This window comes from Hyphomicrobium sp. (genome assembly GCF_035548195.1).
GTDB lineage: Bacteria > Pseudomonadota > Alphaproteobacteria > Rhizobiales > Hyphomicrobiaceae > Hyphomicrobium_B.
The window spans coordinates 114,816-170,997 of the sequence record NZ_DASZTY010000037.1 but is presented as its reverse complement, the minus strand read 5'-3'; the positions used below and the strand labels follow the sequence as shown (position 1 = coordinate 170,997).

At 58.6% G+C, this 56,182-nt stretch carries 57 protein-coding genes (2 of these 57 only partly in view); 29 read left to right on the top strand and 28 right to left on the bottom strand.

Translation table 11 applies throughout. From position 1 onward, the window contains the following. Positions 1-239 carry the 3' end of an HlyD family secretion protein gene (locus tag VHB22_RS15895; RefSeq protein ID WP_325457964.1) on the top strand. 868 nt of this gene lie to the left of the window's left edge, so only the last 239 of its 1,107 coding nucleotides appear in the window; its start codon lies off the left edge, out of view; the stop codon is at positions 237-239. A gap of 84 nt (positions 240-323) precedes the next feature. Here the strand turns inward: VHB22_RS15895 and VHB22_RS15890 are convergent, their stop codons facing one another. From VHB22_RS15890 to bcsS, 6 genes are all read right to left on the bottom strand, one after another. After that, the gene (locus VHB22_RS15890) at positions 324-1,448 is read right to left on the bottom strand and encodes a tellurite resistance TerB family protein (RefSeq protein ID WP_325457963.1); all 1,125 of its coding nucleotides are present in this window, start codon (positions 1,446-1,448) and stop codon (positions 324-326) included. Positions 1,449-1,538: 90 nt separating this feature from the next. Next, entirely contained in the window at positions 1,539-4,661 is a 3,123-nt protein-coding gene (locus tag VHB22_RS15885; RefSeq protein WP_325457962.1) for an efflux RND transporter permease subunit, read from the bottom strand. Continuing rightward, complete coding sequence (locus tag VHB22_RS15880) at positions 4,661-5,875, bottom strand: efflux RND transporter periplasmic adaptor subunit (RefSeq protein WP_325457961.1); 1,215 nt, start codon at positions 5,873-5,875, stop codon at positions 4,661-4,663. Before VHB22_RS15880 ends, VHB22_RS15885 begins: the two co-directional genes overlap by 1 nt. After that, the gene (locus tag VHB22_RS15875) at positions 5,872-6,516 is read right to left on the bottom strand and encodes a TetR/AcrR family transcriptional regulator (RefSeq protein WP_325457960.1); all 645 of its coding nucleotides are present in this window, start codon (positions 6,514-6,516) and stop codon (positions 5,872-5,874) included. Before VHB22_RS15875 ends, VHB22_RS15880 begins: the two co-directional genes overlap by 4 nt. A 439-nt stretch (positions 6,517-6,955) precedes the next feature. Further along, positions 6,956-7,261, bottom strand: a complete 306-nt coding sequence (locus tag VHB22_RS15870; RefSeq protein WP_325457959.1) for a hypothetical protein — start codon at positions 7,259-7,261, stop codon at positions 6,956-6,958. Between the two features lie 92 nt (positions 7,262-7,353). Continuing rightward, the gene (gene bcsS, locus VHB22_RS15865; RefSeq protein ID WP_325457958.1) at positions 7,354-8,139 is read right to left on the bottom strand and encodes a cellulose biosynthesis protein BcsS; all 786 of its coding nucleotides are present in this window, start codon (positions 8,137-8,139) and stop codon (positions 7,354-7,356) included. 448 nt (positions 8,140-8,587) lie between these two features. Between bcsS and VHB22_RS15860 the strand changes: the two genes are divergently transcribed. Further along, complete coding sequence (locus VHB22_RS15860) at positions 8,588-9,022, top strand: hypothetical protein (protein WP_325457957.1); 435 nt, start codon at positions 8,588-8,590, stop codon at positions 9,020-9,022. A gap of 99 nt (positions 9,023-9,121) precedes the next feature. Here the strand turns inward: VHB22_RS15860 and VHB22_RS15855 are convergent, their stop codons facing one another. After that, positions 9,122-9,727: an invasion associated locus B family protein gene (locus VHB22_RS15855; RefSeq protein WP_325457956.1), complete on the bottom strand. Its 606-nt coding sequence runs from the start codon at positions 9,725-9,727 to the stop codon at positions 9,122-9,124. A 392-nt stretch (positions 9,728-10,119) separates the two neighbouring features. On the opposite strand from VHB22_RS15855, the gene coxB reads away from it, so the two are divergent. From coxB to VHB22_RS15795, 12 genes are all read left to right on the top strand, one after another. Beyond that, positions 10,120-11,097: a cytochrome c oxidase subunit II gene (gene coxB / locus VHB22_RS15850; RefSeq protein ID WP_325457955.1), complete on the top strand. Its 978-nt coding sequence runs from the start codon at positions 10,120-10,122 to the stop codon at positions 11,095-11,097. A 90-nt stretch (positions 11,098-11,187) separates the two neighbouring features. Further along, on the top strand, positions 11,188-12,813 hold the full coding sequence (gene ctaD, locus VHB22_RS15845) for a cytochrome c oxidase subunit I (protein ID WP_325457954.1): 1,626 nt from the start codon (positions 11,188-11,190) through the stop codon (positions 12,811-12,813). 106 nt (positions 12,814-12,919) lie between these two features. After that, positions 12,920-13,843, top strand: coding sequence for a heme o synthase (locus VHB22_RS15840; RefSeq protein WP_325457953.1), 924 nt, complete (start codon positions 12,920-12,922; stop codon positions 13,841-13,843). A gap of 11 nt (positions 13,844-13,854) precedes the next feature. Further along, the gene (locus tag VHB22_RS15835; RefSeq protein ID WP_325457952.1) at positions 13,855-14,019 is read left to right on the top strand and encodes a protein CoxF; all 165 of its coding nucleotides are present in this window, start codon (positions 13,855-13,857) and stop codon (positions 14,017-14,019) included. Beyond that, a complete protein-coding gene (locus VHB22_RS15830; protein WP_325457951.1) occupies positions 14,019-14,633 on the top strand; it encodes a cytochrome c oxidase assembly protein in 615 nt (204 codons plus the stop codon). The genes VHB22_RS15835 and VHB22_RS15830 overlap by 1 nt, the downstream gene beginning before the upstream one ends. A gap of 127 nt (positions 14,634-14,760) precedes the next feature. Beyond that, entirely contained in the window at positions 14,761-15,696 is a 936-nt protein-coding gene (locus VHB22_RS15825) for a cytochrome c oxidase subunit 3 (protein ID WP_325457950.1), read from the top strand. A 144-nt stretch (positions 15,697-15,840) separates the two neighbouring features. Then, a complete protein-coding gene (locus tag VHB22_RS15820; RefSeq protein WP_325457949.1) occupies positions 15,841-16,233 on the top strand; it encodes a DUF983 domain-containing protein in 393 nt (130 codons plus the stop codon). 2 nt (positions 16,234-16,235) lie between these two features. Further along, positions 16,236-17,018: an SURF1 family protein gene (locus VHB22_RS15815; RefSeq protein ID WP_325457948.1), complete on the top strand. Its 783-nt coding sequence runs from the start codon at positions 16,236-16,238 to the stop codon at positions 17,016-17,018. 103 nt (positions 17,019-17,121) lie between these two features. After that, entirely contained in the window at positions 17,122-18,522 is a 1,401-nt protein-coding gene (gene thrC, locus VHB22_RS15810) for a threonine synthase (protein ID WP_325457947.1), read from the top strand. Next, positions 18,522-19,826 (top strand): pitrilysin family protein, encoded by a 1,305-nt coding sequence (locus VHB22_RS15805; RefSeq protein WP_325457946.1) that lies wholly within the window; start codon positions 18,522-18,524, stop codon positions 19,824-19,826. The genes thrC and VHB22_RS15805 overlap by 1 nt, the downstream gene beginning before the upstream one ends. Positions 19,827-19,833: 7 nt before the next feature. Then, a complete protein-coding gene (locus tag VHB22_RS15800) occupies positions 19,834-20,448 on the top strand; it encodes a GNAT family protein (RefSeq protein ID WP_325457945.1) in 615 nt (204 codons plus the stop codon). A gap of 47 nt (positions 20,449-20,495) precedes the next feature. After that, positions 20,496-24,179, top strand: coding sequence for an EAL domain-containing protein (locus tag VHB22_RS15795; RefSeq protein ID WP_325457944.1), 3,684 nt, complete (start codon positions 20,496-20,498; stop codon positions 24,177-24,179). A gap of 18 nt (positions 24,180-24,197) precedes the next feature. Here the strand turns inward: VHB22_RS15795 and VHB22_RS15790 are convergent, their stop codons facing one another. Next, the gene (locus tag VHB22_RS15790) at positions 24,198-24,815 is read right to left on the bottom strand and encodes a YqgE/AlgH family protein (RefSeq protein WP_325458004.1); all 618 of its coding nucleotides are present in this window, start codon (positions 24,813-24,815) and stop codon (positions 24,198-24,200) included. 169 nt (positions 24,816-24,984) lie between these two features. Here VHB22_RS15790 and VHB22_RS15785 point away from each other — a divergent pair, with 169 nt between their 5' ends. After that, on the top strand, positions 24,985-25,809 hold the full coding sequence (locus tag VHB22_RS15785; RefSeq protein ID WP_325457943.1) for a protein-disulfide reductase DsbD domain-containing protein: 825 nt from the start codon (positions 24,985-24,987) through the stop codon (positions 25,807-25,809). A gap of 50 nt (positions 25,810-25,859) precedes the next feature. Next, entirely contained in the window at positions 25,860-26,357 is a 498-nt protein-coding gene (locus VHB22_RS15780) for a peroxiredoxin (protein ID WP_325457942.1), read from the top strand. A gap of 3 nt (positions 26,358-26,360) precedes the next feature. On the opposite strand, the gene rnhA is transcribed toward VHB22_RS15780, so the two are convergent. The 3 genes from rnhA to ispH are packed head-to-tail and all read right to left on the bottom strand — an operon-like array spanning position 26,361 to position 28,833. After that, positions 26,361-26,834 carry a ribonuclease HI gene (gene rnhA, locus VHB22_RS15775; RefSeq protein ID WP_325457941.1) on the bottom strand — a complete coding sequence of 158 codons (474 nt, stop codon included), beginning with the start codon at positions 26,832-26,834 and terminating at the stop codon, positions 26,361-26,363. Continuing rightward, positions 26,831-27,802 carry a homoserine kinase gene (locus tag VHB22_RS15770; RefSeq protein ID WP_325457940.1) on the bottom strand — a complete coding sequence of 324 codons (972 nt, stop codon included), beginning with the start codon at positions 27,800-27,802 and terminating at the stop codon, positions 26,831-26,833. Before VHB22_RS15770 ends, rnhA begins: the two co-directional genes overlap by 4 nt. 26 nt (positions 27,803-27,828) lie before the next feature. Continuing rightward, positions 27,829-28,833 carry a 4-hydroxy-3-methylbut-2-enyl diphosphate reductase gene (ispH, locus tag VHB22_RS15765; RefSeq protein ID WP_325457939.1) on the bottom strand — a complete coding sequence of 335 codons (1,005 nt, stop codon included), beginning with the start codon at positions 28,831-28,833 and terminating at the stop codon, positions 27,829-27,831. 259 nt (positions 28,834-29,092) lie between these two features. Between ispH and VHB22_RS15760 the strand changes: the two genes are divergently transcribed. Continuing rightward, entirely contained in the window at positions 29,093-29,665 is a 573-nt protein-coding gene (locus VHB22_RS15760) for a hypothetical protein (protein ID WP_325457938.1), read from the top strand. Between the two features lie 76 nt (positions 29,666-29,741). On the opposite strand, the gene VHB22_RS15755 is transcribed toward VHB22_RS15760, so the two are convergent. The 10 genes from VHB22_RS15755 to VHB22_RS15710 form a co-directional block, all read right to left on the bottom strand. After that, positions 29,742-30,233 (bottom strand): F0F1 ATP synthase subunit B, encoded by a 492-nt coding sequence (locus VHB22_RS15755; RefSeq protein WP_325457937.1) that lies wholly within the window; start codon positions 30,231-30,233, stop codon positions 29,742-29,744. 8 nt (positions 30,234-30,241) lie between these two features. Further along, positions 30,242-30,799: a F0F1 ATP synthase subunit B' gene (locus tag VHB22_RS15750; protein ID WP_325457936.1), complete on the bottom strand. Its 558-nt coding sequence runs from the start codon at positions 30,797-30,799 to the stop codon at positions 30,242-30,244. 34 nt (positions 30,800-30,833) lie between these two features. Next, positions 30,834-31,058: a F0F1 ATP synthase subunit C gene (locus VHB22_RS15745; protein ID WP_013216842.1), complete on the bottom strand. Its 225-nt coding sequence runs from the start codon at positions 31,056-31,058 to the stop codon at positions 30,834-30,836. 65 nt (positions 31,059-31,123) lie between these two features. Continuing rightward, positions 31,124-31,840, bottom strand: a complete 717-nt coding sequence (locus VHB22_RS15740; protein WP_414652753.1) for a F0F1 ATP synthase subunit A — start codon at positions 31,838-31,840, stop codon at positions 31,124-31,126. 60 nt (positions 31,841-31,900) lie between these two features. Continuing rightward, complete coding sequence (locus VHB22_RS15735) at positions 31,901-32,299, bottom strand: AtpZ/AtpI family protein (RefSeq protein WP_325457934.1); 399 nt, start codon at positions 32,297-32,299, stop codon at positions 31,901-31,903. A 179-nt stretch (positions 32,300-32,478) separates the two neighbouring features. Next, a complete protein-coding gene (locus VHB22_RS15730; protein WP_325457933.1) occupies positions 32,479-32,793 on the bottom strand; it encodes a hypothetical protein in 315 nt (104 codons plus the stop codon). Positions 32,794-32,884: 91 nt separating this feature from the next. Next, entirely contained in the window at positions 32,885-36,346 is a 3,462-nt protein-coding gene (gene smc / locus VHB22_RS15725) for a chromosome segregation protein SMC (RefSeq protein ID WP_325457932.1), read from the bottom strand. Between the two features lie 62 nt (positions 36,347-36,408). Beyond that, positions 36,409-37,206, bottom strand: a complete 798-nt coding sequence (locus tag VHB22_RS15720; protein ID WP_325457931.1) for a DsbA family protein — start codon at positions 37,204-37,206, stop codon at positions 36,409-36,411. Between the two features lie 13 nt (positions 37,207-37,219). Then, entirely contained in the window at positions 37,220-37,924 is a 705-nt protein-coding gene (locus tag VHB22_RS15715) for a DsbA family protein (RefSeq protein ID WP_325457930.1), read from the bottom strand. A 142-nt stretch (positions 37,925-38,066) separates the two neighbouring features. Beyond that, positions 38,067-38,621, bottom strand: a complete 555-nt coding sequence (locus VHB22_RS15710) for a DUF721 domain-containing protein (RefSeq protein ID WP_325457929.1) — start codon at positions 38,619-38,621, stop codon at positions 38,067-38,069. A gap of 116 nt (positions 38,622-38,737) precedes the next feature. On the opposite strand from VHB22_RS15710, the gene mutY reads away from it, so the two are divergent. Continuing rightward, positions 38,738-39,832 (top strand): A/G-specific adenine glycosylase, encoded by a 1,095-nt coding sequence (mutY, locus tag VHB22_RS15705; protein WP_325457928.1) that lies wholly within the window; start codon positions 38,738-38,740, stop codon positions 39,830-39,832. A 12-nt stretch (positions 39,833-39,844) separates the two neighbouring features. On the opposite strand, the gene VHB22_RS15700 is transcribed toward mutY, so the two are convergent. From VHB22_RS15700 to VHB22_RS15690, 3 genes are all read right to left on the bottom strand, one after another. After that, a complete protein-coding gene (locus tag VHB22_RS15700) occupies positions 39,845-40,963 on the bottom strand; it encodes a site-specific DNA-methyltransferase (protein WP_325457927.1) in 1,119 nt (372 codons plus the stop codon). 117 nt (positions 40,964-41,080) lie between these two features. After that, positions 41,081-41,776 (bottom strand): ribonuclease HII, encoded by a 696-nt coding sequence (locus tag VHB22_RS15695; RefSeq protein ID WP_325457926.1) that lies wholly within the window; start codon positions 41,774-41,776, stop codon positions 41,081-41,083. A 30-nt stretch (positions 41,777-41,806) separates the two neighbouring features. Then, positions 41,807-42,919, bottom strand: a complete 1,113-nt coding sequence (locus tag VHB22_RS15690; RefSeq protein ID WP_325457925.1) for a PA0069 family radical SAM protein — start codon at positions 42,917-42,919, stop codon at positions 41,807-41,809. 138 nt (positions 42,920-43,057) lie between these two features. Between VHB22_RS15690 and VHB22_RS15685 the strand changes: the two genes are divergently transcribed. Next, the gene (locus VHB22_RS15685) at positions 43,058-43,762 is read left to right on the top strand and encodes a TIGR04283 family arsenosugar biosynthesis glycosyltransferase (RefSeq protein ID WP_325457924.1); all 705 of its coding nucleotides are present in this window, start codon (positions 43,058-43,060) and stop codon (positions 43,760-43,762) included. Here VHB22_RS15685 and moaB read toward each other — a convergent pair. The 3 genes from moaB to VHB22_RS15670 form a co-directional block, all read right to left on the bottom strand. Then, on the bottom strand, positions 43,759-44,304 hold the full coding sequence (gene moaB / locus VHB22_RS15680) for a molybdenum cofactor biosynthesis protein B (protein WP_325457923.1): 546 nt from the start codon (positions 44,302-44,304) through the stop codon (positions 43,759-43,761). The two genes, VHB22_RS15685 and moaB, sit on opposite strands and share 4 nt — an antisense overlap. Before the next feature lie 87 nt (positions 44,305-44,391). Beyond that, positions 44,392-44,916 (bottom strand): GyrI-like domain-containing protein, encoded by a 525-nt coding sequence (locus tag VHB22_RS15675; RefSeq protein ID WP_325457922.1) that lies wholly within the window; start codon positions 44,914-44,916, stop codon positions 44,392-44,394. Positions 44,917-45,119: 203 nt separating this feature from the next. Continuing rightward, positions 45,120-45,971 carry a uracil-DNA glycosylase gene (locus VHB22_RS15670; protein ID WP_325457921.1) on the bottom strand — a complete coding sequence of 284 codons (852 nt, stop codon included), beginning with the start codon at positions 45,969-45,971 and terminating at the stop codon, positions 45,120-45,122. Between the two features lie 135 nt (positions 45,972-46,106). Here VHB22_RS15670 and VHB22_RS15665 point away from each other — a divergent pair, with 135 nt between their 5' ends. The 3 genes from VHB22_RS15665 to VHB22_RS15655 all read left to right on the top strand — a co-directional run bounded on the left by VHB22_RS15665 (position 46,107) and on the right by VHB22_RS15655 (position 50,790). Next, positions 46,107-47,795 (top strand): electron transfer flavoprotein-ubiquinone oxidoreductase, encoded by a 1,689-nt coding sequence (locus tag VHB22_RS15665; RefSeq protein WP_414652751.1) that lies wholly within the window; start codon positions 46,107-46,109, stop codon positions 47,793-47,795. Between the two features lie 212 nt (positions 47,796-48,007). Next, positions 48,008-49,825: a tetratricopeptide repeat protein gene (locus VHB22_RS15660; RefSeq protein WP_325457919.1), complete on the top strand. Its 1,818-nt coding sequence runs from the start codon at positions 48,008-48,010 to the stop codon at positions 49,823-49,825. Between the two features lie 86 nt (positions 49,826-49,911). Continuing rightward, positions 49,912-50,790: a 4-(cytidine 5'-diphospho)-2-C-methyl-D-erythritol kinase gene (locus VHB22_RS15655; protein ID WP_325457918.1), complete on the top strand. Its 879-nt coding sequence runs from the start codon at positions 49,912-49,914 to the stop codon at positions 50,788-50,790. Here the strand turns inward: VHB22_RS15655 and VHB22_RS15650 are convergent. Then, the gene (locus VHB22_RS15650) at positions 50,787-51,803 is read right to left on the bottom strand and encodes a polyprenyl synthetase family protein (RefSeq protein ID WP_325457917.1); all 1,017 of its coding nucleotides are present in this window, start codon (positions 51,801-51,803) and stop codon (positions 50,787-50,789) included. The genes VHB22_RS15655 and VHB22_RS15650 overlap by 4 nt on opposite strands. 105 nt (positions 51,804-51,908) lie before the next feature. Between VHB22_RS15650 and VHB22_RS15645 the strand changes: the two genes are divergently transcribed. The 7 genes from VHB22_RS15645 to glyS form a co-directional block, all read left to right on the top strand. Further along, positions 51,909-52,142 carry a DUF2007 domain-containing protein gene (locus VHB22_RS15645; protein WP_325457916.1) on the top strand — a complete coding sequence of 78 codons (234 nt, stop codon included), beginning with the start codon at positions 51,909-51,911 and terminating at the stop codon, positions 52,140-52,142. After that, entirely contained in the window at positions 52,129-52,926 is a 798-nt protein-coding gene (locus tag VHB22_RS15640) for a tRNA1(Val) (adenine(37)-N6)-methyltransferase (protein WP_325457915.1), read from the top strand. Before VHB22_RS15645 ends, VHB22_RS15640 begins: the two co-directional genes overlap by 14 nt. A gap of 144 nt (positions 52,927-53,070) precedes the next feature. Next, positions 53,071-53,844 (top strand): S49 family peptidase, encoded by a 774-nt coding sequence (locus VHB22_RS15635; RefSeq protein ID WP_325457914.1) that lies wholly within the window; start codon positions 53,071-53,073, stop codon positions 53,842-53,844. A gap of 18 nt (positions 53,845-53,862) precedes the next feature. Next, the gene (locus VHB22_RS15630) at positions 53,863-54,069 is read left to right on the top strand and encodes a hypothetical protein (protein WP_325457913.1); all 207 of its coding nucleotides are present in this window, start codon (positions 53,863-53,865) and stop codon (positions 54,067-54,069) included. A gap of 142 nt (positions 54,070-54,211) precedes the next feature. Next, on the top strand, positions 54,212-55,153 hold the full coding sequence (locus VHB22_RS15625) for a glycine--tRNA ligase subunit alpha (RefSeq protein ID WP_325457912.1): 942 nt from the start codon (positions 54,212-54,214) through the stop codon (positions 55,151-55,153). Further along, positions 55,150-55,689 carry a hypothetical protein gene (locus VHB22_RS15620; RefSeq protein WP_325457911.1) on the top strand — a complete coding sequence of 180 codons (540 nt, stop codon included), beginning with the start codon at positions 55,150-55,152 and terminating at the stop codon, positions 55,687-55,689. The genes VHB22_RS15625 and VHB22_RS15620 overlap by 4 nt, the downstream gene beginning before the upstream one ends. 69 nt (positions 55,690-55,758) lie before the next feature. Next, a protein-coding gene (gene glyS, locus VHB22_RS15615) for a glycine--tRNA ligase subunit beta (protein ID WP_325457910.1) crosses the window boundary here: on the top strand, positions 55,759-56,182 show its 5' portion. 1,661 nt of this gene lie beyond the right edge of the window; 424 of the gene's 2,085 nt are visible here — the first part of the coding sequence; it begins with the start codon at positions 55,759-55,761; its stop codon lies beyond the right edge, outside the window.

The window sequence follows — 56,182 nt, the reverse complement described above, 5'->3', positions numbered from 1 at the left end:
CCGATGCCTTCCCGGACAAAACCTTCGAAGGAACGGTTACATCCATCTCGCAATCGCTCGCTGCACCGCGCATCGCGACGCGCGGTCCGCGACGGCCAAATGACGTCGAAGTCGTCGAGGTGATGGTTGCACTCGATGGTCATCCGCCTCTCTTCACGGGCATGCGCGTCGATACTTTCTTCAAGCTCGATAGCAACAGTCAGGCGTCGGCGGCGTCCGCTAGTACGAAGACGAACTAGGCGAGGGTGAAGGTTCTTACTTTAAAAATGGGCGCCTACCGCGAGGTGGGCGCCCATTTTCATGTGCAGAGTGACGTACAGGTATCAAGCTGCGGCTTGCATCGTGGCATCGACATGTGCCGCGAGCTTTGGATCGAGCCCTAGAGCAGTAGAAAGTTCCGAGAGAAATTGCTTTTCTGCGGGCGAATTGTCGGCGACCGCCATCCGTGCCGCCGTGTAAAGCTGCACCGCCTCCTGAGGTGACTTGACGGACGCGGCCAATTCCTGGACCGAGCGCGGATTGTTCAACTCTTTCGCAAGAAACGCCTCGGCTTCGCTGCCGATCCCTGCCTGCGATAGACTTGAGACGAGTTTCTCGTGTTCGTCGGAATCGATCCGCCCGTCGGCCGCGGCGGCGGCGATCATCGCTGCGATGTAATGTTGTGCCGCCTCGTTCGTGACTGCACTCGGTTCGAAGCCAGAGCCTGCAGGTGGCGCGGTGGCTGACGTCGCGCCGGTGATCAAAGGCTTGCCAGCTTGATAGTTCTGCAGCGCCTTGTAGGCGAGTCCGCCGATCATCGCGAGTGCGCCGAGCCGAACCGCCGTAGACGCGAGCGATCTGCCGGTTCGCGTGCCGAGAACCAGGCCGCCCAGCCCACCCGCTGCTGTACCCGCGGCGAACGGATTGTTTTGCAAAATACCTTTGAGCTGTTCGAGGACTTCTGCGGTCTTCGGGTCGGATGCGGCTCGCCGCATGGCTTCGGAAGCTCCCGTCGCTTCGCCGACTTTCGATGCACCTTCGCCGACTCCCTGTGTCGCTTGCGTAAAGATCTTGCCAAGGACATCGGTGATGCTGCCGCCATCGGTGACTGCGCCGCCGGCCTGGTTGAGCTTGTCTTTAATTTGAGCAAGCACATCACCGAGATCCGGACCGCTGCCTGCGGCCGGCGAGTCAGGACCAGGAAGCGGTCCACCAGACGATGACGTACTGCCCGTGGCCGAAGGCTGTCCGAACTGACGGGCCAGGTCACCGAGGATATCTCCAATACTTTTCCCGGCTCCGTTCGGACTCGCGCTTTGCGTACTCCCTGCGGATGTACTTTGTTGTTGCGATAGGCTTTTGCCGATCTCGTTTATGAGATCGCCAAGGCCGCCGCCGCCGGAGGTAGATTGGGACGGCTGAGCGGCACCGCGAACGATATTTTCGAGGATGGATTTGGCGTCGAACATGGCGGGGGGTCCTTCCGTTGCGATCGCTACGGGGGAAAGTAGTCATCGGCGAAGCTTCGTACAATTGCCCGATGGAATATGCTTTCCGATTTATTCCGCCGCCAGCGGCAATGGACGCCGATCTGGAGGAAGAATTTCGGGATGCGCGGCCTCCGGCTCATCTCTTGGACCAGCAAAGCGACCGAAAATGCGCTGCATCAACCATCCGAAGTCGTCCATCACAGTAAAGAAAGACGGCACGAAGATCAGGGATAGCATAGTTGATACCAATAGACCGCCGATGACCGCGATGGCCATCGGAGCGCGGAATTCTCCGCCGTCCCCTAGCGCGAAGGCGCTGGGAAGCATACCCGCCGCCATCGCGAGCGTCGTCATGATGATGGGCCGTGCGCGCTTTCTTCCGGCGTCGATGATGGCTTCCCGCCGCTCAACGCCATGCGCAATCTCCTCAATGGCGAAATCGACGAGCATGATTGCGTTCTTGGTCACGATGCCCATCAACATCAACAACCCGATGTAAACGGGCATGCTGATCGAATTATCCGTGACCAGCAGGCTCAGCGCCACGCCGCCGAACGAGAGCGGTAGAGATAAGAGAATTGTAATCGGCTGGAACACGCTGCCGAACAGCAAAATCAACAGCCCGAGCACGATCAGAATGCCGGTACCCATCGCCGTAATGAAGCCGTTGGCAACCTCGTCCTGAACTTCCGCGTCGCCGGACGGCTGCAACGTGACCGACGCCGGAAGATTTTGATCGTTGATGACCTTTAGAAACCGCTCACGAGCGACACTCAACGGCACGCCACGATCCAAATCGACGCCGACGACGGCACGACGCAAACGGTCGAAGCGCTCGATTGCTGCGGGTCCGCGCCCGAATTCTACAGAGGCGACCGCGGTCAGAGGGATGGCTTTGCCTTGATCGTTGGTGACGCGCAGTTGTTCTATCCGCTTAAGATCGGTGCGCGTATCTTCGTCAAGTTGCACGCGGATCGGGACCTGTCTGTCGCCGACGGTATATTTGGCAAGATTGAAGTCCGCATCGCCGATGGTTGCGACACGAATGGTTTCTGAAATTTTTTCGGGTGCCACTCCGAGGCGGGCCGCTGCATCGAGACGTGGAACAATCTGAATCTCCGGCCTGTCGGTCGATCCGGTCGCCGCAACGTTGCGGAAGCCAGGGACCGTTCGCAAGGCGCCCTCAACCTTGCCGATGGCGCGGTTGAGATCGTCGCCATTGCGTGACAACATCGAGAACGACAATTCGCGTTCGCCGCGTTCGTTGATGTACCAGGCGCGGCTGTCGGGCACATCTGCAAGCTTCGACGCGATAATCGTCTTTAGTTGCTTTTCCGTGAGCTTCCTTTCGGTCTTCGGCACGAGCTTCACAAAGAGCGAAGCGCGTCGAACATCGAGTTGGCCGGTCGGACTGGTCCCTCCCAGAACGAACACTTGCGAAACTTCGGGAATGGTCCGCAGCAATTTCACCATTTCGTCTGTCTTCGCGCGCGTCTCAACAAGCTGCGTGCCGGGCGGCAACTCCACCGCAACGACGACGCGCGACGTGTCTTCGTCCGGCAGAAAGCCGGTTGGCAGAAGCGTCGTTGCATAAACGGACGCCGAGAACAGCGCGACGCCGGTGACAAGCGTCAAGTAGCGCCAGCGTAGCGTTGTCGCGAGGAAACGGGTGTAGAACCGCATCAGCGCGCCATCGACGTGCGGCTTTTCTTCGATGGGCCGCATCAGATAGGCAGCCATCATGGGCGTTATCAGTCGCGCCACGAGCAGCGAGAACAGCACGGCAACCGCGACTGTCATTCCGAACTGGCGAAAGTATTGGCCGGCAATGCCACCCATAAAGGACACAGGCGCAAAGATCGCAACGATCGTCAGCGTAATTGCAATGACAGCAAGCCCAATTTCATCCGCCGCTTCGAGTGCCGCGCGATAGGGCGACTTGCCCATGTGCATATGACGGACGATGTTCTCGATCTCGACGATGGCGTCGTCGACGAGGATCCCGGTTGCAAGCGTGATGCCGAGCAGGCTCACGAGGTTAAGCGAAAACCCCATCGCGCTGATAGCCCAGAACGTCGGAATTGCCGCGAGCGGTAACGCAACAGCCGAAATAAGAGTGGCGCGTAGATTGCGTAAGAAGAGAAGCACGACGAGAACGGCGAGAACAGCGCCCTCAATCAGAGCTTCCATCGCCGCGACGTAGTTGCCTCGCGTGTAGGACACTGCATCGTCGATTTTCGTCAATTTGACATCTGGATAGTCGGCCTGCAGCTTCTTGAGGGTTTTATTGACCGCATCCGATACCGAAAGCTCGCTTGTGCCTTTCGTGCGGAAGATCGAGAACGAAACAACAGGCTGTCCGTTGAGGCGTCCAAACGAGCGCTGCTCGCTTGCGCCGTCGACGACAGTACCCAGATCTTTGAGGCGTACCTCTCGGCCTCCGGCGAGAATAATCTTGGCGTCCGCGAGCGCAGCGACACGCCGGGCTCCCGCAAGGGTGCGGATCGCTTGCTCCTGACCACCGACTTCACCGCGTCCCGAGCCGAGATCGACGTTGGTCGCTGCAACCTGTTTGTTCACATCTGCCGCGCTGATACCGTACGCCAGCAGCTTATCGGGATCGAGGTTGACACGGATTTCCCGATCGACGCCGCCATAGCGCTCGACGCGACCGACTCCCTTGGTCGCTTGCAAGCGGCGCTTGATAACGTCGTCGACGTGCCAGGATAATTGTTCGAGCGTCATTCCGGGCGACGTTGCTGCGAACGTCAGAATGGCCTGACCTTCGACCTCGATGCGTTCGATCACGGGTTCGTCGATGGTACGCGGAAGATCGCCGCGAACTTTTGCTATGACATCTTTAACGTCATTCAAAGCCCGGTCCGTATCGGTCTCCAGCCGGAATTCGATGACCGTTGTCGATGTACCGTCCGTCAGGGTCGAAGTGATGTGCTTTACACCGGTGATATTGGCGACCGAATCCTCGACAACCTTTGTGACTTGCGTTTCAAGCTCCGCCGGAGCTGCACCCGACTGCGTAATGACAATCGAGATCAACGGAATGTCGATGTTCGGAAAGCGCGTCACCGGTAGCTGCTTGAAACTCAAAGTTCCAAGCAGCATCAACACCGCAAAGAGAACGATCGCTGGAACCGGGCGCCGGATCGACCACGCCGAGACGTTGATTCGCATCAGCGCGCCTCGCTCAGCTTGGCAGCAGGCGCAATCGGACGAACGACATCCCCGTCGCGCAGGAATGTCCCGGCACGCGTAACAACCATGTCGCCTTCGTGTAGTCCCTTCTTCACTTCGACGAGATCGCCGCTGATCAATCCGACAGTCACCAGGTGTTTTTTGATCGTGTTGTTTTTTACGACCTGCACAGATGCCACGCCCTGATCGAACGTAACCGCCGACGAAGGAATGCCGAGGCCACGGCTGTGTGCCGTTTCGATCAGACCACGCGCATAAGTTCCGATCCGGAGTTGCGGGTTCGAGCCGAGGAAAATCTTGACCCGGCCAAGTCGTGTGGTCTTGTCCACTTCCGGTGAAACGAGGCGCACGCGACCTTCGAAATTGCCGACCTGCGGAACGGTGACGATCGCTTTTTGTCCGACCTTGACGTTCTTCAACTCCGTCTCGACGATCTCGGCATCAAGCTCGATTTCGCCTCTTTGAATGATGCGAAACATCGGCTCGCCGACAGAGGAGGCAAGCGCACCCATACGCGCGGTTCGCCGGCTGATGACGCCATCTTGCGGTGCGGTCACGTCCGTATTGCTTCGCCGCCATTCGAGCTCGCGGCCTTGCGCTTCGACCTGTGCCTTCTCTGCTTTTGCGGCAATGAGCCCGTCGCGTGCGGCAACGAGTTGCGCGGCCGTCGTTCGCGCGGCGCTTTCGCGTTGGTCGTAGGTCGCGCCGGAAAGATAGCCTGACTTCTTCAGCGGTTCGGCGCGTTGAAGTTGGGCTGCGGCCTCTTTCGCTTGAGCTTCGGCCTGAGCGATCTGGCTTTCGGCTTGTGCGATCGCGGCGTCGGAACGTGCGAGGTTTGCCCGGTTCTGTGCAATCTGAGCGTCAATCTGTTCAGAGACAAGACGCGCGAGCACTTGCCCTTTCTTTACGTGATCGCCCTCGTCCGCGAGAAGTTCAAGCACACGCAGGCCCTCGATCTCCGGAGAGACGAGTATCTCCTCACGTGGGATAAGCGAACCTGACACGACTGCGGTTTCGATGAAATCGTTCGTCTTGGCGGTTGAAACGGTAATGGCCGGAGCCGCCAATGGCTTCGCCGCCTCCAACCGCTCTGTCTGGATGGCCGCGGTGTGTTTCTTCTGAACGTAGATATATCCGACGGCTGCCGAAGCGCCTAAAAATGCGAGCGTAGCTATGAGTTTCCCAAACGTCATCGGCGCACCTCGACCAGAGATGCCTTGGCGTCGTCCATCGCAGAAGCGTCCGTAGGATTAAGCAAGGACCCCACCATTTCGATGACGACGGGAAGGACCGAGCGCATATTCGCATCGGGTTCGATCGCGCGCCGCCAGAACATGCCGTCGCCGAGAACGTTGAACACTTTGGCGAGCGTCGGAATGTCCACGCGCGGCGCGATCCGGCCCTCGTCCTTCAGTCGCTGAAAGAGCGCCTCGAAACTATCGGAGCAATATTTGTCGACGCTCATGAATATTTCCGCGATGCGGGGATTGCGCGTTGCCTCGATGCCCATTTCAATGACGAACCGCTGCTTCTCCGGAGACTCGTCAATGAGGTAATGCTCGCCGATCGCAGCCAGAGCTTCGAGAAAGTCAGGCGCGCTCGCGAGCTTGGCAAACTTCTCCGCGAATTCGGCTCGGTCGCGTTCGCACAGTCCGGCGATCAGCGCTTCCTTGCTATCGAAATAGACGTAGAGCGCACCAGGGCTGATGCCCGCTTCCCGGCAGATGGCCTGCATCGTCGTCGCGTGAAAACCGCCGCGAGCGAAACAAGTGAGCGCGGCATCTAGGATGTTCTCGCGGCGCGCGCGCTGCGTGTCCGGTTTGAGTTTGGGCATTGCTGAAAAATTTCGGCCAAACAGTTTTAAAAAAAGAATGAACGTTCTGTTTGTCCGACAAATACGGTAGCGTCAAGGCGAATAGTTGTTCGTTTTGTAAAACGCCGGAGATGTTGAAAGCGGGCGGTATCGCGTCCGAAAAGTAGATTAAAGAACTGAGATAGAAATAGAATCCGGGCCGCGCGAGTGTTGCAGGAAGCGAACGGTAAGAGAGGAGCAGTAGGTCCCGCTGCCCACCGCTCCTCTCTCCCTCGCCCGGCAAACCGGACGAATCCCGAAATAGAATTGCAAGCGCCCCGAGCCTTCCGCGGAATACGGGCCGGAGATCACGACTGAGAAGTCGTCATGTCGAATGGAGAGGCTCGACTGGTTTGCAACCCGGTTTATCTGGTTGCTTGGCGATGAGTTTCAAGCAGTCAAAAAATGAGGGCGCATACGATTACGGACGACACGGCGTGCCTGTGAAGATGCACACGGTGCCGGCACCGCCGCTAAGGCAACGCTCCTCCGTATTTTGTGCACGAGCCCAGTTCGCGTAATCGGGACCGAGCTGCGAAATGGAGCGTACCTTGCGCCGCCAAAGAGCGCGGGCCTTGATCTTCGCCAGCCAGACGTAGCGCGCTTCTTCGCCGCGCGCCATGATGGGGGTCTCGGCGCATGTGCCGGCACGAACCGGCAAAGATGCAAGACAACAGCTAGTGAATGCGGCTGCGCCAAGTGCCATGCCCGCGATTGCTTTGGCCATATTGCGAGACCCTTTTCTCAATGTCTGAACTGTGGGCCGGTCACCGTCCAGTGAACCGAAAGTGATGATCCTTCCACGATGCCGTCCGCGCCCTAAAATTGAAAGAGCACGTTGACCGTCCCGTAAGGCGACGTGTCCGTTGCGCCCCAGTCGTCCACTCGGGTCGAAACGCCGCCCGCGACGGAGACCTCGCCTCCGGTCCAATCGTAGCGCACAAAAAGCCCTGCCCGGCCATCCCAGTCCCCGTTTCTGGTCTCGACATTTTTGTCGTAGCGAAGTTCGGGGCCGATGGAGAGATGCGGCTCGGCCCGCCAGCCGGTGCGCCATCGTGCGGAAGACTCATGTCGTGCTGTCGCATAACTGAGATCGAGCGAAGACCATGATTGCTCGGTGATATTGAGCCAAAGTTCTAAAGCACCTTTGAACCCGTAATCCGTGCCATCGCTGTGATTAGCGGGATCTTTTGTCAAATGTTCCTGATGCGTCAGCGATGCGCCAGCGAAGGCTTTGGCGGTTAGTTCGCCAAGCCGCAGGTAATATCCGATCAGGATTTCTGCGTAGGAGTGATCGAGCGTATATTGCTGGCTTCCGCGCCCTTTGTCGGTACAGGCATCGTTCTTCGTCGCATCTCCGCAGGGAGCGCGCGGGGGTCGGCCGTCGTAGCTGTATTGCCCATAGCCGCCCCCGACACGCAACCGCCAACCGTCGCTATAAATATCGCTGCTTGCCGGCGCGACGGTCAGGCCAGAATAAAGAAGCCATTGATCGCGAGCAGTATCGACCCCCGCCCATGTCTCCCGCCATCCATAGGGGGATGCATCTGAAGATGGATCGGTGACTTGTGCGAAAGCCCCGTTCGCCAGAAACAACTGTAGCATCGCGGCGGGCGCGATACCGCCAACTGCTGTACGAAGCCACCGTTTTCCAGTCCCCGAACGCGGCCACATCGAAGAAACTCAGGAACGACGAAACGCCCATATTCAACAAAACGACCATAAGTCAGATGACGTACACGGACGGTCAAGCTGAATAAAAGATGTCGGCATGATTTGAGAGCGCGAAGCCGGGCAGATTTCCCGGGTCGAAATATTTTTTTGCGGCGCGGCCAACGTCAGCGTGGATGATCATGGCATTGTCAGCAAGCCACCCTAAATAACGCTATGTCGCCAGCGTGCTTGGCGTTCGCGCGCACGCAGCTGTGAGATGCGCCCGCCGGGCCATCATGGTAACTGGAAGACTAGCGGCGAACGCGCCTAAATCTCGCAAGAGAAAGATGCAGGCCAATCAACGGCTGCACAGCGTATTGGGTCTGGGAGGACGCAACTTATGTCGGATCTCACGGAGAAAACTCCGAGAAATATTTCGCCTTACTATTCATTTTTTCAAACGCTGTTCGAAACGATCGATACGGCATCGCTATTCTGGCAACCGTTGCTTAGGGCCATTGGCAGCAGCCAACTCGAAGTCGCGGGCCTGCAGGCGCGGCAGGCCCAGGCCATGGTCCATTGGACCCACGAGTTGATGCGCTTCGGCTCGCCAATCGATGTCGCCGGAGCGAATGCGCGCCTTTGGCAAACGATGCTCGGAAACTGCGTTGACGCTGCTCCGCGTGTCGCTGCTGCAGCCAGTTGCGCAACACAATCGGTTCCGATCGCATTGCCGTTGCCTGCTTCCCGCCCCAGGGACGCGCTTATTCTTCTAGATCGCGAACGGCGTGTGCGGCCGGCCGACGAGAAGCCGCTTGAGCGCAAAGTCGCTTGATGGCTTGAGAGATCGTCTTTGGAGAAACCGGGTGCGCTTCGGTTCCTCGATCGCGAAACGCCGATAACGTGCCGCCGTTTGGTTCAAGGCTGCACGTTGCTATTTCAACTCGGCCATCGCCTCGGCAAATCCCTTCAATGAAATGGGGATACCGATACCCGCTTCCTCAGTCTGGAAGATGATGAAGATTGCCGTCTTGCCGGACTTGAGTTGATCGACGAGATGGTCGTCGACAACCACTTGCGCATAGCAGGCGAAGCTGTGGCAGCGGAGGAAGGGAGCGTGTCCCACGTCCTTGCCATCGATCTTTAGTCCAAGGCCCGGAGGGAGCAGCACGCCTAACGGCGCAAACACGCGAAGCACCCGCGTGCCATTCGAGAACTTCTGAAAGTAAACCGTCAGACCGATATTGTTCTTGTCCTCGGCAGTCACGCTTTGGACAAGGGCGCAGACGGGATTTTTCGAGCCAGGTGGAGGGTCCTTACAGACAACCTGCCAATCGCCGTGCTGGGATTTGACATTTCCCTCAGGAGCCTCAACCGCGAACGCGGGTTCGGGAAGAAGTGTCGAAAGTAGGGTTTGTGCAGTTGCGAAGGATACGGCAAGGGCGATGAGGAAAAGCGGAGAGCTGGCTCTGGAGCACTGCCCTGGCGTTCCGCGTGAACCCGGAACTCGACCACCGGAACGGGAATTATGAGCTGGCAAGAGACTGTCCTTGCTTTCACGGGCAGCACACCCCGGCACAGGATTATACGGAGCCGGGCTTATTAGGATGCGCTACGTCGTCCAGGAATTCGGCCGAATTCTGTTCGTCGCGATGAACACTTCCTCCCGCACGGCACTATGATTCGCAAATAGTTCTGCACCGTTTCGCGAATAAATGACGCACAAACTTGACTTGAGTATTGCGAAGCGCTTGTGCTCTTAATCATCCTGCCTTAGCACGTGTGACGAGCGGTTGGGCGCTTCACTGAAGGCAAATCCCGGTTGAAGAAACCGGGCAATAATAAACGGGGACGGTGCGCGGAAGCGCTATCGGGATAATGGGAGACTGTCGGATCGGCGAGGTGCCGGCCCGACGAATCGGGAGCGAAGGAATGTCTAAAGAGATGTTTGGCGCGGTCGCCATTCTGGCGATCGTTTGCTTGGCGGTGGCATTTGGCGGTTTAACTCCCGCATTCGCCGGTCTTGGGCAACCGACCGATGGTGAGTTGGGCCTTCAGCTTTCGGCCTCCCCTATCATGGACCAGATCACGAGCCTCTTTAACGTGGTCAATACCATCCTCATCGTCATCGTGCTGTTTGTTCTCGTGCTGTTGTTGTGGGTGATGTTTCGCTTCAACGAGAAGAGCAATCCCGTTCCGTCGCGCACCACGCACAACACCATGCTTGAGGTTGCGTGGACGATCGTTCCGATCCTCATCCTTGTCGGTATTGCCATTCCTTCATTTCATTTGCTTTTCAACCAATACGCTTTTCCCAAGCCCGACGTGACCATCAAGGTGACTGGTAACGCCTGGTTCTGGGATCACGAGTACATGGACGATAAGGTGACGGTCACGTCCAATATGGTCAACGACGAGGACATCTTGCGCGCCAAAATGGGCGACGATGCCTTCGACAAAAAGTATGGCGCGCTAACGGGCACGCAGTTGACTAAGGCGCTCTATGACGACTCGCTTCCGGTTTGGAAGGAAGATCATAAGCTGCGCCGGTTGACCGTCGATCAGGAGATCGCTGTCCCTGTCAACAAAGTCGTCACTGTGCTCGTGACGTCGAATGATGTCATTCACTCTTGGACGATTCCTTCCTTCGGCGTGAAGATGCAGGCCGTGCCCGGCCGTACCTCCGCCGTCTGGTTCAAAGCCACAAAGATCGGAACTTACCGCGGGCAGTGCTCGGTTCTTTGCGGCAAGTTGCACTCGGCGATGCCGATCGTCGTTCGCGTCGTTGATCAACCCGTCTATGATTCCTGGATGGCGGCGCTGAAGGCGAAAGACAGAAAGAAGGCGCAGAAGATTCTCGACGACGACGCGGCTGCGCACGCTAATCAGTCGGTCGCGGCGGCTCAGTAAACAGGACTTCTGGCGGCAGCAGGTGGAACCTGCTTCGCCGGTGTTTGGCTAAACATTCGAAGAAACTTCCGGGACAAGGGCTCTAGGATTATGGGAAGCACGGCATACGCAGAGGGCGACAGTCACGATCACGCACCGGGTTTTTTTAGACGCTGGTTCTGTTCGACAAATCACAAAGACATTGGGACCATGTACTTGCTGTTCGCGATCGTGGCGGGCTGCATCGGCGTGTTTCTGTCTTTGATGATGCGGCTGGAGCTTGAGGAGCCCGGCTTGCAGTACTTCGCCAATCCCGGCGTTTATAACGTATTCGTCACCGGGCATGGCCTCTTCATGGTCTTCTTGATGGTCATGCCGGCGATGATTGGCGGCTTCGGCAACTGGTTTGTCCCGTTGATGATCGGCGCGCCGGATATGGCCTTTCCGCGCATGAATAACATCTCGTTCTGGCTGCTGCCGGCCGCGATGATCCTGCTTCTGATTTCGCTGTTTGTGCCGGGAACGGCCGATGCCGATGGCGTAGGTACGGGCTGGATTCTTGTTGCGCCGCTGTCGAGCAAGATCGGGCATCCGGGCCCGTCCGTCGATTTCGCGATCCTCTTTTTGCACTTGGCGGGTGCGTCCTCGATCCTTGGCGCGATCAACTTCATTACGACCATTTTCAATATGCGCGCTCCGGGCATGACACTGCACAAGATGCCGTTGTTCGCCTGGTCGGTGCTGGTCACCGCCTTCTTGCTGCTTCTGTCGCTGCCGGTTCTAGCCGGTGCGATCACGATGCTGCTCACGGACCGCAACTTCGGCACGACCTTCTATGACCCGGCTGGTGGTGGCGATCCGTTGCTCTATGCGCACTTGTTCTGGTTCTTCGGCCACCCGGAAGTTTACATTCTCATCCTGCCGGGTTTCGGCATGATCAGCCATATCGTCTCGACCTTCTCGAGAAAGCCAATCTTCGGTTATCTCGGGATGGCCTACGCAATGGTCGCGATTGGTCTTGTCGGCTTCGTCGTGTGGGCGCACCATATGTACACCGCCGGTCTGAGCGTCGACACGCAAGCCTACTTCATGTTCGCGACGATGGTTATTGCCGTCCCCACGGGCGTGAAGATCTTCTCCTGGATTGCGACGATGTGGGGTGGTTCGATCCAGTTCCGCGTCCCGATGCTTTGGGCTCTGGGCTTCATCTTCCTGTTTACCGTCGGCGGGGTGACAGGCGTTATGTGTGCGAATGCTGGTATCGACCGTTCGCTGCACAATACCTATTACGTCGTCGCGCACTTCCACTACGTGCTGTCGCTCGGTGCAGTCTTCTCGATCTTCGCGGGCTGGTACTACTGGTTCCCGAAGATGTCGGGCTACATGTACAATGAATTCCTCGGAAAGCTGCACTTCTGGCTGACGTTCGTCGGCGCAAACATTCTGTTCTTCCCGCAGCACTTCCTTGGTTTGGCTGGCATGCCGCGCCACTACGCTGATTATCCTGAGGCGTTTGCTTTCTGGAACCGTGTTTCGTCGATCGGCTCGTACATCACGACCGCCGGTCTCCTGGTGTTCCTCTTTGCGATGTTCTACGCCTACTTCATCCGCAAAGAGAAAGCGGCAAGCAATCCGTGGGGTGTTGGCGCCACGACACTCGAATGGACTTTGCCGTCGCCGCCGGCGTTCCACTCCTATGAAACGCTGCCGCGGATCGCGGCAACTGATCACCACTGATCGGTCACGGCAAGCGGTTCAGCGGCGGGTATGCAAACGCAAGCCCGCCGCTCTCGCTAGAAAAAAGTGACGGCTCGAACGCGATGGACGCAGGCACGCACCAGCAATGAGTATTCAAAGCGAAATCGGCCAGGCTGATTTGGTCCTGGAGCCTAGCGTCGGCGATTTCATTCAATTGATGAAGCCGCGCGTCATGGCTCTTGTCGTTTTTACGGCTCTCGCGGCCATGCTGGCGGCGCCCGCGCCCATTCATCCGGTTCTTGGCAGCATTGCCATTATCGCGATCGCTATCGGGGCCGGCGCCTCGGGCGCGCTGAATATGTGGTACGACGCCGACATCGATGCCCGGATGGCGCGCACTGCCGCGCGTCCGCTGCCCAGAGGTCGGATCACGCCGGACGAGGCATTGAGCTTCGGCGGGGTGTTGGCCGTCGGATCCGTCCTGACGCTTGGCGTCCTGGTGAACTGGACGGCTGGTGCCCTGCTCGCACTGACGATTGCCTTCTATATTTTCGTCTACACGATGTGGTTGAAACGCCGGACACCGCAGAACATCGTGATCGGAGGTGCCGCAGGTGCTTTCCCGCCAATGATCGGCTGGGCCGCCGTGACGGGCGACATCAGCCTGCAAAGCATTCTGCTGTTTCTCATCATCTTCATGTGGACTCCGCCACATTTCTGGGCCCTGGCCCTCTACCGTTGCCGCGACTACGAGCGCGTCGGGGTCCCGATGCTCCCTGTCGTTGCCGGTCCGCAAGAAACGCGGCGCCAGATCCTGATCTATTCCATTCTGCTGGTTCCCCTGGCAGTAGTGCCTTACTTCGTGGGTCTCGGCGGATTGGCTTATCTCGCTCTCTCGGTCGCTCTCGGCATCGTGTTTTTGGCGCTTGCGATCCGCGTTTACTTCACCACGGAAGGGCGTGAGGCCGATACGGCGGCGCGCCGTCTGTTCCTGTTCTCGATACTTTACCTGTACGGCTTGTTCGCAACGCTTTTCGTCGAAGCGCTGGTCAGTCGTGTCCTGGTTTGAGACCTAACCCAATGAGCGACAACGCGAAGGACAAGAAGCAATCCGAAGAGGCCGCCGATAGGATACGGCGCCGCCGCTCTATTGCGATCGCTTTGACCCTCGGTTTTATGGTTTTCGCATTCTACGTCGCCACAATTGTTCGGCTTGGCGGCAACGTAGCGAATGGCGTGTATTGATGACGAAGGCGAGAGACGTGCAGTCCGATAGTGAAAACGCAGCGAAGGCCTCTCGCAACAATCGACGGGTCGTCACCATTTGCTTGGGAGCGCTCGCCGTCATGGGGGCGATCACGGCCTATTCGCCCACGCTTTATCGAATGTTTTGCAGCGTGACCGGATATGGTGGCACGACGCAGCGTGCGACCAGCAACACCGCCAAAGTTCTCAATCGTACCATGACCGTTCGTTTCGACGGCAGCGTCGCGCAAAACCTGCCGTGGAAATTCGAACCCGAAGTCACCAAGATGGATGTCAAGGTCGGTGAGACGGCGCTGGCGTTTTTCCGCGCGACGAATTTGTCCGATAAAACCGTAACCGGGCAAGCCGCATACAATGTCACGCCCGAAGCGCTGGGCATTTATTTCAAGAAGATCGCCTGCTTTTGCTTTAATGAGCAGACCCTCAAGCCGCACCAGACGGTCGAAATGCCGGTGACGTTCTTCGTCGATCCAAAGATGGCGGACGACCCCGACACGAACATCCTGACCGACGTGACGTTGTCTTATGTTTTCTATCCCGTTGCGAGTGCGACGGCTGACAATACTTCTCGCACTGCGAAGTCGGGAGGGTAGGAGTAACAGAAGTTCGGCATAACGAAACAAGACCAAAAGAAACGGGATCGAAAATTGTCCGGGCGCGAGCCCGAACGAGATTTAAGATTTCGATCTGGGAGTACGAACGGGGACGACGGAGACTGAAATGGCAGACTCGCACGTGAAGCATCATGACTATCACCTGGTAAACCCAAGCCCTTGGCCGCTTCTATCGTCTATGGCGGCATTGGCTACGGCCATCGGCGCAATCGCCTGGATGCGCACGCACGTCGATGGTGAAGGTGTGCTCGGGATCAAGGGGCCGTATCTGTTCGCAATCGGTATGGTTGCTCTGATCGCCTGTGCATGGTCATGGTGGCTAGACATCATCCGTGAAGCTAATCAAGGCTATCAGACGCCGGTCGTGCAGCTTCACTTGCGCTACGGCATGATCATGTTCATCGCCTCTGAGGTGATGTTCTTCGTCGCTTGGTTCTGGGCATATTTCGACAACGCCTTGTTCCCGGGCGATGTCCACCAGCTCATGAACAACGCTGGTCAGATGGTCGGAATGACCACGCGCAACGAACTCTATGGTGGTCATTGGCCGCCGGCGCCCGCTGAAACTGCCGCAGTCATCCCGGGCTTTTTCAAACACACCTTCAATCCGTGGGGCCTGCCGCTTGTTAACACGCTCATCCTGTTGACGTCTGGTTGCACGGTTACGTGGGCTCATCACTCGCTTTTGAAGAACGACCGCCGCGGTCTTGTGATTGGCCTCATTTTGACGGTTCTGTTGGGCCTGACGTTCACCGCCTGCCAGGCGATCGAGTATAGCCACGCCGGCTTCAGCTATGCCGGTCACAGCTATGGCTCGACATTCTTCATGGCGACGGGCTTCCACGGCGCGCACGTGATCATTGGTACGATCTTCCTGCTCGTCTGCCTTATCCGTGCTCTCAGAGGCGCCTTCACGCCGCAGCAGCACTTCGGCTTTGAAGCAGCGGCTTGGTATTGGCACTTCGTCGACGTCGTCTGGCTGTTTCTCTTTGCCTGCATCTACGTTTGGGGCGCAGGCCCGCTCGCGCCCGGTGCCGAGTAGCCCTGTGGCTAATTGTGGATGAAGTAGGTTCAGAGTATGCGGGAGGCGGCCCTTGGTCGCCTCTCCTGTTTTCGGAAGGTCCCAAAGGATAATCTTCCCTTCGCGACTGCCGCCGCTCGACGACTACTTTGCAATATTGGAAAAATGAGAATCGAGGCCCAGGTGCCCAACTCAAGCTCGTCCGTCTCGCCCCTGGTTGTCGGTTTGAAGTGCTGCTGCCCGCGCTGTGGAAAGGGAAAGCTTTTTTCCCGTCTGCTCAATATGCGCGAGCGATGCGATCAATGCGGCCTGGACTATCGGTTCGTCGATACCGGTGATGGACCCGCCGTCTTCGGAATTTTCATTCTCGGCGTCCTGTGCGTCGGCGGCGCGCTCATTGCCGAGTTTAAATTCGGCGTTCCGTGGTGGGTGCATGTCCTGCTGTGGGGCGTTCTCACGCCGATCTTCGCCGTTTTTCTCCTGCGTTTTCTGAAGGCGACGTTGATCGCTTTACAGTTCAAGAACAAGGCCGAGGAAGGCCGCCTCGCCAAGGAGTAAAGATGTTCGCACGTTGGCGCGCCGCAGGTCTGATTGTACCCACGCTTTTGACATTGGCGTTGCTGCCGGTCCTAATCGGCCTTGGAAACTGGCAATGGCATCGTAAGGCCTGGAAAGAAGGGTTGATAGCGAAGATCTCGGCCCGAACCACCGCCGCGCCTGTGTCCTATCCGGAAGCCTTGGCGAAATACGTTAAAGATGGAGACGTCGAATACCTCCATGTCCGTGTGACCGGTACCTTCGACTACGGCAGAGAGCTCTATCTGTACGCGCCAACGACCGCTGCTCAAGGTTGGCACGTCTACACATTGTTAAAGCCGGAAGGCGGCTTGCCTCCGGTGTTCGTCAATCGGGGCTGGGTTCCGGACGAACTCAGAGATCCGTCGAAACGTGCGGAAGGGCAGGTTTCGGGGCCGGTAACGGTAACGGGTTTGGTACGCCTGCCCGAACACAGAGGCTGGTTCACGCCTGATAACGACTACGCCGGCAACCGCTGGTACTGGCGCGATCTCGACGCCATGCAATGGGGGGCTCAGGGGCCGCCGACGCCTCTCAAGTTCTCCTCGGAAAAACACCAAGCTTATGCACCGTTCTCCATCGACGCCGACGCATCGCCGCCTAATCCAGGCGGCTGGCCGAAGGGGGGTACGACGGAAATCCACCTGCCCAATTCCCACCTGCAGTACGTCATCACATGGTACAGCTTGGCAGTAGCCCTCATCGGCGTCTTCGCGGTATTTGCCCGGGAGCGGCTTAAAAATCAAAAAGAGCAAAGAAAACAGTAAGGTAAGCCAAAATTCCCGCCGTTGCGCCAATGGCTTGTTCCTGTCCATTGGCACCACTAGGTTTGGCATCGCTCGTTAATTCGTCGGCTGAAAGATCGTGACTTTGAAATATATTTCTACGCGGGGTGGAGCGGATACGCTCGGGTTCGAGGATGTTCTTCTCGCGGGGCTTGCGCGCGACGGCGGACTTTACGTGCCGGAGGTTTGGCCGACATTGCCAGCCAATACGATCGCGTCGTTCAGAACGAAGTCCTTCGTCGAGATCGCGGTCGACGTCATCCATCCGTTCACCGGCGACGAAATCTCCCGCGCCGAACTTCATCGCATGGCGGCCGAAGCCTATGCGACCTTCGATACGCCGGACGTGACGCCGCTTGTCGAACTAAAGCCCGGGCTGATGGTCCTGGAGCTTTTTCACGGTCCGACGCTCGCGTTCAAGGACGTTGCGATGCAGCTTCTGGCGCGCCTGATGGACCACGTGCTTGAGAAGCGAAACGCGCGGGCAACGATCGTCGGCGCAACATCAGGTGATACGGGCGGCGCCGCAATCGAAGCATTCCGCTCATCGAAGCGCGTGGACGTTGTCGTCCTGTTTCCGGAAGGACGCGTTTCGGATGTGCAGCGGCGCATGATGACAACGCCGAAAGAAGCGAATGTGCACGCGGTTGCGGTTCGCGGCACGTTTGACGATTGCCAAACACTCGTCAAGGCGATGTTCAACGATCACGCTTTCCGCGATCGCGTCGAACTTTCTGGCGTCAACTCGATCAATTGGGCCCGCATCGTCGCACAGGTCACCTATTATTTCTGGGCGGCGTCGCGGCTCGACGCAAATGGAAAGCCGCTGTCATTCGCCGTTCCGACCGGAAATTTCGGTGACATCTTCGCAGGCTACGTCGCAAAGCGCCTTGGGCTTCCGATCGAAAAGCTGATTATCGCGTCGAACGAGAATGATATCCTTCCGCGTGCCGTGGAAACGGGCGTCTATGCGATGAAAGGCGTCGTCGCAACCACGTCGCCATCGATGGACATTCAGATCTCCTCCAACTTCGAGCGCTACCTATTCGAAGCGTCTGACCGCGATAGCGATTTCGTCCGCAGCGCGATGGCCTCGCTCATTGCGACCGAACGCTTCGAACTCGGTCGTGTGTGGCCGCAGCTTCAATCTGATTTTGCCGCCGTTTCTGCCTCCGAAAGAGACGTGTCGACCGCCATAAACGGCGTGAAGTCAAAGTATCGCTATGTGCTCGATCCGCACACCGCGTGCGCTTTCGTTGCCGCGGAACGTGTTGCAGCCGAAGGAAATACCGTCGTGCTCTCGACCGCACACCCTGCGAAATTTCCCGATGCCATAGAGGCAATCACCGGGGCGCGACCTAACCTTCCTTCTCACATGGCGCATCTGATGACCGATGCGGAAAGGTTTGAGACATTGCCCAATAGCTTGTCTGCCGTACAGGATTTTGTCCTGAAGCATTGTCGCGTCGCTACAGGAACCGCCTGATGACAACCACCGAGCTGACGACGCTCGCCAATGGCATCCGCGTTGCGACGCAAAGAATGCCGAACCTTGAAACGGTATCGCTTGGCGTATGGGTTGCGGTCGGATCTCGTCATGAACGCGACGACCAGCATGGGCTCTCCCATTTCCTAGAGCATATGGCCTTCAAAGGCACGAAGAGACGTACGGCTAGGATGATTGCGGAAGAGATCGAAAGCGTGGGCGGTGATCTCAACGCGTCGACGGGTCTGGATACGACCGCTTACTACGCGCGGGTTCTCAAGGGCGACGAGAACGTGGCGTTGGAACTCATCGCCGACATACTGCTCAACTCAAAGTTCGCGAAGGAAGATCTGGATCGCGAACGGGTCGTCATCCAACAGGAGATCGCGGCCACCGACGACAATCCGGACGACATTATCTTTGATCTGATGCAAAGCGCGGCCTTCCCCGGCCAGGCTATCGGCCGGCCTATTCTGGGTACGAAGGCAAGCGTCGGACGATTCCGCGCGGCCGACCTAAGCTCTTACCTTGCCGAGCATTATCTTCCCGAAGCTATGGTCGTTTCCGCTGCCGGAGCTGTCCATCATGGGGACATCGTCCGCCACGTTGAGGCCCTATTCGGCGGGCTCACTCAGAGGCACCGTGAAACCGAGTCGCAGGCGCAATATCGGGGCGGCTTTGCGGCGTCGGCGAAGCCGTTTGAACAGAGCCACGTTCTGATAGGACTGCCGTCGCCGTCGTGCTTGGACCCAGCTTTTTATACTGCGCAGGTTTTCTCCGGACTGTTCGGCGGCGGCATGTCATCCCGTCTGTTTCAGGAGATCCGAGAAGATCGCGGACTTTGCTACTCGATCTACTCGACGGTGTGGGGGGTAAAGGATACGGGAATGCTGGCTGTGCATGCCGCAACTGCGCCTGAAATGGTCGAAGGGCTCGCTGCCGTGGTCGCTCAAGAGCTGACCGCGCTCGCCGACTCCGGTCCGACCGATGCCGAGTTGCTTCGCGCCAAAGCCCAGCTGAAAGCCGGCCTGCTGACGGCGCTTGAAAGTTCGTCCGTCAACGCCGAGCAGATGGCGAGACAACTCCTCGCGCAGGGGCGGTTTGTTGCGACCTCCGAGCTGATCGATGAGGTCGAGAATGTTGATCGCGAACGGATAAGAGAGTTCGCCGGCAGCCTCAAAGACAAACCCGCGACTGTCGCCGTGATCGGCTCGGGCCGAAAGTCAACGGCACAAGCGACGCGCGTTGCGGCATTGTTCACGCCGGCTGGCTCTGATGCTATGACTGAGCAGGGATCGAGGTAAGAACGCCGTGGCTTTTCTTCGTGCAACCCGCTCGGAAGAAGATTTTGACGGCTTTCGTGGCCGCAACGTCGTATTACGCCAACCGTTGACCGGCGATTATGCCGAATGGGCAGAGCTGCGAGCGTTGAGCCGCGCACATCTGACGCCCTGGGAGCCGACCTGGGCGCACGACGATCTTTCGCGGACGATGTATCGGCGCCGGCTTCGCGCCTACGCGAAAGACGTTCGCGACGACGTCTCCTATCCCTATTTCATTTTCGACAGCGCCTCGGGCGCGCTCGTGGGCGGCCTGACTTTGTCAAATGTGCGCAGAGGATCAGCGCAGACTGCGTCGCTGGGCTATTGGATGGGCGCGCCCTACGCCGGGCAAGGCTATATGCGGGATGCCGTCATGGCCCTTCTGCCCGTCGCGTACGGTCCACTCCGATTGCATCGGATCGAGGCGGCGACGATGCTCAACAACGCCGCATCCATCCGTGTCCTTGAAATTTGCGGTTTTGAGCGCGAGGGGCTGGCGCGTTCGTACCTCAAGATCAACGGACGGTGGGAAGATCATTTGCTTTATGCACGGGTTAACGCTGCATCGCTCTCCGCTGCCCCACGCGAAAGCGGAGGGTCTTGAAGCTCATGGGGGGACGGAGAACAACGAACCGTTTAACGATCTGGCTGATGGCCTTGGTCGTCTCGGTCATGTGGACGCTGAGTTTGGCAAGCCGTGCCGAAGCTCTAACGCCGATCCCCGTCCAGGAAGATCAGGACCACATCGAGATCACGACGCTCGGTGAAGCTTACGAGGGGCGCGGCGATAGTCTGCAGGTCGAGACGGCTGCCGGTCAGGACGGCGTCTCCGGTCGCATGACCGTCCGAGCCTCGGTCCCCGGCACCAGCCCAAATTGGATGGTGTTCGCGCTAACCAACAAGACCGACAAATCGCTTGAACGGTTGCTGACGGCAGATCGTTATTCGCTCGTTGGTTCCGGCACGGTATGGCCCGACCTCGATGCCCGCCGCATCGAAAGCGTAACGCCTTCCGTCGGCTTCGTCCCCGAACGTATCAAGAATGACAAGGCGGACGTATTCCGCATCACGCTCGAACCGGGGCAAACGATTACCTATGTTGCGGAACTCGCAGGCGAGCACTTTGCGCGTCTCTATCTTTGGAAGCCGATCGACTACGAAATCAAGAGTCGTGACCGGCAGTTGTTCAACGGCGCGATGCTTGGTCTGACGGGCCTGCTGGCGATCTTTCTGACATCCATTTTTGCCGCAAATCACAAGCTGATCTTTCCGGCCGCCGCACTCGTCGCCTGGACGGTCTTGAATTATCTCTGCGTCGATTTCGGCTTCTTCCATAAGCTGTTCAATCTGCGACCGGAGGACAACGCGGTCTATCGTGCGGCGGGCGAAGCCGCGATGGCATCCAGCTTTGTAATTTTCCTTTCGACGTTCCTGCGTCTGGGCCTATGGCACGGCGTCGTAAGGATGATGATCGGTGTCTGGATGGTGGCGCAGCTGACGCTCATCGCCGTCGCCGTCATCGATCCGCGTCTAGCCGCGACTTTCGCCCGGCTGTCGTTCCTTTTGATCGGCGGCGTGGGCGGCTTGTTCACGCTTTTTCTGGCTTTCAAAGGGCAGGATCGTGCGTTGTCGCTCGTACCGACATGGCTGCTGTTACTCGTTTGGATCTTTGCGACCGGCATGACGCTCAGCGGCCGGATGTCGGGCGATATCGTCGTCTCGAGTCTCATCGCCGGTCTTGTTCTGGTCGTGATTCTGATGGGCTTTACGGTCACGCAGTTCGCCTTCAGATCATCCGACGCAGCTTATGCGGGAGCGCCCACCGAATTGCAGGGTAGATCTCTCGCGCTCGCGGCGTCAGGCTCGACGGTGTGGGAATGGAACATCCGTCGCGATGAGATCAAAGTTAGCCCTGAGGTTGAAATAGCGCTCTCTCTGATGCCCGGAGAATTGTCCAGCAAAGTCGACGATTTCCTGCGGCACGTACACCCGACGGACAAAGAGCGCTTCCGCGTCATGTTGATGTCGGTACAGGAGCGCTCCGGCGTGAGGATCCGCACTGATTTCCGTCTCCGGCATTCGGACAATAGCTGGCGCTGGTTTGAACTCGAAGCCGCGAGTGTTCCGAACTCGGATGGGCGAACGCTCCGTTGCGTGGGATTGCTGCGCGACGTTTCGGACATGAAACGCGCCCATGAGCGTCTTCTTCATGACGCCGTACATTGCAGTCTGACCGGACTTCCCAATCGGGAGCTGTTCCTCGATCGCCTGAAGGGCGTTATTGCTCGCGCTAAAACGGAAAACCACGTTAAGCCGGCCGTCATCTTTATCGACCTCGACAAGTTTAAGAGCATCAACTCGTCGTTTGGTCTTGTCCGGGGCGATAGCCTGCTCCTGACCGTCGCCCGTCGCCTGCAGCGTCATCTGGGACCGCATGACACCGTCGCAAGAGTGGGCGGAGATCAATTTGCGATGCTGTTTATCGGAGAGCGCGAGGCCCGAAATTTATCCGCTGTTGCTGAACGCGTGCGCCGCTCACTCAGAGCCCCGATTCCGCTGGCCAATCAGGAGGTCATCCTCACAGGCTCGATTGGCCTCGCCGTCTGGGATGAAGCCCGTGGCCCCGACGACGATCTATTGAAAGATGCTGAGCTTGCGATGTACCGGGCCAAGCGAACCGGTGCTGATCGCATCGAAATTTTCGAGCCGGGCATGCGTCGCGATCGCGAACAGAACACCGGCGCCGAGCTCGGAAAGGCGATTGAGAAAGGACAACTCAAGGTTCTCTATCAGCCGATCGTTTATCTGCCGACGAAAGAACTTGCAGGGTTCGAAGCCTTTGTCCGTTGGGAACATCCAAAGCTCGGTCTCGTGAATCCGTCTTCCGTGATTGGGTCTGAAGGCGATGCCGGTGCGATGGTCAAGGTCAATAGCTATGTCTTGTTACGCGCTGCCAAGGATGCGGCCCGCTGGCTAAGCGAATTCCATCGTCCCGAAAGACCTCTTTTCGTAACTGTGAACATCTCTTGTCCGCAGATTTTGCGTCCGGAATCGATTCAGGAAATTCGCCAGATCCTCGGCCGCAATACGGTGCCGGCCGGAACGCTCAGACTTGAGATCGCCGAAAACGTCGTAATGGATAATCCCGAGCAGGCAGCCGAGGTCCTGAAGGTCCTCCATGCCTCCGGTGCCGAACTCGCTCTCGACGAATTTGGTACGGGCTATTCTTCGCTCGCCTATCTCAATCGCTTCCCCTTCGACACCATCAAGATTTGCCGTGAACTGGTTCGCAGCAGTGGAACGGCAGCGGGCGCAGCAGTCATGCGCTCGATGGTGGCGCTCGCACACGAGCTTTCGAAGGCTGTGGTCGCGGATGGCGTCGAGCGCGCCGATCAAGCGACATTTCTGCGGTCGATAGGCTGCGAATATGCACAAGGCTACCATTTTGGCGAACCGATCCCAGAACGCGCTGTCGTGCAGCTTCTCAAGATGGTGCGTCGCTCGGAACGAAAGATGCAGCCGCGCGGCTTCTTCCGTCCCAAATTCCGGAGTGCTGGCAAGCGAGCGAAGGCAAAGGCCGCACGCGCCGCATTGGCTGCCGCAAAGCCCCTGGCGGGTGAGAAGGTGATAACGCCGTCAACGGGTGCTCCCGTGCCCGTCAAACCTGCTGCTCTGCCGCAAGGTTCGGTCGTCCGGCACCGTCAGAAGGCTGAAGGTAAGGCCCCGGCGAACGGTTCAGCTACGAATAAGCCTGCGCCACAATTGATGCCTTCGAGACAAGCTGGTCCGGCGCGGACTCCAGCAACAGCGGGCGGACCGCTAAAGTCTCCAGCCGCTGTGCCCGCATTACCGCCGGAGTTGCTACAAAATATCGAACGCACGTCTGGCACCTCGCCGAGACACAATCCCAAGCCCCCGGTCAACGGCCACGCCGCACCGGTTTCACCTGCGGCCGGATCGACATCCGCGCCGGGCATTGGGTCGCCATCCAAACCGCCCGTCACCGCTTCACCGCCTAACATCATGGCGCCCCTCTCCGAGGCCCTCGCGCGCGCCGCGAGCGCAACACCAACCACTGGGCGACCGGCGCCCGCAAGCACAGCCCAACCACAGAGAAACGGGAATTCCGTGTCTCCGGTTGAGGCAGCAGCAACCCCTCGGACGAACGGGGCGATGTCTCCGCCGCCCAATGAAACGACACAGCAGCCCGACTTCTCGACACTCCCACCGTCGATTGCGGCAAGTCTCGCCCGCCTCGCGGGCGGCGAGCCGGTGCCGAAGACGTCGGGCGGTCCCGCACCGAGGCCGGAGCCGAAAATCGCCTCGAAGGGATAGATTATTGTCCCACGCCTCTTAAGCGTGGCCCGCGTCATTGACGAGATGTGAGAGATCGATCCCGATCTTCGCCAGGGCTTTCGAATACTTGTTTTCGAGATCTTCATCAAAGATGAGATCGGGATCGGCCGGACAATGCAGCCAGCCGTTATCCTGCATCTCAGTTTCGAGCTGCCCTGGAGACCATCCGGCATAGCCGAGAGCGAGCAAGGCGCGGCTCGGGCCGCGCCCATGTGCGATCGCTTTCAAAATATCGATCGTCGCAGTCAGACAAACGTCGTGTTCGATGGCGAGAGTTGAATCCTCCGAAAAATAATCGGAGCTGTGCAGCACGAACCCGCGGCCCGTTTCGACCGGACCGCCGACCTGGATTGAGAGCGACAGTATTTCGCTATTAATTTCATCGTCCGGATTACGCGGCGAGATACCAAGCCTTTCGAGCAAATCGGGAGCGGTGATGTGATCGGCACGCTGGTTTATTATGAGGCCCATCGCCCCTTCCGGAGAATGCGCGCACATATATATGACCGAACGCTGAAACCGGCGATCGGACATCGCAGGCATTGCAATGAGCAGTTGCCCTTCAAGCTTGATATCGGAGCCTTCGGCACGACCCCTCTGACGGATTGGCTTCATGGCAGGAAGACTAATCCGATAGAACGGCGCCGTGAAGATGGTCGAAAGGAGCCAGTCCTTGCCAATGTAACAAGACACCCTTTTGAGCCTAATATAGGTAAGTACAGAAAATCATTACCGCCGAATTTCGGCAGGTTTCGAATTTGTAATTTAAAGGGCACCCGCCGTGATGAAATTAAGCATTGCGCTCCTGTTGTTGAGCACAACGACAGCGTGGAGCGATCCAGTAGCCCCGGTCGCTTCGGATTGGGTCAAGGGTTATAACACACAGGCGAGGCTGGTTGCGGGACGCGCGAGCATCGATGGCCGTAAAGAGCTTTACGCGGGCGTTGAAGTTGCAATGCCAGCGGGTTGGAAAACCTATTGGCAGGCTCCGGGCGACGCCGGCGGTGTCCCACCCGAATTCGATTGGCAGGGATCGCAAAACCTCGCCAACGCCGAGGTTTTTTATCCGGCCCCGCATCGCCTTCACGACAAAGCTGGAGACGCGGTAGGCTATAAGGATCACGTGATCTTTCCGGTCAAACTGGCGCCGAAAGATCCGGGCAAAGCCATCGTCCTCCAGGCCAAGGTCGACTATGGCCTATGCAAGGATATTTGCATCCCGGCTGAAGTCGAATTCAAGGTAGTGGTTCCGCCCGATGTAGGCGCATCAGCCGAGCTAACGCAGACATTGGCGCAGGTGCCGCAGGCTCATCCCCGCGCCGGCATCGATCCGAAGCTTGAAACTTGGCGCGTTGACCGGTCATCGGGAAAACCGAAGCTGATTTTGAAGGTCGCGACCGGATCGGCAAAAGGCGCCGATGCGTTCGTCACCGCAAAGGACGGAACGTATATTCCCCTGCCGAAGCGCTCGGCTGATGAAGCGGGCAAAGCCGTGTTCGAAGTTAGTCTGACGGACGGGGTCGATATCAAGGATTTGAAAGGCAAGCCTCTGACAGTCACTATGGTCGACGACAAAGGTCAATCCGAGACGACAATCACACTCCAATAGCCGTTACAGCGCGGCGACAGCTCCAATAGAAATTAGAACGAGGAACCCCAATGTCCATCCAAGTCGGAGACAAACTGCCGGAGATGAAGTTTACGGTGATGGGCGCCAACGGTCCCGAGCCTAAGACAGTTTCCGAGGTGTTTTCCGGAAAAAAAGTTGCACTGTTCGCGGTGCCCGGCGCTTACACGCCAACGTGCACAAATAACCACATGCCCGGCTTTGTCGGACGTGTCGACGAGTTCAAAGCGAAGGGTATCGACGCTATCGCCTGCACGGCCGTCAACGATGTTTTCGTTCTGACGAATTGGGCTAAAGACACGGGCGCGACAGGAAAAATCGAGATGCTCGCTGATGGTTCAGGAGATTTCGCTCGGGCGATCGGCCTACACATCGACCTGTCGAATTTTGGTCTAGGGATACGATCCAAACGCTATGCGATGTTGGTCGACGATGGCGTCGTTAAGGTTCTGAACGTCGAGGACACGCCTCCGGTTGCAGAGAAATCAAGCGCCGCAAACCTTTGTTCTATGATCGACTGCTCACTTTAGCGCTCAACCACGATCGCCCGGGAGCGGTGCCAGCTTATATGGTGCCATGGCAATGCGGGCGAGTTCGTCGGCCCGCTCGTTCTCCGGGTGCCCGGCATGGCCCTTGAGCCAGTGCCACTCGACATTGTGTTTGCTGCGAAGCGCATCCAGCTCCTGCCAGAGCTCTACATTCTTCACTGGTTTCTTGTCGGCCGTTCGCCAGCCGTTTTTCTTCCAACCGTGAATCCAACCAGTAATACCGTTCTTGACATAGGCGCTGTCGGTATAGAGGTCGACATTGCTGCGCTTCTTCAGGGCTTTCAGGACCGAGATTGCAGCCAAAAGTTCCATGCGATTGTTGGTCGTCAGGACTTCGCCGCCGCTGATTTCCTTGCGGTGCTTGCCCGAGATCAGCACCGCGCCCCAGCCCCCGGGACCAGGATTTCCCGAGCAGGCGCCATCACTATACGCAAGAACACTGGGAAGATCGCTGCTCATCGTGCCTGTTCGTAGCCATAATCGCCGACCGACTCGACCGACTGGTGGAAACGTAACCGGCGAACATAGTCGATAGGATCCTTGCGCGCGACGAGCGCATCGTCGGGCGTGTTCAGCCAGTCATAGCTGCGCGTCAACAGGAAACGCGTCGCAGCACCGCGCGCAAGCGTCGGCATTGCCTCTAATTCTTTGCTGCTTAGCTGGCGCACGCTATTGTAGCCCCTGAGCAACGCGCGGCCCTTGGTGGCGTTGAATTGGAAATTCGCTTCAAAACACCATGCGTTGAGACAGACTGCGATATCGTACGCGAGTGCGTCGTTGCACGCGAAATAGAAGTCGATCAGGCCCGAAAGTTTTTTGCCGATGAAAAAGACGTTGTCGGGAAAGAGATCGGCGTGAATAACGCCTTGCGGAAGATCGGTCGGCCAGGACGCTTCGAGAAAGCTAAGCTCTCTTTCGACCAGTTGCCCTAGCTCGCCGGAAATTTCATCCGTTCGCGCCGAGAATTTATCGAACAGCGGCCGCCACCCTCGCAGTCCGAGAGCATTATCGCGGCGAAGCGAGAAGTTCTCTCCGGCGATGTGCATTAGCGCGAGGGCCTTTCCGAGCTCCAGGCAATGTTCGACCTTCGGTCGCTTGGGCCACATGCCTTCGAGGAAAGTCACGAACGCGGCGTGTCGACCGGCAAGCTCATTCAAGACGCGACCGCTCACATCGCGCACAGGCAGAGGGCACGTCACACCGCGCGCGGAAAGATGCTCCATAAGACCGAGAAAAAACGGCAGATCGTTCGGATCGACGCGCTTCTCGTAGATCGTCAGAATGAAGGTGCCCTTAGTCGTATGCACAAGGTAATTGGTATTTTCGACGCCCTCTGCGATTCCCTTGCACGATAAGAGATCACCCAGTCGGTAGCGCTCAATGAAGTGCGCAAGCTCTTCGTCGCCAACTTCAGTATAGACCGCCATGACTGTCCCGCACGCCGAATGGTGGTCTACGAACGCTGCTCGGCCGGGGCGTGTATTACCCGGACCTGACGCGGCACGTTGAAAGTGACACGCTCTTCCAAAGTCGTGACCACCTCTATGATCACGTCGTAACGCTCGCGAATAGCTTCGACAACTTCTTCGACGATGACTTCTGGCGCCGAAGCTCCGGCTGTAATTCCGATAGCTTCCGCGCCCTCAAGATGAGACCACGGGATATTCTCCGCACGCTCGACGAGAAACGAGAACTTACATCCCGCGCGGGAAGCGACTTCCACCAAGCGCAAGGAGTTGGAACTCTTCGGGCCCCCAACGACGATCAGCCCGTCGATTTGAGGAGCAAGCGCTTTAACGGCGTTCTGACGATTGGTCGTGGCGTAGCAGATATCTTCCTTCACCGGGCCGCCGATGCCCGGAAATCGCTCTTTGAGGACAGCGACGATCTCTGCCGTATCATCGAGCGACAACGTCGTTTGTGTCACGTAAGCAAGTTTCGATGAGTCGCGTGGGGCAAAGGCCCGCGCATCCTCAACTGATTCGACGAGATGAATTGCACCCGGTGGAAGCTGCCCCAGCGTTCCCACGACTTCCGGATGCCCTGCATGTCCGACGAGAATGATTTCTCGACCTTGCTCATGATGCCGCGCCGCTTCCATATGGACTTTCGACACCAGTGGGCACGTCGCATCGACGACAAACATATTTCGGTTTTTCGCGGCTTCCGGAATCGCTTTAGCAACACCGTGTGCTGAAAAGATCACGGGTTGAGTAGTATCCGGAATCTCGTCGAGTTCCTTCACAAAAACGGCGCCTTTGGCTTTCAGGGACTCCACAACGTAGCGGTTGTGTACGATTTCATGTCGGACGTAGACGGGCGCGCCGAATTTGGTCAAAGCCTGTTCTACGATCTGGATTGCGCGGTCGACGCCGGCACAAAAGCCGCGGGGCGCAGCGAGCAGGATCTTGAGCGGTGGCTTGGGCACGGTCACTTCGACTTGGTTAAGGCCGGACATGGAAGAACGCAGTTCTTTATACTCATCCACCGCATCTGAAAATGCAGTTGGATGCCGGTTGAGGTGGATGGTACGGTCCTTTTTAGACAATACAAGGGGCCGGGTTTCGCAACCACGGGGGATGTCGTTGCACAATTCGGGTCGTCAGCGCCTAAATCAAGGGGAAGCGAAGCTTGGGCGTGGCTATTGGGTCGCGCCCACGCGTGCATTCGCGCTCGTTTCTATATGTTTTTCCACAGCCGCACTTACAGGCTGCGGGATGTCGTCTCTGACCTCTGGATTAGGCGGCGGCATGTTTGGCAGTGGATCGTCTGGCTCGGAAATCTCGTCGGTATCGGAGGACAAACTCCTCGATGCTGCCAAGGCGGGCGATTCGAATGCGACGGGAAGCACGAACGTCGGCGAGGTAGAAGCCGGTTGTCCGCGCCTGAGAATTGCGCCGCACGACAACTACATCACCTACTACGAACAGGGCCACGTCGGAGACGCGCTCTCAGTCACTCAGCGCGGCGAGATCACGAAAACGGCTCGCGAATGCCAAATCGAGCCGGGGCGTGTCATCGTCAAATACGGCTTCTCCGGACGCGTTCTGCTTGGGCCAAAAGGTCAGGCGGGTTCTCTTTCGCTCCCAGTGATTGTCGTGGTTCACGATTCGAAGCAGCAGCAGGTCGCGACCGACTCCGTGAAGGTCGATGTCAACGTGGGCACGGATAAACCCATAAGTTACTTCTCCGCTGTCCACACGGTGAGCTTTCCAGTCCCTGAAGGTTCGAGGCCCGGTGAATTTGAGCTCATCATAGGATTTGACAGCCGCCCTTCCGGAACCGGCTGATCAAAGGGGTTCCGACGATCACAAAAAAAGCCAGACCGTAACGCCTGGCTTTTTTAATCTCCGTCATGCGAAACTTTTAATTCAGTTTGCCCCGCAAATCTTTAATCGATTGAGAGATCAGCTCGTCGCCAACGGCCCCAACCGTGCGCTTTTTCAAGACTTCCTGAGCCGCGCTGATAGCCGATCCAATGGCCGTGGCGCGAACCTCACTGAGTGCTTGCGACTCCGCCCGTGCGATCTTCTCCTCGGCCATTTTTGAACGCCGCTCAAGGCTTTCCGCCAAGGATTTGCGTGCATCAGCAGCGAGGGCTTCCGCTTCCCGCTTAGCCTGGTCGATAATGGTCCGCGCCTCGGTCTCGGCCTCCCGCGCCTTACGCTGATAGTCTGCAAGAAGCGCTTGCGCATCTTCTCGCAGCTTACGGGCCTCGTCGAGTTCCTTGCGGATCGCGTCAGCCCTATCATCGAGCATTTTTGTGATCGCGCCCGGCACTTTGTAATAGAGCACCAGCGCAACGAACGCCAAAAATGCGACGAGCACCCAGAAGAGCGGATTGTTAGGATCAAACATGGTTATCCTCACTCACCTGGGGCCGGCTGAAGCGCTTTTTTGATTTCATCGGGCGAAACATCCTGCCCGATGAGCTTTGCCACGACGGCGCGCGCCGTTTCCGTTGCGATCTCGCCAATTGCCGAGACGGCCTTGCTCTTGGTTTCCGCAATGCGCGCCTCTGCGTTCTGAAGCTTCACCGCGAGCTGCGCGTCGACGCGTTGACGTTCGGCATCGGTCTCAGCGGCGAGCTTACCCCGCGTTTCTTTCGCAATATTGGAAGCATTGCCGCGAGCATCGGCCAAGGCTTTTTCGTAATCCGCGAGCGCCTTGTCGGTTTCCGCCTTAAGGCGGCCCGCAGCATCGAGATCGCGCTTGACCCGATCACGTCGCTCATCAATGACGTCGCCCACGCGCGGTAACGCAATCCTGCTCATTATGAACAGGAGGAGCGCGAAACAGACCGCGAGCCAGAAAAGCTGTGGCGCGAAGTAATTCGGATCGAGCTGCGGCAACCCTTCGGATTTGGCAGCGCCCTCGGCCGCTTCGGCAGCAACCGCGAGCAACAATGTCGTGCCGGCAAACATCTCCTGGCCTCCGGTTAAAGAGCTACGCTCAATCTCAACCGTAAAGAATGATGAGCGCGATCAGGAGGCCGAAGAGGCCCGTTGCTTCGGCAAGAGCGAAGCCGATCAGAAGGTTCGTGAACTGGCCAGGAGCGGCAGACGGGTTGCGCATGGCGCCCGACAGATAGTTTCCGAAGATATTGCCGATGCCGACGCCCGCGCCGATCAACGCGCTGCACGCGAGGCCCGCGCCGATCATCTTCGCTGCTTGAAGATCCATTTCAAAGTCTCCCTTTGCTGTAGCTTTTGTGTTGGAATTTCCGAAGCGGCCCTAACCGCCTCTGATCAGTGATGCATGTGAATAGCATCATTCAGATAGATGCAGGTCAGCACCGTGAAGATCAGCGCCTGCAGAAAGGCGACCAGAACCTCGAGGCCCGTAAATGCCACCATGAAACCGGCCGGAGCGATCTTGCCCCACCAAGGAAGCATCACGGCAAATCCGGCGAACACTTCGAGCATGGTGTGTCCCGCCATCATGTTCGCGAAGAGACGCACTGAGTGGCTGATAGGCCGGATGAAATAGGAGATAAGTTCGATCGGCACGATGACGATGAGTAGCCAAAACGGAACGCCATCGGGAACGAAAAGCTTGAGATACTTGAAGCCGTGCTTCCAAAAGCCGACGAGGGTGGCGGTGATCCACACCATCGCAGCGAGCGCGAAGGTGATAATGATATGGCTCGTCACAGTAAAGACGCCGGGAATCAAGCCGACGAAATTGAGGACTAGAACGAAAATAAAGATCGAGAAGACCCAGGGGAAAAACTTCATCCCCTCTTCGCCGAGGTTCTCTTTGACCATTCCGGCGACGTATTCATAGCAGACCTCGGCGAGCGACTGCACCCGCGTGGGCACCAAAGAGCGCGAGCGCATCGCGAAGATCATGAAGCCCGAGATCAGCGCCAACGCGATGACCATCATCAGCGCCGAGTTCGTGAACGAAACGTCGTGGCCGAACAGATTAAGCGAGAAGATCTTGTGGATCTCGAACTGCTCCATCGGTCCGTGATGAGCGGTTCCTCCAGCAACTTCAGCAGCCAAGCTCCTACCCCCTGCCTCTCATTCGTCGTCATCTTTGACTGACGGCGCCGCTTTTTGCAGCGGCTCGTTTTTTGTCTGCGCTTCTTGGGCAGCGCGGACGACATTCAACAGACCAGCGGCGAACCCGAGGATGACCAGGACGATCATGAGCCACGGCGCCGTACCGAATTGCCTATCCAGCGCCCAGCCAAGCCCGCCGCCGACGACAACTCCGACGATCAACTCAGAAGCAAACTTGAAAGCCGGCCCGAAATCGGACTGGCTTCGCTGAGCCGCGGGCCGCTCGACCTTAGCTCGTTGCGCCTTGAGCGCATCGAGCTTCTGGCCAAGTGCCGCAGACCGCTTGCGGATAGCATCGCGGTCTTCCGGGCTCATTTCACCGTTTTCCGGATATTGCCCCTTGCCATCGTCTGACATGGTTCAAACCATCCAGGAATGCGGAAAACCGGCCGCTGCGGGAGATCGACGGCGCGGACCATAGATAGGGGGTTTTAGGGTGTCAAGGAAATGGGGGCTATGTGCCCCTTGCCCGGGTATGGCGAAAGGGCGCAGTCGTGCGTCCACTGAACGCCGGGAGCGTATGGCCATAAGCCCCATTAGGGAGAGGGTGGCGTGGTTTCCTGTTTTTGGACGTCGCTCCCCGGATTAGCCGCGCCGTTTACCTTCGGCAAGGGGGTCCCCTCTTGTGGCACTGTCGTCACAGGATGGCTTATGACGCCGGTCTTATCCGTACCGTCCATCCTGGGTGGCGTTTGATACAAGAAAGCGAGGACGAAGCCGGCAAAAATGACGGTGATCAGCGCTGTCGAGATAACGAGCACGCGCAGATTCATTTTCCGCGGGCTAGCCTGCCGCGCTTCGGTCGCACTCAATACTTCCCCTTTTGTGGGTGAATACTGTTGTCTCGTCACAGACGGCCTCCATTTCCTTAGGAATGGAGAACGCATCCCCGCAAACAGGGGTTCCCTGCGATTTAGGGCTGATCGATATGGCACTGGGGCTTTAACTGGCCTCTCGGAAGCTCTGCGCCGTCTGCAGATCGACCGAAACTAGCTGAGAAACGCCTTTTTCGGCCATTGTAACGCCGAACAGCCGGTTCATGCGCGCCATGGTCATAGGATGGTGCGTAATGACAAGAAAGCGTGTCGCCGTTTCGCTAGCCATCTGCTCCATCAGCCGGCAGAAGCGATCGACGTTCGCGTCGTCAAGCGGTGCATCGACCTCATCGAGCACGCAGATCGGCGACGGGTTTGTGAGAAAAACGGCAAAGATCAGCGACAGAGCAGTCAGAGTCTGCTCGCCGCCGGACAACAGGGACAGCGTCGCAGGTTTTTTGCCAGGTGGCTTGGCGATGATTTCGAGCCCCCCCTCCAGGGGATCTTCCGGGCTTTCGATCATTTCCAGACGTGCTTCGCCGCCTCCGAAAAGGTGCGTAAAGAGACGTTCGAAATGACCGTTTACGGTCGTGAACGCTTCATCGAGCCGGGCCTTACCCTCGCGATTGAGCTGCTGAATGGCACTCCGCAGCTTTGTGATGCCCTGCTCCAGGTCGTCGCGCTCTGCCGACATCCCTTCGAGCTGCTTCGAAACTTCAACCAAATCGTCATCGGCTTGCAGGTTGACGCCGCCAAGTCGTTCACGATCGGCCTTGAGACGCATCAGCTGCTTTTCAACCTCAGCAAGCGGCGGGATCGTCGTGAATTCCGATACTGCCGCAATCGCGAGGCAATCCTCCGGCGCGACCTCGAAGGTCTCGCGAATATGCCGAGCCGCCTCCTGGCGGCGCTGCCGGGCGCCTTCCAAACGCGTTTCGATGCGTGCGTTCGCTTCGCGCGCCGCCGATACTTCGGATTGAATCGATCTCAACGTTTCTGTCGCTGTACGGATGGCATTTTCGGCGATTGCCAACGCGTCGGCCGCTTCGCGCCGTTCCTGTTCTGCGGTCGCTAAAGCCGAAAGCAGCGTCTCGCGCTGGGCGGCGATTCGCTGAGGCAGGTCGGCATTGGCTTCGATTTCTCCACGCGCTTCGGCCAACCGGACCTTCAGCGCCTGAACTTGCTGCTCCGCGCTCGCGAGCCGTCCCTGCCAGCGGGCGATATCTGCATTGGCATGACGTATCCGCTCGGCGCGAATCTGCCGGTCCCGTTCGATGCTTCCGAGCCGAACACGAGCTTCTGAAACTTCCCGGCGCGCGTCTTCAGCTTCCGTCTGCGCTGCCTTGAGTTGCGGTTCGAGATCTTCGCCCTCGCTCATCGTAACAATATGCGCTTCGATCTCGACGTGGCGCGCTTGCGCGGTGGTCAGGTCTTCATCGGCCTTGGCCCGCTGAGCGGTGACGGCGGCCAGCCGTGTTTCGCTTTCGCGTTGGAGCTTTTCGAGCGCGGTCAGTTGCTGACGAACGCCCGCGAGCTCGTTCTGCTTCTCACGCCAAAGCTGGCGCAGCCGCCGCTCTTCCGCCTCCGCGTTCTGTGCGGCTTCGGCGGCCTCCCGCTCGGCCTCGATTGTATCTTTCGCCTCGTTGAGGACTGCCTGAGCACGACGGTCGAGTTCCAAGAGGCGGTTCTTGTGCGCCAGCCGTTGCGCAGCCGGAGTGACGCCGCCAGCCGCCGCAACGAAGCCGTCCCAACGCCAGAGGTCGCCCTCTAGGGAGACGAGGCGTTGACCTGGCTTCAGGTGCGGCTGCAGCAGTGGTCCCGCCGACCGATGCACCACGCCAATCTGGCGCAACCGCCGCGTCAGCTCTTGCGGAGCCTGCACGTGCATGACCAGCGGCTCGGCTTCGACGGGTAAGGCATAATCTTCGGTCGGAACGTCAAGATGCCGCCAGTGAACGCTTGCTTCTATTTCCAGCGGGGCTTCGAGATCATCTCCAAGCGCCGCGCCAAGTGCTGTTTCATAGCCCGGAGAAACTCGGATCTGATCGACCGCCGGTGGATAAGCGCCTTCGTCCGTAACGGCTAGAAGCTTCGCGATCGTCTCGCGTTCGGTCGAGAAAGCATTGGCTGCGAGCCGTACGCGCTGGGCCTCGTCGCGACGGGATTTCGCCTCCGCTTGCGCGGCCTTCACCTGTTCCTCGGCAGCGAGTGTCTGCGCCTCGATCGAGGTAATTTCTTGCGCCAGAGACTGCCCGCGCTCGGAAATATCCGTGATTTGTTCGCGGTCCGGAGCCTTGGCCGTGATGTCCGCAATTTGAGTATCTAACGCCGCGACCTGCCGCGTGATCGTCGCGACAAGATCTTTGCGCTCTTTGAGCGCCTCCTCAAGGCTCTTGAGTTTGGCGCGTGCCTCGGCCGCCCGATGTGTGATGTCGGCGAAACGAGCATCCGTCTCGACCCTGTGAGCCTCCGCGCGCTCTAAGTTGGCACGCTCAGCCGCCTCTTCGTCAACCGCCTTGAGATCTGCTTCCTTGACCGCCGCAAGGTCGGCGTCGAGATGAACCAGCGTCTCCTTCGCCTCATGGATGAAGCCGGTTTCGCGAGCCAGGTCGGCTTCGAGCTGCTTGACACGGGCCTCCAGTTCGCGCGCGCGATCAGCCGCTCGCTGCGCCTCACGATCGAGATTTTCCTGCTCGACCTTGAACCGTGCCAGCGCGGCGGCCTTGACTGCCTCCGCCTCGCGAAGCGGAGGCAACCCTTCGGCAAGGCGCAGTTCCTCATTGAACGCCTTCGTTTCGGCTTCGGTAGCGGACCCAAGCCGGGTCATAGCGTTCGCGAGTTCCGCTTCATCCCGCTCTACGCTCTGTTGCGCTTCCTGCCACGTCAAATGCATGGCCAGCGCTTCCTGCTGATGAATTTCGCTCGAAATCTCCTTGTAACGCCGTGCTTGACGGGCCTGACGCTTCAATGAATCCGATTGCGATTGAAGTTGCCCGACCACGTCGCTCAGACGTTCGATGTTGGCCTCGGCGGCCTTGAGGCGCAGCTCCGCTTCGTGGCGGCGGGTGTGAAGGCCCGCAATGCCCGCAGCATCCTCAAGAATGCGGCGGCGTTGCTCTGGTTTGGCATTGACGAGTTCCGAGATTTGTCCCTGGCGCACCAACGCCGGCGATCGTGCACCGGTTGCTGCGTCCTCAAACAAAACCTTGACGTCCCGAGCGCGCACTTCGCGGCCGTTGATCCGATAGGCTGAACCCGCCTCGCGCTCGATGCGGCGGGTAATTTCAAGCGTATCGGTGTCGTTGAATTCGGCAGGCGCCTTACGGGCGCTATTGTCGAGAAACATGGTGACTTCGGCGCTTTGCCGTTCGGGCCTACCTGTCGTTCCTGCGAAAATCACGTCGTCCATCGCTGCGGCACGCATCGACTTGTGCGATGTCTCGCCCATGACCCAACGGAGCGCTTCGAGCAGATTGGACTTGCCGCACCCGTTCGGACCGACGACCCCGGTCAGCCCCGGCTCGATGACGAGTTCGGTCGGATCGACGAAGGACTTGAATCCGAGAAGGCGGAGCCGAGTAATTTTCATGACGTATTTGTAGTCCTCGATGCCTGCTCAGTGGGCTCAGGACCGTCGCAAGGCAGACGCTTCTAAGGGCTCGCTGCTGCTGTCGGGGTACCGCCCTGACGTTCGGCTTTCTCGACGTAGTCGGCAATCTCGGCGATCGTCAGCTCTTTTTTGATGAGCTTGGTGCCAATGAAAAAGTTTGGCGTTCCGACGATGCCGAGCTTGCGCCCGCGATCCTTCACCCACTTGAGGTTTGTGATCATGCCTTGATTCTGCAAGCAAGCGTCAAACTGCGGCCGCGTCATCCCCACCTGCCGTGCGACGGCATAGATCGCGTCGAGCCGCACTTCCAGCGAGACCCACGAGGCCTGCTGTTTCATGAATTTTCCGTAGAGTTCCAGGTATTTATCCGGCGGGGCGCATCTCAGCGCAATTGTCGCGTTGCCTGAAGTCTTTCCGATTGGAAACTCGCGGAGAATGTAGCGAACCTTACCCGTATCGATGAAACGGCGTTTCAGCTCGGGATAGACCGTCTCATGGAAATGCCGGCAGTGCGGGCAGGTTAGCGACATATATTGAACGATCGTCACCGGCGCCGTCGGACTTCCCCAGCTCATCTCGGGCAGAGGGCTCGGCGCCATGATATCCGCGATAGTTGGGTTGGCGATGACTTGGCGCCCCGATGCTATCGGAGCAGGAGAATCGTTCAGCGGACTGGGCATCGCATCCGGCTTTTCTGAGCCGGTCGAGGGGTAGGCCGCGCCAACCCCGCTCGCATCGTTTGTTATACTCGCTGTCTGCGGAAGCGTCGCGCCGCATGCACCCAGCTGAGCCGCCAGGACAGCAGCGGCGAAAAAGGCCAAGGCACGGACGAGCGGCATTGCGATTCCCGGACTATTTCTTCTCCGCCAGCAAAGGCTCGATCACCTTATCGAAATTTTCGATCGTAGGAGCATCCTGCAGACGCTTGCCGTTGATAAAGAAAGTCGGTGTGGCATTGACGCCGAACGTATCGCTGGCGCGCGTGCGCTGCGCCGTAATTTGATCGAGCAGCTTTTGATCCGTCAGGCACTTATCGAAGCTGGCCTGAGTGAACCCGGCCTGCTTGGCAATATCGAACAGCTTCGGCACCGGATTGCCCTGGACAAACGCCCAATCCGGCTGCCTCGCATAAAGCGTCTGAATCAGTGGGAACGCTTTGAATGTGCCTGCGCAACGCGCCAGCATGGACGCGGCCGCAGCGAGATTATCGAGCGGGAATTCGCGGAAGATGAAGCGAACCTTGCCCGTGTCGATGTACTTCTTTTTGAAAGCATCGAAGGTTTCGTTCTCGAAGTGCGCGCAGTGAGGACAGGTCATCGAGGCGTATTCGATCACCGTAACTTTCGCGTCTGTGTCTCCGAGCGCAAGATCCGGCAGATCGGTAGGCTTCATCAGCTCTTCGACCGATACTTCCGCCGGGCCTGACTTACGTTGCGCAAAGCTCGGTCCCGAGGCGAGGATGGCGAAGCTACCGACAGCAACTGTTGCCGCAAACCCAAGCCACACAACACGTCGTGACCAGGACCGGCTCAAAGAGAAGGTGTTGAATGCGTTCAAGGTCCTGGCTCCTATTGGATCTATCGACGGCGGGCGTGGCGCTCTGACGAACGGACGTCCTGCAGGGGTTTCCGGCGCTCGAATAAGCCGAAAGCGCGCTGAATAGCAACTGAACATGCGGTAAATTCGGTGTTGGAGCCGGTCAGTCCAACTGAGCCGCGAGCCTTACGCTCTCTTCCAGGCATACCAATGCAGCCGCCAGATCGCCTTTTGGCCGCGAAGGGAGCACATTTGCCCGCCTCGGAAAAGGATCGCCGGGATTCTTTTCCTTAGAGCTGGTTTCGCTCGTATCCGGCGACTGAGCGACCCGCAATTGAGCGATAGCCCGATAACCAAAATACCGGTTGATCCGGTCGATGATGTCACCCGTCCGATACGAAACCTCAAGCGCAAAGGCGGGATCGCAGGCGACGACGAGGGTCGCGCCGCCCGTCCGTCCGTCTTCGTCGTCCGCAGTGCGTCCTTTGACGCCACGCGGCCATTTGATCGTCTTCGGGCGGGTTATGTGCGCCAGATCGGCGCCGACTATCGTCTCCCACGACGTCATAATTTCTGCGGTATGAAAGCCGAATTTCTCAAAGGAGGCGGCTACAACTTTTGGTACGAACGCACCGACCGCACGCGCGAAATAACCTCTGCTCGGGCGATGATCAGCGGGCAGAGTCCGCATTCCGGCTGTGGGTTGCTGATCTTTCATGGCACTCCGCGTCCGAGCTGCGCTTGTGATAGCCGATGAGGCAACTACCATTGTCGATGCGATTCGAGAATCCAGCGCAACCGGGCATTGGCGGAAGCATGGGCGCGCCTCAAAAAATGCAGAAGCAGCTGCCGTTGCGGCCAGCAGGTCCGGAGACGGTCGAGGCATTGCTTCGCTGGTATGAAGCCGAGCGCCGCGACCTGCCCTGGCGTTACGGGCCGCGCAAAAAAGCCGATCCGTATCGGGTCTGGCTTTCCGAAATCATGCTGCAGCAGACCACGGTCAAAGCCGTTATCCCCTACTTTCAGAAATTCGTCGCCCGATGGCCCACAGTTTCGGCGCTGGCTTCGGCGCGTCTCGAAGAAGTCCTCCAGTATTGGGCAGGCCTTGGTTACTACTCCCGTGCTCGCAACCTCAAAGCGTGTGCGGACGCCGTCGTGCGCGATTTCGGCGGCGTCTTTCCCCGTAGCGAAACGGATCTGCTCCGATTGCCGGGCATCGGCCCCTATACTGCGGCGGCAATTTCGGCGATTGCGTTCGGGGAAAAAGCGACGCCCGTTGATGGTAATGTCGAGCGCGTGGTCTCCCGGCTGTTTGCTGTCCAGCAGCCGCTTCCGGCAGCCAAATCTGAAATACGCAATCTTGCGGCAACGCTGACGCCTGCGCGCCGCGCCGGTGACTTTGCACAGGCGATGATGGATTTGGGCGCGGAGATTTGCACGCCCAAAAATCCGTCCTGTCTGATGTGCCCCGTGCAGCAGGATTGCGCCGCAAGCGCACGCGGTCTCGCGGAAGTCCTGCCATTAAAGGCACAGAAGCTTGCGCGCCCATCGCGCTACGGCATTGCGTTTTTGGTTCAGCGCGAAGACGGCGCTATTCTTCTTCGTCAACGGCCCGAAGCAGGATTGCTTGGCGGCATGCTCGAAGTCCCCTCGACGCACTGGGGCGACGCGCCTCCGCAGAAGAAAGAAGCTCTGCGCGCAGCGCCTGTCACCACGTCATGGGTAACTGTAGCTGGCACAGTGGTGCACGTTTTCACCCACTTCCGGCTTGAGCTTGTCGTCTATCGCGCGATCGTGCCGGTTGACGCGAGCTTTACCCTCTGGGCGAAGCAGGAGCATTGCCGCTGGGTTCATCGCCGCGATTTGCACGCGCAAGCGCTGCCAAGCGTGATGAAAAAGATCATCGCGCACGGCCTGAGCACAGACTAATCGAAACGATAATTATCCGAGGGCGCCAGGCCTATCGAGGCCAAGCTGGCGCTTGGCTTCGCCACGTAGCACATCGATCGGCTTCAACTTTCCTTCCGCTTCGAAGTGCCAGAAAGTCCAGCCGTTGCACGCAGACTTTCCCTGCACGAGTGCGCCGATCCGATGGATCGAAGCTTGCTGGCCCGCATAGGCGAGCGTCCCGTCGGCGCGAACTTCGGCGCGGAACTTGCGGCGCGGATCGAATAACTTCTGCCCTGGTTCCAGGATGCCGAGCTCCAGAATTTGACCGAAGGGAATACGCGGTTCGGATCGTTTCGACGGCATAGGCTCGATGGTATCAAGCTGTAATGGACGGACCTTCGCGATGCGCTCTTCAGCGGCACGGGCGTAATCGGTATCTCGCTCGATGCCGACAAACTTTCGGCCGAGCCTCTTCGCGACGGCGCCCGTCGTGCCTGTCCCGAAAAAGGGATCGAGAACAGTATCGCCCGGCTTCGTCGAAGCCGTGAGAATACGGTGCAGAAGCGCTTCCGGTTTTTGTGTCGGATGCGCTTTGCGTCCGCCGTCGTCCTTTAGCCGCTCCGGTCCCGAGCAGATCGGGAACAGCCAATCCGACCGCATCTGTACGTCTTCGTTGGACGCCTTGAGACTTTCATAGTTGAACGTCACGCGCGATTTGCGATCGCGCCCAGCCCAAATCATCGTCTCGTGCGCGTTCGTGAAGCGCTTGCCGCGGAAGTTCGGCATCGGATTGACCTTGCGCCAGATCACGTCGTTCTGAATCCAGAAACCGAGATCCTGGATGGCAACTCCGAGGCGGAAAATGTTGTGATATGAGCCGATGACCCAAATCGCGCCATCGGGCTTCAACACGCGGCGGCATTCTTTGAGCCAGGCACGGCAGAAGGCATCGTATTCGGCGAAATCCTGAAATTTGTCCCAGGCATCGTCGACGCCATCGACCTTGGTATTATTCGGCCGAAGCAGATCGCCAGCAAGTTGCAGATTGTACGGAGGATCAGCGAATACGAGATCGACGCTCGCGGTAGCAAGCTTTTTCAACTCGTCAATGCAATCACCAACGAGAATCCGTCCGCTTTCGGAGCGGCCCTTCACGCGACGCGACACCATACACACAACCCAACGCTACGATCACTGAAACGCTGCCGCGAGAACATGCGCGGCCAGTCACGATCTTTGTACATGATCGCGCGCCGGTTGGAATACGCGAAAGAGTCAGAAATAAATTTATATTTTCGATTCGATCTGCAACCCGAATCCAAGCTGTCGGCGCCGTCTTGGTGTCACCTCATCGACAAGTCCCAACGCCAATTGAACCGGCCGGAACGAGCGCCGGTGCAAAGCAGTAACGCCGAGTTTCTTGATAGCGGCCTGGTGCTCCGGAGTGCCGTAACCTTTATGCCGTTCGAAGCCATAGCCGGGATAATGTCGCGCAAACTCCATCATCATGCGATCGCGCGTAACCTTTGCGATGATGGAAGCCGCTGCGATGGAGAGACATTTTGAATCACCTTTGACGATCGCGCGCGCAGTCATTGGAACGCGCGGCGTCTTATCTCCATCCACGAGAATGAGTTTCGGTGTTTCCGAAAGCTGACTTACCGCCTGCGCCATGGCCCAAAGCGTGGCGCCGAGAATGTTCTCGCGATCGATCCGATCAACGTCGGCAATCCCCACACCGACGATCGCCACCTTCATGATGCGCCGGTAAAGGTAGGCGCGTGACTCTTCGTCGAGCGCTTTGCTGTCGTCGATATTGGCGGGGATCTTATCCGGGTCGAGGATAACAGCTGCAGCAACAACCGGACCAGCCCAAGGTCCGCGGCCCGCTTCGTCGACACCCGCGATCGGCCGAGAGCCGAGCTGGTGTTCGGCGGCTTCCAACTCGAACGTCGGCCTGATACGCGAATCAGCGATCTTCATGCGCGAGATTGATCATCGCGCAGGGCGTCGTCAAAGCAGCTTCAGCTGTTTTCCCCCGTCTCCCGGTCTTACGAAAAGATCGGTGCGCAATGCTTCGCGCTCGCCACCGAGACCGAGCCGTTGTTTTGCGAGCCGGAAGCGCAACGCGATTTGGGTTGCATAAGGACCTTTGCCGCGTTGGCGCAAACCGAACTCGGGCGTGTAGTCGCGTCCGCCATGCATCGATTTCAGAAGCGAAATGACTCGTTTGGCGCGGCCTGGAAATTCTTCCGCCAGCCATTCGCGGAAGAGGGCCTTGATCTCAAGCGGCAACCGGAGAAGCACGTAGCCTGCATCCCGGGCGCCGGCTTCGCGGGCGGCTTCAAGAATGGGCTCGATCTCGTGGTCTGTCAGTCCTGGAATGATCGGCGCAACCATGACCGTGACCGGAATGCCCGCCTGTGACAGTTGCCGCACCGTCTCCAGCCGCCGCGGTGGTGTCGCCGCGCGCGGCTCCATTGCACGCGCGACGCGCCGGTCAAGTGTCGTCACCGAAACTGCAACGCGCGCCAAACCCTTTTCGGCCATCGGCTGCAAGATATCGATATCGCGCGCGACGAGTGCCGACTTAGTGATGATGCCGACGGGATGGTTTGTCCGCGCCATCACTTCGAGGATCGAGCGCGTGATGCGCCGCTCGCGTTCGATGGGTTGATAAGGGTCGGTATTTCCCCCGAGCGCGATCGTCGAAGGCCGGTAGCCAGGCTTCGCAAACTCTCGCTCTAAAAGCGTGGCCGCGTCCGACTTCGCATAAAGCTTTGTCTCGAAATCGAGCCCGGCCGAATGCCCGAGATAGCAATGGCTCGGCCGCGCGTAACAATAAATGCAGCCATGCTCGCAGCCGCGATAGGGGTTAATCGACCCCTCAAAAGAAATATCCGGACTATCGTTGCGCGCGATGATCGACTTGGCAGTGTCCTCGAAAACTTCCGTCTTGAACGATTCGAGCTCTCCTAGACTTTGCCAGCCGTCGTCAAAAGCCTCGTGAACGTCCTTCTCGAAACGCCCCGTTGCATTCGAACGCGCGCCGCGGCCACGCCGTCTTTCGACGTCGACGACGTGTTTTCCGGGCTGTTGCCCCGGTGTTTGGCGAGGTGATGTCACGCGTTTCCGATGTCGGCGTCAGGAAGACTGCAACCTAGCAAATGCACCAGAACAAATAAAGAACAAAATATCGTGGCCATGCACGCCCGCGACGTGGCGCGCCTTGTAGAAGGGGTCGCGGCATGTAAGTAAACACCGATGATCTCGGTTGTAATCCCGACGCGCAATTCCGAGTTGACCCTTGCCGCGACGCTTTCGGCGCTCGTGCCCTCCGCTATCGATGGGATCGTCCGGCAGGTCATCGTCGTTGATGGCGGATCGACTGACCAGACCGCCACCCTAGCGGATCTCGCGGGAGCCGACGTCATTTTGACTGCGCCTGGACGCGCAGGCCAACTCGCCGAAGGCGCAGCGAAGGCACGCTTTCCCTGGCTGCTGTTCCTCAACGCCGATACCGTGCTCGAAGAAGGCTGGGAACGAAGCGCAACGGCGTTCATGCGCCGCGTCGATCGAGGAGAGTGCGCGCCTTCCGCGGGTGCCTTTACATTTCGGCTGGACGACAAGGGAATTGCTCCCCGCTTGATCGAACGCCTGGCGCATTTGCGCTGCAAGCTGTCGCGCGTGCCCTACGGCGATCAGGGTCTTCTCATTCCACGTCAGTTATTCGACGCGGTGGGCGGCTACAAGGATTTGCCGGTTCTGGAAGATGTCGATCTGGCACGACGCTTGGGTCGCCGTCGGATGCAAATGCTCGACGCGCAAGCCATTGCGTCTCCCGAGCCTTACCGCCGCGACGGATATTTCCGCCGCTCATTGCGTAACCAGGCATGTCATGCACTGTTTGGCCTGGGCGTGCCCGTCACGATGATCGCTCGGATATATGGCATGGAGCCAGCAGCCTAGCCTGTTGTCTTCCGGTGCTCTTCAAGCCGGGGCATGATCTCGACGAAATTGCACGGCCGATGCCGCGCATCGAGCTGAAATTTCAGAATGCCATCCCAGGCATCCCGGCAGGCGCCGGGAGAGCCGGGCAGGCAGAAAATATAAGTGCCTCGCGCAACGCCCGCACACGATCGGGATTGGATCGTCGACGTCCCGACCTTCTGATATGACAGCGTGTGGAACAGGATCGCGAAGCCCTCGATCTCTTTCTCAAAAAGCGGTTTGACGGCCTCAGGCGTCACGTCGCGTCCGGTGAAGCCGGTTCCACCCGTCGTGATGACGCAATCAATTTGGGGATCGGCGATCCACCCTTCGACTACCTCGCGAATGGCCGTCTTGTCGTCTCGAACCAGTTTTCGATCGGCAAGAACGTGCCCTGCTTCGCCGATCAGGCTCGCCAGCAGGTCTCCCGATTTGTCATCCTTTTCCGATCGCGTGTCTGACATCGTCAGGACCGCAATCCGAACGGGAATAAATGTACGAGCGGCATCGATGCCGGCCATTGTGCAGCCCTGTCGGTGATGAATGAGGCCTGGACTTTGGCGCGTAAAACGGTGAGCGTCTAGCTAAGATCGCGCTTTGCCTCCGCTTCAGGCGCTCTCAGCAAACTTTGGATAAACGACCTCGTCTGCCGCGACGATCGGCACGCAGATGTCGGAGCGCAGATCGACGTCCCGGTAGCGATTGGGGTTGTCGACATAGATCGAGACGACTGGACGATTTTCGTCGAAGCAAAGCCCCGCCGGTGGCGCGAACTCCGAATAGACGTTGGCGACGAGCGAGCGCATTCGATCGTAGCTGCCGGTGAGTCGGCGGCACGCATAAGCGCCACCCGGAAGGGTCGCGACGCCGAGCTCGCGAAGGGCCTTGTCTTCGAGTTCCGGCCGAACTTCGACACACGCATCATATCGGCAATTCTCAAGGCCGACCTCTAACGGGTTGTCGCGCGCGAGCCCATAGCCACGCCCAAGCGAGGCGTAAAGGCCGTTGTCGTTAAGCCAGGCAAACAGCTTTGCCCATGCCTTGGGGATGATGTCAGTGTAGGGGCCAGTCTCGCGGACATAAATGAGCCGCGTAGGACGGAGATAAACGAGCACGGAATGGGGATTGTTCATGGCAATGCCGGCTCCCGCTTCAAAAGTGCCTGTTAAAGGACGTGCTGAACGATCTGTACCCGTCCTAACGCATGCGGCTTGGAGCCCGTTTAAACGTTTATCTAAAATTTGAGGTAAGTCGCGACGTTTGAGCCTGTCAGCTCCAGCCAAGTGCTGGCAAAGTAAAAGAAGCCTCAAATTAAGCGACGAACGTCGCGCCTTGCTTAGAGCTTGGACCGGATTTGCAAAAGATCTTGCCAAGCCAGTTGTTTGGCTGCGGGCGTCCGCAATAGGTAGGCGGGATGCAAGGTCGCCATCGCGGCAATTGTCCGATCTCCGACGGTCACCTCTCGCCATTTTCCCCTCAGCCGCATGATCCCTTCGGTCACGCCGAAAAGCTCCTTTGCGGCAGCGCCTCCGACAGCGATCAGAATTTTTGGTGCAACAAGCTCGATTTGACGTTCGAGGAATGGCCGGCATGCAAGGGCTTCCTGCGGCGTGGGCGTCCGATTGCCGGGAGGACGCCAGTAGACGATGTTCGTGATGTGAACGTTCGCCTCACCAAGGCCGATGGCGCCCAGCATTTTGTCAAGCAGCCGGCCCGCCCGGCCGACGAACGGCTTTCCTGCGAGATCTTCGTCGCGCCCCGGAGCTTCACCAATGATCATCAGGTCCGCTTGAGGTGCCCCACGGTAAAAGCAGAGTTTCGTCGCCGTCGATTTGAGTCCGCAGCCGTCGAATGCCTGGAGCGCGGCTTCGAGGCCTTCGAGAGAGGACACGTCTCGGGCGATGCGGCGAGCGCCGGTTTCAGCCTCGCTGGCCCCAAGGGGCGTCGTCGCGCGCGGACGCAAAACGCCTTCCTGTCGAGAGGGATGTGGCGATTGCCGCGTGGCAGGGGAAGCAGCGGGCACGTGCGCGACATCATCTCTCCCCGGCCAGGCATAATTCGCCCCCGGAGGTATTGGGCCGCGCGAAAGCCAATCGCGGCTGGTTTCATCCACAGCGACATCGGCGCCCATGGCTTGAAACCAATCGAGCAGTGCAAGCATTTCGTCTTGGGAAGCCGATTTGGTCATTGGGACCGAGCTTAGAGGCAATGTCGCGCGTTTGCACGCGTCGGCGCGCAGCTGATTGCTATCGCGGGCTCAACTTGACGCATCCGGATTGGGGACCTAATCGAATTTAATGGTTTTCCAACAAACGGACAGAGGATGACAATGGCCGCGGAGGAATCGGGCTTGCCGCCGCGCGAGGCGATGGACTTCGATGTGGTGATCGTCGGCGCCGGGCCTGCTGGGCTGGCCGCTGCGATTCGCCTTAAACAGAAAGCCGCTGCAGCGGGCTCGGAAATTTCCGTCGTCGTCGTCGAAAAAGGGTCGGAAGTCGGGGCCCACATCCTCTCCGGAGCCGTCATTGACCCCGTCGGCATCAACAAGCTCATTCCCGATTGGAAGGAGCGCGGCGCGCCGATCGAGACGCCCGTTACCGAAGACGTTTTTCTCGTCCTCGGACCGGAAGGAGACATCCGCCTGCCCAACTGGCCGATGCCTCCGCTGATGAAGAACCATGGTAACTACATTGTCAGTCTCGGAGCCGTCTGCAAATGGCTCGGCGAGCAAGCGGTGGATTTGGGAGTTGAGATCTATCCTGGCTTCGCCGCTGCTGAAATCCTCTATGACGAGAGCGGCGCAGTCGTCGGCATTGCCACCGGCGATATGGGCATAGGCCGCGACGGGCAGCCAAACGAGTCATTCGTGCGCGGCATGGAATTGCATGCAAAGTACACGCTTATTGCCGAAGGTGCGCGCGGCTCGCTGTCGAAAAGACTGATCCGCCATTTCGACTTGGCGAAAGGCCACGAGCCGCAGAAGTATGGCATCGGCCTGAAGGAGCTATGGCGCATCGCGCCGGAAAAGCACCGCCCGGGATATGTCCAGCACACATTCGGCTGGCCGCTTAACAATAATACGGGCGGCGGATCGTTCCTCTATCACTATGGCGACAACCTCGTGTCGGTCGGCTTCGTCGTCCATCTGAATTACGAAAATCCCTACCTCTCGCCGTACGCGGAATTTCAACGCTTCAAAACGCATCCGGCTATACGTGGTGTTTTCGAAGGTGGTAAGCGCATCGGCTATGGCGCGCGTGCCATCACAGAGGGCGGATGGCAATCTATGCCTGACCTTGTGTTCCCGGGCGGAGCGTTGCTCGGATGCGCCGCCGGAATGGTGAACCTGCCGCGCATCAAAGGAAGCCATAACGCGATGCTCTCGGGCATGGCGGCGGCCGATGCTGCGTTCGACGCCATTACAGCGGGCCGGCAGCACGACAAGCTCGCGGCCTACGAAACCGAAGTCAGATCCGGCTACATCGCGCGCGATCTGAAACGCGTCCGGAACATGAAACCTTATTGGTCGAAGTTCGGAACCGTGCTCGGCGTAACTTTTGGCGGAATCGATCTTTGGCTCAACACCATCATTTCGGGTGTCGGTCTCGGCTACACGCTGAAGCACGGAAAGACGGACGCGGCCGCCACGGGCAAGGCGGCAGAGTTCAAGCCGATCGAATACCCAAAGCCCGACGGTACGCTTACGTTTGACCGGCTTACGAATGTGTCATTTTCAGGAACCAACCACGAGGAAGATCAACCGGTACATCTTAAGCTCCTAGATCCGACGATCCCGATCGCCGTCAATCTTCCCCTCTATGCTGAGCCGGCTCAACGCTACTGCCCGGCGGCCGTTTATGAGGTCGTTCAGGACGAGTTGGGCCAGCCGAAATTCCAGATCAACGCGCAGAACTGCGTCCACTGCAAGACGTGTGACATCAAGGATCCGAGCCAAAACATCGACTGGGAGTGCCCGGAGGGTGGAGGCGGTCCCAATTATGCCGGAATGTGACGTGTAGGTGCGCGCGGGTTCGGGGATCGCTAAGGCGCTGTAATATGCGCAAATCGGTGGCCTGTTTCCGAAATGAGGCGGCTTCGGGTACCACCAGTCATAACCTGCTCATTTCTTATTTTTCACCTAAACCGTGTCGCCAAACGCGTATCATCTTTGCTAGGCTCCGATCTTCGGAATCGGTGCCGATCCGGTAACAAGAGGAAATTTCAATGCGGGGATGCCTCGGACGTGCGCTGAGCGTGGGACTAGGCGCGGTTGCGTTGACGATCGTCGGCTTTTTCAGCGAGGCTCCGGCACATTCTCAGGATCAGGATGTCGGTCAGGACGAAGTCGCGACGTCGGTGCTCGGCAACTATCTCGCCGGCCGATTTGCTCGTGCCTCACAGGATACGCACGAGGCCGCTAAATTCTACGGCCGGGCGCTCGAACGAGACCCCACAAATGAAGTGCTGCTGGAACAGGCCTTCCAGATGGAAACCATGTCGGGTGATTGGCCGAAAGCCATCCCCCTGGCAGAGAAGTTGGCGAACACGCATGAATCCCATCGCATGTCGCAGTTCTTGCTGGGCGTCACCGCCTTCAAGGCAGCGGACTACACGAAAGCTGAGGACCATTTCAAAGCCGCGTCCGAAAATCCGATTGGTGAGCTAACGAGCGCAATCGCGCTCGGCTGGACGCGCCTTGCGGCAGGCGACGCCGATGGCGCGCTCAAAGCCGTCGATCTTCCGAAGCAGCCGGACTGGGCGCAATTCTATCTCCGCTATCATCGCGCGCTTATTGCGGACATCGCGGGTCGCAGGGCTGTCGCGAAGGCCGCCTTCGAGAAAATGTTCCGCCAGGATAGTCGTACGCTGCGCACCGCTTTGGCATACGCTCAGCACGCAGCCCATTACGGCGAGTTCAAAAAGGCGCGGCAGATCATGCGCCAGCAAATTTCCAAAACCCAAGGCGACCCGCACCCACTCGCCAAAGACATGCTCACGCGCATCAATAAGGGCGAGAAAACGCCGTTTCTCGTCTCGTCGTCGTCCGAAGGCTTGGCGGAACTATTCTATGGCCTTGGCGAAGCATTGACGGGTGAAGGCGGCGTCAGCCTTGGCACCATTTATCTCCAACTCGCCCTCGATGTGAAACCGGATCACGCGTTTGCTCTGGCGGCGCTCGCCAACGCGCAAGAATCCGCGAAGCGTTACGAGGATGCGATTGCGACCTACGACAAGATTCCGAAGGGCACGCCGCTGCAGAGCGCAATCGATATCCGCAAGGCATTCAATCTCAACTCGCTCGACCGAGTCGATGAGGCGAAAGCGATACTCGTCAAATTGATCGACAAGGAACCGAACGACGTTCGCCCGCTTGAAGCGCTCGGTAACATCCTGAGGGCTCGGAAACAGTATCCGGAAGCAGTCAAGTATTTTACGCGCGCGATCGCCGCGCTGGGCAAACATGATCCGCGGTATTGGGGCTACTATTACGCCCGCGGGACATCATACGAACGCATGAAGAATTGGCCGAAAGCCGAGGCCGATCTTAAGAGGGCGCTTGCGCTCGCTCCCGATCAACCATTGGTGCTGAACTACCTTGGGTACTCATGGGTCGATCAGGGTAAGCACCTCAAGGAAGGCACACGCTTAATCGAAAAAGCCGTACAGCTGAAGCCAGACGACGGCTACATCGTCGATAGCCTCGGCTGGGCGCATTACAAACAGGGCCACTACAAGGAAGCCGTGCGTTTCCTCGAACGCGCCGTAGAGATCAAGCCGGAAGATCCGACCCTCAACGACCACTTGGGCGATGCCTTCTGGAAGGTCGGCCGCGAACGTGAAGCGCGTTTCCAGTGGAGTCAGGCATTGTCGCTCAATCCCGAGCCGGAGGACGTCGATAAGATCAGGGCGAAGCTTGAGCACGGACTCGACAACAAGGCCGAAGCCAAAAACGCCGGTAAGACGCGGCAGGTACAAAGCGTGGATACCGCGCGCCGCCGCAGCGAAAATAAAGCTGCACCGAACAACCGTGCCGTGGAATAATAGATGCGCAATCGACGCATCGCGAAGATCGACGAGGGGCGCCTAGGGCGCCCGTTTTCGTATCATCCGAACCTTTGAACGAACGCATGTCAAAACCAGAATTTGCGCCAGCCAAAATCAATCTGACTCTCGAAATTCTCGGACGGCGGCCGGATGGCTACCATGAGCTTCGCAGTCTGGTTGCCTTTGCGCGGGACGTCGGCGACGTATTGACGTGCACGCCGGGGCCGAGCCCCTACGCTGGCGTCGAAATGGCCGGCCCGTTTGCGGGCGGCATTTCGGGCGCAAACCTCGTCGATAAAGCAGTCGCGGCGTTCACGATCAAAGCTCCGAACGCTGAGCCGAGCCGGCTGCGACTGGAGAAATATCTGCCGGTCGCAAGCGGCATTGGCGGCGGCTCAGCCGATGCCGCAGCGGCCTTGCGGCTTCTCTGCGCCAATTGTTCAGAAGCCTCGATCTCCAATCCTGATTTACTGTCGATCGCGCGCCAACTCGGCGCCGATGTTCCCGTCTGCCTCAAAAGTCGCCCGGTGATTATGACCGGAATCGGCGAGCAGCTCGATGATGTTCGTCTTCCTGCAGATCTATACGCGGTACTGGTAAATCCGGGTGTGAGTGTACCTTCGGATAAGACGGCACAAGTCTTTGCTCGGCTAGGTGCCGAAGCGCTCACGTCGACACCTCCAAGGGAACCTGCACTCTGTTTCGCCGAGCCGCAGGACGTCATCGCCTACGCAACAACGCGCAAAAACGATCTGGAAACACCCGCACGCCGATTGTTCCCGGTGATCGACGTCATGCTCTATGAATTAAATCGCCTTGATGGTTGCCGTCTCGCGCGCCTGTCCGGCGCAGGACCGACATGCTTTGCGCTATTCGATGCCAGACAAACTGCCGAAGTCGCAGCGGCCGCATTAACCGAGCGCCAACCCGATTGGTGGATCAGAGCGACGCGGCTCGGCTAGTGCGAGCGTCCGATGCAGAATGCGATGACCTGCTCGAGTGCGTCCTTCTCCCGGCTGTCCGGAAAGATCGCCAACGCATCGAGTGCAATCGCGCCATAAGAACGCGCACGCTCAAACGTCGCCTCGATCGCCTTGTGTTTGCGCATCAATGAAATGGCCTGCTCCAGGTCGCCCTCTGCAATTTCACCTTCAGCGACGGTGCGGTTCCAGAATTGACGTTCGTCCGACGAACCGCGACGAAACGAAAGGATGACCGGCAGCGTGATCTTGCCCTCGCGGAAATCGTCTCCGACCGCCTTTCCGAGGCGCGTGCTGTCTCCCGCGTAATCCAATGCGTCGTCGACGAGCTGAAATGCAAGACCGAGATTCTTGCCGTACGATCGAAGGGCCGCTTGCTCTTCCGTCGGCCGGTTGGCCAGCGCAGCGCCGGACTCCGCCGCCGCCGAAAAGAGCGCAGCCGTCTTGGCGTTGATAATCGCGAGATAATCGTCTTCCGTCGTTGAGGTGTTCTTGGCCGCCGCAAGTTGCATCACTTCGCCTTCCGCAATCGTCGCAGCGGCGTTCGACATGATGCGAAGCACCGACAGCGAGCCGACATCGACGAACATCTTGAAGGCTTGCCCAAGAAGAAAATCCCCGACCAGAACGCTTGCCTGGTTACCCCAGATCATGCGTGCCGTCTTGCGTCCGCGCCGTGTCGCGCTTTCGTCTACGACGTCGTCATGCAGCAAGGTTGCGGTATGCATAAATTCGACCGCGGAGGCCGTGCGGATATGACCGTTGCTCGTGTACCCGCATAATTTTGCCGAAGCTAATGCCAGCATTGGACGTAGCCGTTTCCCGCCGCTGTCGATGAGATGATGCGCAAGCTCCGGGATCATTTCGACTTCCGAGACGGCCTTGTCGAGAATGATTCGGTTAATCGCTTCGAGGTCGTCCGCGACGAGATCGAGAAGCGGCTGCAGCTTCTGGCTCGTCTCGCGGACGTCTTCTAATGGTATGACCCGACCCAAGTTGGCCCTCTTTTCTCTTTCTTGCCGTGCTAACATAAGTGGAAACCGCGTCGCCGTCCCGCGGCTCCGCGTCCGACCCCCATGGTCCTTCCGGCGAGTGGCGACATGCGCGAACTTATTATGACAAACGACCTTGTCCTCATCAGCTACGTTGAGGCATTGCTCGCCGATCAGGGCATCGAGGCGGTGGTATTTGATCGAAATATCAGCCTGATGGAAGGGTCAATCGGTGCATTTCCGCGCCGTGTGGTTGTGCCGGAAGACTCCTGGTTCCGCGCCAGCCGCATCCTTCGCGATGCGGGTCTCGGAGAATGGGTAATTGAGCATGAACGCCTTTGACCGCCCTCAACCGGACGGCGACACGACGGACGATCTCTTTCTGGGCGGCGCTTTGACAATTCGTCAACCAAAGGACGGCTACCGCGCCGGTACGGATGCCGTGCTTTTGGCGGCGTTAGTTACCCCGGAAGTAGCCGGTCGCGGGCCGGTACTCGATGTAGGCGCTGGGGTGGGCGTTGTCGGCCTTTGCGTCGCAGAAAGATGCCCGGAAGCGAAGGTCGTGCTGGTGGAACGCGATCCGCGGCTGGCGGCACTTGCTCAAGAAAATATTGCGCACAACGGCCTTTCCGATCGTGCGTCAGTAGTCGAGACGGACATCACGCGGGCGACGGCGGCCCTCGAAAATGCAGGAATAAAATCTGAGATTTTTTCAATCGTACTCGCCAACCCCCCCTACCATGACGAGCGTCGAAGCACGTCTTCGGAAAGCCCGCTGAAGGCGGGCTCGCACCAGATGTCCGAAGACGGACTGGAAGACTGGGCTCGGTTCATGTGCCGGATGGCGGCTCCGGGTGGCCGTGTCGCGATGATCCACAAGGCCGACGCACTGCCGCGCATCCTTGCGGCCTTCGAAGGCCGGTTCGGAGCGATCGGTATCCTTGCGCTTTATCCTCGCGCCGGCGAGCCTGCCATTCGAGTCATCGTGGAAGGCATAAAAGGCAGCCGCGCGCCGGTCTACATGAAGCCCGGTCTCATCCTGCACGGCCCGGAGCAGAGCTTCGTTCCCGAGGTCGAGGCCATTTTCCGGCACGGCGCTTCCCTTCCGCGCGAATACAGAGGCTGATCGACGCTGGTTCGCGCCGCCCGTTTGCAATCATTGCGCCGCCTCTTATTTTGGAGGCGGACCATCTACCAGGAGCGTTCTTGCATGTGGCCATTTTCGCGCCGACCCGTCGTTCCCGTCTTGCGCTTTCATGGTCCCATCGGAATGGCGACGCCTTTAAGGCCGGGGCTGACGCTCGCGTCCTATGCAACCGCGATCGAGAAAGCATTCTCGGCGTCGAAGCTTCCGGGCGTCGCAATCGTCGTCAATTCGCCCGGCGGTTCGCCAGTCCAATCGAATCTACTGTTCGAGCGCATCCGCCAACTCGCCGCCGAAAAGCATAAGCGCGTCTATGTCTTCTGTGAGGATGTGGCTGCTTCAGGCGGATATTTTCTCGCAATTGCAGGCGACGAAATTTATGCCGATCCGTCATCGATCATCGGCTCGATCGGCGTCGTCTCCCGTGGCTTCGGATTTGTAGACCTATTGGAAAAGGTCGGCGTCGAGCGCCGCGTCTACACATCTGGCGCCAACAAGAACCAACTCGATCCATTCCTCCCCGAAGACGACGACGACATCGCGCGCCTCAAAGCCATTCAGCAGGACGTGCACGATGTTTTCATCGGCCTCGTAAAGGAGCGTCGCCTCGGCAAGCTCAAGGCCCCGGACGGGGAGCTTTTTTCGGGCGCCTTCTGGTCGGCAGCGAAGGCCGTTGAGTTCGGGCTCGTGGACGGTATCGCCGACATCCGGTCCAAGATGCGGCAAGTGTTTGGGGACAAAGTCCGCCTGAAGGTTTTCGAGGCCGAAAAATCGGGCTTGCTCAGCCGTCTGCGCAGGTCTCTCGGAGCCATGGCTATTCCGTCTCCGGGCCTTGCTTTTGCCGATGATCTGGTGTCGGCTATCGAGACGCGAACCCTTTGGTCGCGGTTCGGGTTATAGTGCCCAGGAGGGCCTAGAATGCCGCCAATCATGTTTCTCGCCCTCGTTGGAGCGGCCGGGATTGCCGGCTACAGGATCCTGTCGAGTGTCCTCGGCAGCGGTTCCCGCACGCAGCGCTCGCGCGCTGGCGAAGCGCGCCGCACGGCTCGTACGCGTGACCTTGGCAACCTCGAATGGGACGAGAATGCTGGGGTCTATCGCCCGAGTACAAAACGGGAAAGTTGAGCAGCGCTCCCGAACGCGAGCCGCGGCCACGTTCCTCTGCACGTATTGTCCAAAGTCCCGGCAAAAACCGTCCGCCGAAGGCGTGACAAGGCGCCGTTAACGCGTATATTGCGCCGCGACTTGAGCCGGAAAGAGCGAAGATATGCCCACGACGGTCTCCTCCAAGGCCGCACGCCTTTCCGCGCTGCGCCCCAAGGAAGCCTTTCAGGATTTGATCCTTACGCTGCAGACCTTCTGGGGGAAGGAAGGCTGCGTCATTCTTCAGCCCTATGACATGGAGGTCGGCGCGGGGACGTTCCACCCGGCGACGACCTTGCGTGCACTGGGCCCGAAACCGTGGTCGGCGGCGTACGTACAACCCTCCCGCCGTCCTAAAGACGGCCGCTACGGCGAAAATCCTAATCGCCTCCAGCACTATTACCAGTTCCAGGTCATCATGAAGCCATCACCTGCGAACATCCAGGATCTCTATCTGGCGAGTCTCGACGCCATCGGCATCGATACGTCGCTGAACGATATCCGCTTCGTCGAGGACGATTGGGAAAGTCCCACGCTCGGAGCCTGGGGGCTCGGCTGGGAGGTTTGGTGCAACGGCATGGAAGTTTCGCAATTCACCTACTTCCAGCAGGTCGGCGGTTTTGATTGCGATCCCGTCGCGGGCGAGATCACGTATGGCCTTGAGCGGCTTGCGATGTACGTCCAGGGCGTCGATCGCGTCTTCGATCTGAACTTCAATGGCCGCACGGACGACAGGCGGCTGAACTACGGCGACGTTTTCCTTCAAGCCGAACGCGAATATTCGCGTTTCAACTTTGAATATGCCGACACCCAAATGCTGCTTCGCCACTTCAAAGATGCAGAGGCCGAATGCCAAGCCTTGCTCGAGAAGGGCGCAAATGGCGGGGAGCACTTGCTCGCGCTGCCCGCTTACGACCAGTGCATCAAAGCGAGCCACATCTTCAACCTGCTCGACGCGCGTGGCGTGATTTCGGTCACGGAACGCCAGAGCTACATCCTGCGCGTGCGTGATCTGGCGAAAGCCTGTTGTGCCGCGTGGCTAAAAACTGAAGGAGGACGCGCGTGATCAACGTCAACGATACGACACTTGGTCTTGTCTCGGCGGCCGTGCCGCTGCTCATTATCGGTTTTCTGATACTGCGGCGGTTGCCCTGGATTTTCGCGTTCTTTGTGGCGCTCCTTGCGGTCGGTCTCGGCTATCTCCAGACGACCGGCGCGATGAGAGACTTCGGGCATCAAGTCCGGACGAACCTCCCGGCCGGTATCGTCGCCGAACATAGAGAGCACGCAGTCGAGCCAGCATCGGAACCGGCAACGACGCCCGCGGAAGCTCCCGCAATGGCGCCGGCTTCGCCTCCTGCCGAGGCGCCTGCTATGGCCCCGGCTTCGCCGCCGCAAGAGCCGGCAGCAACGCCGCCAGCCCCGCCGGCCGAATCGACACCGCCGGCGTCCGAGCAGCCCTCCAGCGAACCTGCAGCGCCTGCGGAGACGACCCCTGCGACTCCGCCAACGACCCCGGCCCCGGAATCAACCCCGGCTCCATCGACGACGCCACCGGCTGATAATAATCAGACGCAGCCCGCACCCGCGCCGTCGCCCTGACGATATGAGTTTTCGCCCCGTGATGCTCGTCACGGGGCGAAAGCCCGCTTCCCGTGAGATTTGACCTGAATGTCCGAACTGCTGCTTGAGCTCCTGTCGGAAGAAATCCCCGCGCGCATGCAGCTGCGTGCTTCGGAAGACTTAAAATGCCTCGTCGTCGAAGGATTAAAGACGCGTGGGCTCGACGTCGGGCAAGCGCGCGCTTATTCAACGCCGCGCCGTCTGACGCTGGTTGTCGAAAACGTTCCTGCGCAATCCCCGGAGATTTCCGAAGAACGAAAAGGACCGCGCGTCGGCGCGCCCGAGAAGGCCGTCGAAGGCTTTCTCAAATCGGCTGGTCTTGCGTCGATCAAAGACGCGACGATCGTCAAAGACGAAAAGAAGGGCGACTACTACGTCGCCAAGATCGAGAGGCCCGGACGCGCCGCTTTGGAGATTGTCGCGGAAACGATCATCGAGGTCACCGCGAAGTTCCCCTGGCCGAAATCGATGC

Coding starts and splice junctions, on each gene's coding strand:
- VHB22_RS15890 (WP_325457963.1), bottom strand. CDS start 1,448: ATGTTCGACGCCAAATCCATCCTCGAAAATATCGTTCGCGGTGCCGCT.
- VHB22_RS15885 (WP_325457962.1), bottom strand. CDS start 4,661: ATGCGAATCAACGTCTCGGCGTGGTCGATCCGGCGCCCGGTTCCAGCG.
- VHB22_RS15880 (WP_325457961.1), bottom strand. CDS start 5,875: ATGACGTTTGGGAAACTCATAGCTACGCTCGCATTTTTAGGCGCTTCG.
- VHB22_RS15875 (WP_325457960.1), bottom strand. CDS start 6,516: ATGCCCAAACTCAAACCGGACACGCAGCGCGCGCGCCGCGAGAACATC.
- VHB22_RS15870 (WP_325457959.1), bottom strand. CDS start 7,261: ATGGCCAAAGCAATCGCGGGCATGGCACTTGGCGCAGCCGCATTCACT.
- bcsS (WP_325457958.1), bottom strand. CDS start 8,139: ATGCTACAGTTGTTTCTGGCGAACGGGGCTTTCGCACAAGTCACCGAT.
- VHB22_RS15860 (WP_325457957.1), top strand. CDS start 8,588: ATGTCGGATCTCACGGAGAAAACTCCGAGAAATATTTCGCCTTACTAT.
- coxB (WP_325457955.1), top strand. CDS start 10,120: ATGTCTAAAGAGATGTTTGGCGCGGTCGCCATTCTGGCGATCGTTTGC.
- ctaD (WP_325457954.1), top strand. CDS start 11,188: ATGGGAAGCACGGCATACGCAGAGGGCGACAGTCACGATCACGCACCG.
- VHB22_RS15840 (WP_325457953.1), top strand. CDS start 12,920: ATGAGTATTCAAAGCGAAATCGGCCAGGCTGATTTGGTCCTGGAGCCT.
- VHB22_RS15835 (WP_325457952.1), top strand. CDS start 13,855: ATGAGCGACAACGCGAAGGACAAGAAGCAATCCGAAGAGGCCGCCGAT.
- VHB22_RS15830 (WP_325457951.1), top strand. CDS start 14,019: ATGACGAAGGCGAGAGACGTGCAGTCCGATAGTGAAAACGCAGCGAAG.
- VHB22_RS15825 (WP_325457950.1), top strand. CDS start 14,761: ATGGCAGACTCGCACGTGAAGCATCATGACTATCACCTGGTAAACCCA.
- VHB22_RS15820 (WP_325457949.1), top strand. CDS start 15,841: ATGAGAATCGAGGCCCAGGTGCCCAACTCAAGCTCGTCCGTCTCGCCC.
- VHB22_RS15815 (WP_325457948.1), top strand. CDS start 16,236: ATGTTCGCACGTTGGCGCGCCGCAGGTCTGATTGTACCCACGCTTTTG.
- VHB22_RS15805 (WP_325457946.1), top strand. CDS start 18,522: ATGACAACCACCGAGCTGACGACGCTCGCCAATGGCATCCGCGTTGCG.
- VHB22_RS15795 (WP_325457944.1), top strand. CDS start 20,496: ATGGCCTTGGTCGTCTCGGTCATGTGGACGCTGAGTTTGGCAAGCCGT.
- VHB22_RS15790 (WP_325458004.1), bottom strand. CDS start 24,815: ATGAAGCCAATCCGTCAGAGGGGTCGTGCCGAAGGCTCCGATATCAAG.
- VHB22_RS15785 (WP_325457943.1), top strand. CDS start 24,985: ATGAAATTAAGCATTGCGCTCCTGTTGTTGAGCACAACGACAGCGTGG.
- VHB22_RS15780 (WP_325457942.1), top strand. CDS start 25,860: ATGTCCATCCAAGTCGGAGACAAACTGCCGGAGATGAAGTTTACGGTG.
- rnhA (WP_325457941.1), bottom strand. CDS start 26,834: ATGAGCAGCGATCTTCCCAGTGTTCTTGCGTATAGTGATGGCGCCTGC.
- VHB22_RS15770 (WP_325457940.1), bottom strand. CDS start 27,802: ATGGCGGTCTATACTGAAGTTGGCGACGAAGAGCTTGCGCACTTCATT.
- ispH (WP_325457939.1), bottom strand. CDS start 28,833: ATGTCCGGCCTTAACCAAGTCGAAGTGACCGTGCCCAAGCCACCGCTC.
- VHB22_RS15760 (WP_325457938.1), top strand. CDS start 29,093: ATGTCGTCTCTGACCTCTGGATTAGGCGGCGGCATGTTTGGCAGTGGA.
- VHB22_RS15755 (WP_325457937.1), bottom strand. CDS start 30,233: ATGTTTGATCCTAACAATCCGCTCTTCTGGGTGCTCGTCGCATTTTTG.
- VHB22_RS15750 (WP_325457936.1), bottom strand. CDS start 30,799: ATGTTTGCCGGCACGACATTGTTGCTCGCGGTTGCTGCCGAAGCGGCC.
- VHB22_RS15745 (WP_013216842.1), bottom strand. CDS start 31,058: ATGGATCTTCAAGCAGCGAAGATGATCGGCGCGGGCCTCGCGTGCAGC.
- VHB22_RS15740 (WP_414652753.1), bottom strand. CDS start 31,840: ATGGAGCAGTTCGAGATCCACAAGATCTTCTCGCTTAATCTGTTCGGC.
- VHB22_RS15735 (WP_325457934.1), bottom strand. CDS start 32,299: ATGTCAGACGATGGCAAGGGGCAATATCCGGAAAACGGTGAAATGAGC.
- smc (WP_325457932.1), bottom strand. CDS start 36,346: ATGAAAATTACTCGGCTCCGCCTTCTCGGATTCAAGTCCTTCGTCGAT.
- VHB22_RS15720 (WP_325457931.1), bottom strand. CDS start 37,206: ATGCCGCTCGTCCGTGCCTTGGCCTTTTTCGCCGCTGCTGTCCTGGCG.
- VHB22_RS15710 (WP_325457929.1), bottom strand. CDS start 38,621: ATGAAAGATCAGCAACCCACAGCCGGAATGCGGACTCTGCCCGCTGAT.
- mutY (WP_325457928.1), top strand. CDS start 38,738: ATGCAGAAGCAGCTGCCGTTGCGGCCAGCAGGTCCGGAGACGGTCGAG.
- VHB22_RS15700 (WP_325457927.1), bottom strand. CDS start 40,963: ATGGTGTCGCGTCGCGTGAAGGGCCGCTCCGAAAGCGGACGGATTCTC.
- VHB22_RS15695 (WP_325457926.1), bottom strand. CDS start 41,776: ATGAAGATCGCTGATTCGCGTATCAGGCCGACGTTCGAGTTGGAAGCC.
- VHB22_RS15685 (WP_325457924.1), top strand. CDS start 43,058: ATGATCTCGGTTGTAATCCCGACGCGCAATTCCGAGTTGACCCTTGCC.
- moaB (WP_325457923.1), bottom strand. CDS start 44,304: ATGGCCGGCATCGATGCCGCTCGTACATTTATTCCCGTTCGGATTGCG.
- VHB22_RS15675 (WP_325457922.1), bottom strand. CDS start 44,916: ATGAACAATCCCCATTCCGTGCTCGTTTATCTCCGTCCTACGCGGCTC.
- VHB22_RS15670 (WP_325457921.1), bottom strand. CDS start 45,971: ATGACCAAATCGGCTTCCCAAGACGAAATGCTTGCACTGCTCGATTGG.
- VHB22_RS15665 (WP_414652751.1), top strand. CDS start 46,107: ATGACAATGGCCGCGGAGGAATCGGGCTTGCCGCCGCGCGAGGCGATG.
- VHB22_RS15660 (WP_325457919.1), top strand. CDS start 48,008: ATGCGGGGATGCCTCGGACGTGCGCTGAGCGTGGGACTAGGCGCGGTT.
- VHB22_RS15655 (WP_325457918.1), top strand. CDS start 49,912: ATGTCAAAACCAGAATTTGCGCCAGCCAAAATCAATCTGACTCTCGAA.
- VHB22_RS15645 (WP_325457916.1), top strand. CDS start 51,909: ATGCGCGAACTTATTATGACAAACGACCTTGTCCTCATCAGCTACGTT.
- VHB22_RS15640 (WP_325457915.1), top strand. CDS start 52,129: ATGAACGCCTTTGACCGCCCTCAACCGGACGGCGACACGACGGACGAT.
- VHB22_RS15635 (WP_325457914.1), top strand. CDS start 53,071: ATGGCGACGCCTTTAAGGCCGGGGCTGACGCTCGCGTCCTATGCAACC.
- VHB22_RS15630 (WP_325457913.1), top strand. CDS start 53,863: ATGCCGCCAATCATGTTTCTCGCCCTCGTTGGAGCGGCCGGGATTGCC.
- VHB22_RS15625 (WP_325457912.1), top strand. CDS start 54,212: ATGCCCACGACGGTCTCCTCCAAGGCCGCACGCCTTTCCGCGCTGCGC.